The 57671-nt window shown below is 41.2% G+C and carries 51 protein-coding genes and 1 pseudogene (1 of these 52 running past the window's edge); 5 read left to right on the forward strand and 47 right to left on the reverse strand.

What is annotated here, in order from left to right; translation table 11 throughout:
• Positions 1–71: 71 nt before the first annotated feature.
• Together IE222_RS06405 and galU are read right to left on the reverse strand one after the other, a co-directional pair.
• Positions 72–989: a DMT family transporter gene (locus IE222_RS06405; RefSeq protein WP_191270906.1), complete on the reverse strand. Its 918-nt coding sequence runs from the start codon at positions 987–989 to the stop codon at positions 72–74.
• 170 nt (positions 990–1159) lie between these two features.
• The gene (gene galU, locus IE222_RS06410) at positions 1160–2038 is read right to left on the reverse strand and encodes a UTP--glucose-1-phosphate uridylyltransferase GalU (protein WP_191270908.1); all 879 of its coding nucleotides are present in this window, start codon (positions 2036–2038) and stop codon (positions 1160–1162) included.
• 233 nt (positions 2039–2271) lie between these two features.
• Between galU and IE222_RS06415 the strand changes: the two genes are divergently transcribed.
• Positions 2272–2658 (forward strand): hypothetical protein, encoded by a 387-nt coding sequence (locus IE222_RS06415; protein ID WP_191270910.1) that lies wholly within the window; start codon positions 2272–2274, stop codon positions 2656–2658.
• A gap of 47 nt (positions 2659–2705) precedes the next feature.
• On the opposite strand, the gene IE222_RS06420 is transcribed toward IE222_RS06415, so the two are convergent.
• Entirely contained in the window at positions 2706–3215 is a 510-nt protein-coding gene (locus IE222_RS06420; RefSeq protein WP_191270911.1) for a hypothetical protein, read from the reverse strand.
• A 198-nt stretch (positions 3216–3413) separates the two neighbouring features.
• Here IE222_RS06420 and IE222_RS06425 point away from each other — a divergent pair, with 198 nt between their 5' ends.
• A complete protein-coding gene (locus IE222_RS06425; protein WP_191270913.1) occupies positions 3414–3605 on the forward strand; it encodes a hypothetical protein in 192 nt (63 codons plus the stop codon).
• Between the two features lie 7 nt (positions 3606–3612).
• Positions 3613–3852: a hypothetical protein gene (locus IE222_RS06430; RefSeq protein ID WP_191270915.1), complete on the forward strand. Its 240-nt coding sequence runs from the start codon at positions 3613–3615 to the stop codon at positions 3850–3852.
• A 167-nt stretch (positions 3853–4019) separates the two neighbouring features.
• Here the strand turns inward: IE222_RS06430 and IE222_RS06435 are convergent, their stop codons facing one another.
• Both IE222_RS06435 and IE222_RS06440 read right to left on the reverse strand, forming a co-directional pair.
• Positions 4020–4268: a hypothetical protein gene (locus tag IE222_RS06435; protein WP_191270916.1), complete on the reverse strand. Its 249-nt coding sequence runs from the start codon at positions 4266–4268 to the stop codon at positions 4020–4022.
• An 85-nt stretch (positions 4269–4353) separates the two neighbouring features.
• Positions 4354–4998, reverse strand: a complete 645-nt coding sequence (locus IE222_RS06440) for a copper homeostasis protein CutC (protein WP_191270918.1) — start codon at positions 4996–4998, stop codon at positions 4354–4356.
• Positions 4999–5126: 128 nt separating this feature from the next.
• On the opposite strand from IE222_RS06440, the gene IE222_RS06445 reads away from it, so the two are divergent.
• The gene (locus IE222_RS06445; protein WP_191270920.1) at positions 5127–6041 is read left to right on the forward strand and encodes a DMT family transporter; all 915 of its coding nucleotides are present in this window, start codon (positions 5127–5129) and stop codon (positions 6039–6041) included.
• A 23-nt stretch (positions 6042–6064) separates the two neighbouring features.
• Here IE222_RS06445 and IE222_RS06450 read toward each other — a convergent pair whose 3' ends face one another.
• The 19 genes from IE222_RS06450 to IE222_RS06545 all read right to left on the reverse strand — a co-directional run bounded on the left by IE222_RS06450 (position 6065) and on the right by IE222_RS06545 (position 24962).
• Entirely contained in the window at positions 6065–6214 is a 150-nt protein-coding gene (locus IE222_RS06450; RefSeq protein WP_191270922.1) for a hypothetical protein, read from the reverse strand.
• A gap of 124 nt (positions 6215–6338) precedes the next feature.
• A complete protein-coding gene (locus tag IE222_RS06455; protein WP_191270924.1) occupies positions 6339–7067 on the reverse strand; it encodes a polysaccharide deacetylase family protein in 729 nt (242 codons plus the stop codon).
• A 213-nt stretch (positions 7068–7280) separates the two neighbouring features.
• Entirely contained in the window at positions 7281–8282 is a 1002-nt protein-coding gene (locus IE222_RS06465) for a MupG family TIM beta-alpha barrel fold protein (protein WP_191270927.1), read from the reverse strand.
• Positions 8279–9640, reverse strand: coding sequence for a PTS transporter subunit EIIC (locus IE222_RS06470; protein ID WP_191270929.1), 1362 nt, complete (start codon positions 9638–9640; stop codon positions 8279–8281). Before IE222_RS06470 ends, IE222_RS06465 begins: the two co-directional genes overlap by 4 nt.
• 73 nt (positions 9641–9713) lie before the next feature.
• A complete protein-coding gene (locus IE222_RS06475) occupies positions 9714–10568 on the reverse strand; it encodes a MurR/RpiR family transcriptional regulator (RefSeq protein WP_191270930.1) in 855 nt (284 codons plus the stop codon).
• Between the two features lie 39 nt (positions 10569–10607).
• The gene (gene murQ, locus IE222_RS06480) at positions 10608–11516 is read right to left on the reverse strand and encodes an N-acetylmuramic acid 6-phosphate etherase (protein ID WP_191270932.1); all 909 of its coding nucleotides are present in this window, start codon (positions 11514–11516) and stop codon (positions 10608–10610) included.
• Between the two features lie 631 nt (positions 11517–12147).
• Positions 12148–12318 (reverse strand): hypothetical protein, encoded by a 171-nt coding sequence (locus tag IE222_RS06485; protein WP_223282598.1) that lies wholly within the window; start codon positions 12316–12318, stop codon positions 12148–12150.
• Between the two features lie 246 nt (positions 12319–12564).
• On the reverse strand, positions 12565–13356 hold the full coding sequence (locus IE222_RS06490) for a MurR/RpiR family transcriptional regulator (RefSeq protein WP_191270936.1): 792 nt from the start codon (positions 13354–13356) through the stop codon (positions 12565–12567).
• Between the two features lie 40 nt (positions 13357–13396).
• Positions 13397–14077, reverse strand: coding sequence for an N-acetylmannosamine-6-phosphate 2-epimerase (locus IE222_RS06495; protein ID WP_191271255.1), 681 nt, complete (start codon positions 14075–14077; stop codon positions 13397–13399).
• Between the two features lies 1 nt (position 14078).
• Entirely contained in the window at positions 14079–15614 is a 1536-nt protein-coding gene (ptsG, locus tag IE222_RS06500) for a glucose-specific PTS transporter subunit IIBC (RefSeq protein WP_191270938.1), read from the reverse strand.
• Positions 15615–16022: 408 nt separating this feature from the next.
• A complete protein-coding gene (locus IE222_RS06505; RefSeq protein ID WP_191270940.1) occupies positions 16023–16877 on the reverse strand; it encodes a MurR/RpiR family transcriptional regulator in 855 nt (284 codons plus the stop codon).
• A 21-nt stretch (positions 16878–16898) separates the two neighbouring features.
• Positions 16899–17777 carry an ROK family protein gene (locus IE222_RS06510; protein ID WP_191270942.1) on the reverse strand — a complete coding sequence of 293 codons (879 nt, stop codon included), beginning with the start codon at positions 17775–17777 and terminating at the stop codon, positions 16899–16901.
• Between the two features lie 73 nt (positions 17778–17850).
• The gene (locus tag IE222_RS06515) at positions 17851–18528 is read right to left on the reverse strand and encodes an N-acetylmannosamine-6-phosphate 2-epimerase (protein ID WP_191270943.1); all 678 of its coding nucleotides are present in this window, start codon (positions 18526–18528) and stop codon (positions 17851–17853) included.
• Between the two features lie 28 nt (positions 18529–18556).
• Positions 18557–19399, reverse strand: a complete 843-nt coding sequence (locus tag IE222_RS06520; protein WP_191270945.1) for a carbohydrate ABC transporter permease — start codon at positions 19397–19399, stop codon at positions 18557–18559.
• A gap of 12 nt (positions 19400–19411) precedes the next feature.
• A complete protein-coding gene (locus tag IE222_RS06525) occupies positions 19412–20287 on the reverse strand; it encodes a carbohydrate ABC transporter permease (protein ID WP_223282599.1) in 876 nt (291 codons plus the stop codon).
• A gap of 73 nt (positions 20288–20360) precedes the next feature.
• Positions 20361–21743, reverse strand: a complete 1383-nt coding sequence (locus IE222_RS06530) for an ABC transporter substrate-binding protein (protein ID WP_191270951.1) — start codon at positions 21741–21743, stop codon at positions 20361–20363.
• A gap of 46 nt (positions 21744–21789) precedes the next feature.
• Entirely contained in the window at positions 21790–22701 is a 912-nt protein-coding gene (locus IE222_RS06535) for a dihydrodipicolinate synthase family protein (RefSeq protein WP_191270953.1), read from the reverse strand.
• Between the two features lie 128 nt (positions 22702–22829).
• Positions 22830–24506: an FAD-binding protein gene (locus IE222_RS06540; RefSeq protein ID WP_370465015.1), complete on the reverse strand. Its 1677-nt coding sequence runs from the start codon at positions 24504–24506 to the stop codon at positions 22830–22832.
• Between the two features lie 3 nt (positions 24507–24509).
• Positions 24510–24962: a NanQ anomerase/TabA/YiaL family protein gene (locus IE222_RS06545; protein ID WP_191270957.1), complete on the reverse strand. Its 453-nt coding sequence runs from the start codon at positions 24960–24962 to the stop codon at positions 24510–24512.
• Between the two features lie 629 nt (positions 24963–25591).
• Here IE222_RS06545 and IE222_RS06550 point away from each other — a divergent pair.
• Positions 25592–29131, forward strand: coding sequence for a bifunctional 2',3'-cyclic-nucleotide 2'-phosphodiesterase/3'-nucleotidase (locus IE222_RS06550; protein WP_191270958.1), 3540 nt, complete (start codon positions 25592–25594; stop codon positions 29129–29131).
• A 62-nt stretch (positions 29132–29193) separates the two neighbouring features.
• Here the strand turns inward: IE222_RS06550 and iolD are convergent, their stop codons facing one another.
• The 23 genes and pseudogenes from iolD to IE222_RS06665 form a co-directional block, all read right to left on the reverse strand.
• A complete protein-coding gene (gene iolD / locus IE222_RS06555; RefSeq protein ID WP_191270960.1) occupies positions 29194–31128 on the reverse strand; it encodes a 3D-(3,5/4)-trihydroxycyclohexane-1,2-dione acylhydrolase (decyclizing) in 1935 nt (644 codons plus the stop codon).
• Between the two features lie 83 nt (positions 31129–31211).
• Complete coding sequence (locus tag IE222_RS06560; RefSeq protein WP_191270962.1) at positions 31212–32696, reverse strand: CoA-acylating methylmalonate-semialdehyde dehydrogenase; 1485 nt, start codon at positions 32694–32696, stop codon at positions 31212–31214.
• Positions 32697–32699: 3 nt separating this feature from the next.
• A complete protein-coding gene (iolC, locus tag IE222_RS06565; protein ID WP_223282612.1) occupies positions 32700–33677 on the reverse strand; it encodes a 5-dehydro-2-deoxygluconokinase in 978 nt (325 codons plus the stop codon).
• 63 nt (positions 33678–33740) lie between these two features.
• A complete protein-coding gene (gene iolB / locus IE222_RS06570; RefSeq protein WP_191270965.1) occupies positions 33741–34544 on the reverse strand; it encodes a 5-deoxy-glucuronate isomerase in 804 nt (267 codons plus the stop codon).
• Positions 34545–34596: 52 nt separating this feature from the next.
• A complete protein-coding gene (locus IE222_RS06575; protein WP_191270967.1) occupies positions 34597–35361 on the reverse strand; it encodes a sugar phosphate isomerase/epimerase family protein in 765 nt (254 codons plus the stop codon).
• Between the two features lie 30 nt (positions 35362–35391).
• The gene (locus IE222_RS06580; RefSeq protein WP_191270969.1) at positions 35392–36366 is read right to left on the reverse strand and encodes an aldo/keto reductase; all 975 of its coding nucleotides are present in this window, start codon (positions 36364–36366) and stop codon (positions 35392–35394) included.
• 36 nt (positions 36367–36402) lie between these two features.
• On the reverse strand, positions 36403–37188 hold the full coding sequence (locus IE222_RS06585; protein ID WP_191270971.1) for an endonuclease/exonuclease/phosphatase family protein: 786 nt from the start codon (positions 37186–37188) through the stop codon (positions 36403–36405).
• 24 nt (positions 37189–37212) lie between these two features.
• Positions 37213–40353: an alpha-mannosidase gene (locus IE222_RS06590; protein WP_191270973.1), complete on the reverse strand. Its 3141-nt coding sequence runs from the start codon at positions 40351–40353 to the stop codon at positions 37213–37215.
• Between the two features lie 36 nt (positions 40354–40389).
• A complete protein-coding gene (locus IE222_RS06595; protein ID WP_191270975.1) occupies positions 40390–41304 on the reverse strand; it encodes a metallophosphoesterase family protein in 915 nt (304 codons plus the stop codon).
• 15 nt (positions 41305–41319) lie between these two features.
• Complete coding sequence (locus tag IE222_RS06600) at positions 41320–42177, reverse strand: carbohydrate ABC transporter permease (protein ID WP_370465017.1); 858 nt, start codon at positions 42175–42177, stop codon at positions 41320–41322.
• 117 nt (positions 42178–42294) lie between these two features.
• The gene (locus IE222_RS06605) at positions 42295–43992 is read right to left on the reverse strand and encodes an extracellular solute-binding protein (RefSeq protein WP_191270984.1); all 1698 of its coding nucleotides are present in this window, start codon (positions 43990–43992) and stop codon (positions 42295–42297) included.
• Between the two features lie 25 nt (positions 43993–44017).
• Positions 44018–45010, reverse strand: coding sequence for an ABC transporter permease (locus IE222_RS06610; RefSeq protein ID WP_370465016.1), 993 nt, complete (start codon positions 45008–45010; stop codon positions 44018–44020).
• Between the two features lie 17 nt (positions 45011–45027).
• A complete protein-coding gene (locus IE222_RS06615) occupies positions 45028–46506 on the reverse strand; it encodes a CehA/McbA family metallohydrolase (protein WP_191270986.1) in 1479 nt (492 codons plus the stop codon).
• 80 nt (positions 46507–46586) lie between these two features.
• Positions 46587–47555, reverse strand: a complete 969-nt coding sequence (locus tag IE222_RS06620) for an ROK family protein (protein WP_191270987.1) — start codon at positions 47553–47555, stop codon at positions 46587–46589.
• 321 nt (positions 47556–47876) lie between these two features.
• Positions 47877–48995: an ROK family transcriptional regulator gene (locus IE222_RS06625; RefSeq protein ID WP_191270989.1), complete on the reverse strand. Its 1119-nt coding sequence runs from the start codon at positions 48993–48995 to the stop codon at positions 47877–47879.
• Positions 48996–49134: 139 nt separating this feature from the next.
• On the reverse strand, positions 49135–49650 hold the full coding sequence (locus tag IE222_RS06630; RefSeq protein WP_191270991.1) for an MgtC/SapB family protein: 516 nt from the start codon (positions 49648–49650) through the stop codon (positions 49135–49137).
• Positions 49651–49709: 59 nt separating this feature from the next.
• Positions 49710–50732 carry a histidinol phosphate phosphatase domain-containing protein gene (locus tag IE222_RS06635; RefSeq protein WP_191270993.1) on the reverse strand — a complete coding sequence of 341 codons (1023 nt, stop codon included), beginning with the start codon at positions 50730–50732 and terminating at the stop codon, positions 49710–49712.
• Complete coding sequence (locus tag IE222_RS06640; protein ID WP_191270995.1) at positions 50722–51525, reverse strand: DeoR/GlpR family DNA-binding transcription regulator; 804 nt, start codon at positions 51523–51525, stop codon at positions 50722–50724. The genes IE222_RS06635 and IE222_RS06640 overlap by 11 nt, the downstream gene beginning before the upstream one ends.
• Positions 51526–51845: 320 nt before the next feature.
• Positions 51846–53321 (reverse strand): arylsulfatase, encoded by a 1476-nt coding sequence (locus tag IE222_RS06645; RefSeq protein WP_223282601.1) that lies wholly within the window; start codon positions 53319–53321, stop codon positions 51846–51848.
• Between the two features lie 73 nt (positions 53322–53394).
• Positions 53395–54276, reverse strand: a complete 882-nt coding sequence (locus IE222_RS06650; RefSeq protein ID WP_191270999.1) for a sugar phosphate isomerase/epimerase family protein — start codon at positions 54274–54276, stop codon at positions 53395–53397.
• 122 nt (positions 54277–54398) lie between these two features.
• Entirely contained in the window at positions 54399–55427 is a 1029-nt protein-coding gene (locus tag IE222_RS06655) for a family 20 glycosylhydrolase (RefSeq protein WP_191271000.1), read from the reverse strand.
• A gap of 15 nt (positions 55428–55442) precedes the next feature.
• Positions 55443–56753: a glycoside hydrolase family 125 protein gene (locus IE222_RS06660; protein WP_191271002.1), complete on the reverse strand. Its 1311-nt coding sequence runs from the start codon at positions 56751–56753 to the stop codon at positions 55443–55445.
• Positions 56750–57671 (reverse strand): annotated as a pseudogene (locus tag IE222_RS06665) (alpha-mannosidase); it runs 1786 nt beyond the window's last position. The gene IE222_RS06660 and the pseudogene IE222_RS06665 overlap by 4 nt, the downstream one beginning before the upstream one ends.

The raw sequence follows: 57671 nt of genomic DNA on the forward strand, positions 1-57671 counted from the left end.
AATTATTTTCACAGAAAAAAGGCCACTCCCTCCATCAAAGAAGGAAATGACCTTTTAAAACAGCACTGTAACTAGGACGCAGCTTTGATCGTATGCTCTTTTTTTACTAGAGAATGCTGCTTGGACCCAAGCAAATTAACAACGACAACACCACTAATGGCTACAACACCACCGATAATAGAAATGAAGCCAGGCAGTTCATGCAGCCAGATCCATGCAATTAAAATCGAAAATACCGGTTCGATATACAAGAGACTTGTAACAGAGCTGGCTTTTCCCGCGCCTGTTGCCAATGCCCATGTGACATAGCCAATCGCTGTTGGAAAAATAGCAATATAAATCACCGAAAAATTAGCTTCCATTGTCGCATGTTGAATATCAGAAATAATTCCCGGGAAGAAAATTACAAACGGCAATGTTCCAGCCCAGGTAAAATAGGCATTTAATTCCATTGATGTATATCTGCTTAAAAGCGGTTTTTGGAAAGCAAATAACATCGATGTTGCAAACGCAGCTATGAGTAATAGAAACACACCTTTCATATTTTGAATGGATGCTTCTGATGTTCCTAATGTAATAATGGCAATCCCGCTAAAACCTAACGCTAATCCAACCCAGCCGAACAATCCCAAGCGTTCCTTTAAAATGAACACGGCGATAAGGGCAGAGAAAATCGGCGTTGAAGCCACAATCATGGCTGCCGTACCAGCGGATACCGTTTGTTGTCCGAACGTAACACAAATATGATAAATACTTATTCCCACCCAGCCAAGAGCAGCGATTTTCAGAATGTCTTGTTTTCGAGGAAGTCGGAATTTAACTCCCGGCCACAAGGCATAAATCGCAAAAAGAGCGGATGCAATTAGATAACGAATGAGTACTAAGTGACCCGGAGAATAGCCTCCGTGTAATCCAGCTTGAATTGCCGGAAAAGACGACCCCCAAATCATGACCGTGATGAATGCCAAGATAAACGCTTTGGTGTTCAATTTTTATCACCTCTAACAAATTACACAACTCTACAAGAGTATCATGGCCGGAAAATAGTTTCAATAACTTGTTTTAGAAATTACATTTTCCCTTCTTGTACACATATAAGCACAAAAAAATCCTCAGCTGGTAGTTACCCAGAAGAGGATGTTTATGGTACCTGACACCATTATTGCTCGGAGGCACTGACAATTTCTTTTAAATATTCCATTACTTCTTTGCGTAATTCATCATTTTGGAGTGCGAAGTCAATGGTTGTTTTAACGAAGCCGATTTTTTCACCGACGTCAAAGCGCTTGCCTTCAAAGTCGTATGCAAAGACGCGTTGAATTTGGTTGAGTGCTTGAATGGCATCTGTCAGCTGGATTTCTCCGCCGGCACCTGTTTGCTGCTTATCAAGGAACATAAAAATCTCAGGTGTAAGGATATAGCGGCCCATGATCGCCAAATCAGACGGGGCAGTTCCCTGTGCTGGTTTTTCGACTAAATTGTTCACCTGGTATCTGCGGTCATTTTGCTGGGCAGGGTCAACAATTCCGTAACGATGTGTTTCTTGCATCGGCACCTTTTGAACCCCAATCACCGATGAATGCGTTTCTTCATATATATTGATTAGCTGTTTTAAGCACGGGGTTTCACTCTGGACAATATCATCGCCTAGTAATACCGCAAACGGCTCGTCCCCAATGAAATTGCGGGCACACCAAACTGCGTGGCCAAGTCCCTTAGGTTCTTTTTGCCGGATATAATGGATATCCGCAAGGTTAGTCGAATAACGAACCTTATCTAATAAATCCGTTTTCCCCTTTTCTAGCAAGTTTTGTTCAAGTTCTGGGGCAAAGTCGAAATGATCCTCAATCGCACGCTTGCCTTTACCGGTTACAATAATAATATCCTCAATTCCAGAAGCAATAGCTTCCTCTACGATATATTGAATCGTTGGCTTATCGACAATAGGCAGCATTTCCTTAGGCATCGCCTTTGTGGCCGGAAGAAATCTTGTCCCTAATCCGGCTGCCGGGATAATCGCTTTTCTAACTTTTTTCATTCAAGTCACCTTACCTTGTTTTCAATAATTATCGCAAATAGGAGATTCCTATCTCAAGTTCCCACTTTATTTTATCATTTTTTCCAAATAAAGCCGACTAATCTTTTAAATATTTCTAGGCTCTTGAACAACTTTTCCCCTTCCGAATAAGAAAGGACACTAATTCATATAGTTATGAATATAGCGGCCTGCCAAATTTACAGTACATGTTGCATGAAAGGAGGGAGTTTATCTTGAAATTTTTTTCTTTTAAAAAGAAAAAGCCAGAAAAGGCGGATAATATAAACTCCCTTTTGCTTACAAAATTAGACCGGTTAATTGAGCTGTTGGAAAAGCAGCAAAAGGATACTGATGGAAAAAATATTCATCTTGAACACGTCCAAATTGACCACCTCGAAAACATCGTCTTTCGCTTGGACAATATCGAAATTGACCAATTGAGCGGGAAGCTATTGATTGGAACAAATATTAGCGCCTCCGAGGAGTTTGCCGAGTCCCTAATTCAAAAGGGTGATAAGGAGAGCTTGAAAAAAGAAGCAATGTCTGAAGAACCGTCCGATGAATCATCTACGGAACCAAAGATAACCAAAACCTCAAAAGGGTATCGGTATCGCAATTAAGCTTTCCAATCAGTTTCTTAAGGTTTATAAAGCTAATAGACCTTAGTTCACTCTGCCTTTTTTACATTTGCAATTTTAATATCTCGATCATCTATAATAGCATCCAGCACATCCTGGTCATTATTTACATTGTAATTACCTAAGGAAATATTTCCGTTTCCATAGATACTTCCCTGGGGTTCATTAATCTTTTCATTGGCATCCATTCCCGTAACATGTCCTTCCCCAATTGATACTAGAGAATTTTGCTGCATCGTATTGACATTGACGCTCTCAAACGTGAGATTTGCTGTTTTTTCCTCCACTTGGTTTTCAAACGACATATGAATATCCCGGTCATCAATCGGAGTGTCAATAAGATCAGGATCATTTAATATCAGGACGTTTTCATAGAGCAGGTTTGACTTTCCGCTGATTCCTCCAATTACATTATTCGCTTTGCCATGGGCGCTCCAGCCAACTGCACTATTTCTCTCCCCAATAAAAATACCTGCTTGCCGGTCCATGGATTGGACATGGATATTCCCTGTAAATTTAAATTCAAACGAATGGGACATTGATCATTACACCACGCTGTGATTTAGTCTTTTATGCAGATTATGTTTTGGGCGGCGTTATTGTGTTAAATACCTATAGAAGATAAAGACGGGGTTTTGTGTCATTCGCCTAGTTTTTGAATAGGATGCTTTAAAAAGAGAAATCACTAGTTTCACAAAATTGGGTACAGATTTAATGATCAAGGGAGATTGATTTGAATGAAGCTTTCGCTCGGAGATATCACCGTTTCAAGTATTGGTAAGTCCTCTGGCATTTTTTTCGGTAAAAAAAATACACTGAAACAATTTGAAAACGAGTCCTTTATTAATGAGATAATCGGCTCGGTGGCAGGCACCGAGAATACGGTAAAACACGGGATTATGATAAAAAATAAGATGAAGAAAGGATGAATCCATCGTGGCCACCCCCATTCTTTCCCCTACTTTTCATATTGGCACCATCAAAATAGGCACCATTGAAAGTGCCTCCTGCTTTAGTATCGGTAATAATTTCATTGAGGATTTTAAAAGCAGTAAAAAGACCAACCAAGGATTGGGTAACATCCACGGCAGCCATAACGATTTTTCCAGCATGAGCGCAGGATTAACAAATTATGAAGATGAGAAAAAGAATGAGTCTGAGAAGCCGCCGGAATAATGAACCCTTTATGGTTGGGGTTTATTTTTTTTTGAATATGCCTGCTGTTTGAATTTTCTAACAAGTTTCTTGAAATCATTAATAGAAATGTTTAATTCTCCAAATATAGATTAAAATCTCTAATAAAAGAAAAAACCATCCTTAAGTAAGGTATGGTAGTTTCTCCTCTATACATTTGCACCAAAGTTCGGTTTGATATCTTGATCAAAGATTACCCCATCAATGCCATCTAAGCTATCTATATTATTACCTATATTGGCAGAAACGATATTAAACAAACCAAATGTACCCCCAAACGCCAAATTGTATTTCCGGTTGGCGTCCATCCCGGTAAGAATCGACTCTCCCACAGTGATTGCCGAGTTTTGCTGCGGTGTATTGACATTCAGTACTCCTAAATTGATTACCGAAGGCACAATGATTCCTCCTCTGCTCTCCCTCTCTGTACATCATTTTATGTTGAACATTTTTTTCGGTGAAACATCACATGCAGGTTCTAAATCAAATGCCTAATTCGCCAACTATCTTTGTCCCGTGGGCTTCAGTTACATTTAACTCACTGGCAATAGCCTTTACATTTTGATCGGTAATTCCGCCTCCAGGAAGAATGATAAGTTTCCCTGTAGCAAAATTAACTAATTCCTTTAACCGCGGCAGGTTGTTTCCAATATTAGTACCAGCCGGCCCGCCATGTGTCAGGATTCGCTGAACACCGTGATTCGCGAGCCATGTAATCGCATCAAACTGTAATTCAGGTTTGATTTCGTCAAACGCCATATGAAAGGTGACGTCGAGCCCTTTGGAAGCTTGCAGCAGTGTGAGCATTGTCTCCTCATCAATCCAGCCGCGTTCATTTAAGGCGCCGAATACCACTCCGTCTGTGCCCAACTGCTTTAGATGTACAATATCCTCCTTCATCATTTCAATTTCTGTTTGATTATAAATAAAATTTCCTCCTCGTGGTCTAACAATGGCCATCACCTTAATATTATTTTTGTGACAGTATTCAATCGTTTTAACGGCAACACCGTGACTGACTGTCGTGCCGCCCACAGCTAAGTTATCACATAACTCCACACGGGAGGCCCCGCGTTCGATTGCTTCTGGAATAATCGTAAAATTTTCTACACATACTTCTTTTATCATGAATAATTCTTCCTTTCGAATATAGATTTGCAAGTTTTCGCTATGACTCTTCCAAAAATAAGAGTCTAACTTCAACTATAAAATTATGGTATATTATCTTAGAATAATCGTTTTGAAAGGAACTTACTATGACACAGGAAAAAACAAGATCCATAGGCCTGCCGCTTATTATTTCAATTATAGCCATTTCATTTTCATCCATCTTTGTGAAATGGTCTGACGCACCAGCATCCATTATGGCGATGTATCGGATGGTATTTGCTAGTTTATTATTAACCCCAATGGTGTGGATTCACCGGCAGGAGCTGCGGAAAATAAATAAAAAAACAGCACTCTTTTTATTTTTCTCCGGCGTGTTTTTAGCACTTCACTTTGTTCTGTGGTTTGGCTCTTTAAAATTCACAACGGTAGCAAGCTCGACGATTATCTTAGCCCTTCAGCCAATTATATCGCTAATCGGCGGATTTTTCCTTTTTAAAGAACGAACCACCAGTTCAGCACTAATGACTATGGGCATCGCCATAATCGGGGCGATGATGATTGGCTGGGGTGACTTCGGTTTAAGTCAGGAAGCAATGTTTGGAGACCTTCTTTCCTTCTTCAGTGTAATCGCCGTGGTTGGTTACCTTTTAATTGGGCAGACCATTGTAAAACAATTATCGCACTGGATTTACAGCTTTTGCGTGTTTTCCTTTGCTTCTATCGTTCTCATTATTTTTAACTTTGCCACAAATGTGACGTTTACTGGTTATCCGGCAAAGGACTGGGGCATTTTCGTGCTGCTCGCTATCGTGCCAACCGTCAGCCATGTAATTAATAATTGGCTCATGAACTATGTAAACGCGACAACTATCTCCATGAGCATTTTAGGAGAACCTGTTGGATCGACCATTCTAGCTTACTTTATTTTAGGCGAACGGCTCACAACCTGGCAAATGGCTGGAGGCGTGATCGTTCTAATCGGTGTATTTCTATTTTTAACACAGAAACAAAAGAAACCGGCGGTGCACGAACCATATCCGATTGAAAAAGCAGCCCCGTAGACTTTAATGGTCTATGGGGATTTTTAATGGGCGGTTGCGGGAGCGGGACGGATTCCGCGGGATTTGAATAGAATTTCGCCGATTTTCCAATTTATTTCGCCGATTTCGAACGGAATTTCGCGGACTTTCCGATTTATTTCGCCAATTCCAAACTGAATTTCGCCGATGTCCATTTATTTCGCCGACTTCTCTGTTTATTTTGCGGAATTCTTAGTTTATTTCGCGGACTTCTTAGTTTATTTCGCGGACTATCCCTAGAATTTCGCGGAAATCTAAAATTATTTCGCGAAACAAAGCTCACTCTACGATTTTTGCAAACTCCTCCAATGTCGTCGAATATTTTACATAAATCCGCGGCAGATAATAGAGTTCGTCTTTGATTCCTTTTTCAGAAAACAGCTCTGGTGTCGTAGTAATGCCGAATTTGTAATATTTCTTCGTTTCCTCCACAACCTTTTTATTAAAATTTCCAAATGGATAGCTAAGGGCCATCACTGGTTTGCCGGAAATCTGTTCAATTTTTGCTTTAGAATCCTTTAGTTCGTGTACGAAGTCGGTTATTTTCGTCAAATCCGGATGTGTTGCAGTATGTGATTGGATGGAAAAATAACCTGATTCCGCGAGTCGTTTTAAATCTGCTGCGGTTAATCGATTGGAGCGGCCGATAAAGTCCGATATGACAAAAAGCGTGCCTGTTGGTTTAAATTGCGGAGTGCTCAATTTTTGAAAAATTTCAAAGACATTTAGGTTATTTTTATAGCCATCATCAAAGGTTAAAAAAATGGGCTTGTTCACTTTTTTACTATCTTCCCATCGTTCAAACGTTAATAATGTAAAGCCTTGATCTCGTAAATACGTCATTTGTTTTTCAAAGTTTTCTGGGGTGACATACAGTTCCTTTGAAGCGCCAGTACCTTTGTATTCATCGATTGAATGATACACCAAAATCGGTATTTTCTGGTGCGCGGAGGCCGGTGACGGGTAGAGCAAATAAAGAAGGCAAAACAATAGTAAGTACTTTTTCATTGGAATCCTCACTTTAAAACTTTTCTCTTTATTATTCCGCCATGTTTTGTAATAATTCCGCGGGTTTTCAAATTTATTCCGCCGATTCCCCTGGTAATTCCGCAGACTTTTTCATTTATTCTGCGGAATTCAGCAATAATTCCGCTCAAGCCCCCGGTGCCTAACCCAATTATATAAAAAAGACTCCTTCGCCATCGAAAGAGTCTCTTAACATCAAATAAACTTAATTTTTTGTCCGGGTTGAATCATTGATAGCAGTGGCAGGTCCTCTGCCACTACCCGCCCAATCACATTCACCCGTTCGTCTGCTGGTAAATCAGTAAAGGTAATCTGTACTTCACCGCGGTAGCGTCCGTAGCGGTCGTTATCCATGGTGACAGACCCTTTGACCCGCGGAATCGTATTTTCCGCTGGAACCTCCTCATTGCTGCGGGTGTCCATCAACCGAAGAACATCGCGGGCGAAATCAGGTCGAAGGCGGAATTCCCCTTTCAACTCACCGTCAATACGAAGAGGAACCACCTGATCCCGGTCGTAATCAATTAACCGTTCAAGCAGATTTTCGCTTACCTCTGGGTCGCCAACATACACATCCGTTACACCCAATCCATATAACTCAAGCGCTGCAGTGAACGGATCCACACCACGATGATTTTCCAACGTTGGCAGTCCTTCAAACAGCGGGCCGCGCTTCTCACCGTCACCAACAATATAGGCGCATACCGGAATACCAAACCGTTTGAATAAGCTATTCTGCGCTACAAAAAAACCTTCATCTAACCCGGTCTCCCGGCGCGGGTAAAAATTATGCCAGGCAATCAGCTGATCTGGCTTAAGCCCGCCGTCTAGAAGCCGCAAAACATCGTCTTCAAACAAGATGCTGGCATTTAAGGCGAGTTTAAACTCTTGCGCCAGACCCAAAATCAGATCATGATCGAAAAAGTCATCGAGCCGCAAGCCTATCACGCCCAACGATTTCAAGGAATATAAGCTCTCAACCCCTAAATGTGCAGGCGTCCGCAGCGAAACATCTGCAAACACTTCAATGCCCGAAGCCTTCGCCGTCTCCAGCAGTTTTTCCGCCCGAGCGGCCAAATTACCGGATTCTTCCGGGATGTGAAGCGAGGTAAACGCCCGCTTCACACCATGCCGGCCGGCAAGAGCAATTCTCTCTTCCGCCAAAGGGTCATTCAAATAAAAGGAAATGCCGATCAATCAAATTCACCAGCCATCTCGTCTTTAAAGCCAAACAGGTACGTAAACACAAAGCCTGCTGCATACGCGATTAACAGTCCGGCGAGATATAATAGAACCTGGCCTGTGACAATAATAAAGGCAAGCGGCAGGCCGGAAACACCTATGGCAACTGTTGCAATATTAAACGCGGCCTGGAACGCACCTCCGACACCTGCTCCAAGGCATGCTGTTAAGAATGGACGGCCAAGTGGCAGAGTTACCCCGAAGATGAGCGGCTCGCCAATTCCTAACATACCAGATGGGAGCGCACCGCCAATCGCATTTTTCAGACGTTTTTTCTTGGTTTTAAAATAAATCGCAAATGCGGCTCCAACCTGACCTGCACCACCCATGGCCAGGATTGGCAGAAGCGGGTCATTGCCGATAGAGTTGATTAACTCTAAGTGAATTGGTGTTAACCCTTGGTGCAAGCCAGTGACAACAAGCGGCAGGAAGGTTGCACCGAGAACAAAACCTGCTACAACTCCGCCCATATCAAGTACGGCAGTTAATCCTTTTGTAATCCCATCTGAAATAAAACCACCAAGCGGCATAAAGACAAGATAAGTTACAATACCGGTAATCAATAAAGCAACCGTTGGGGTAATAATAATATCAAGTGCTTGCGGAACATAGCGTCGTACTCTTTTTTCAACCAAAGCGATAAAAATAGCTGCAAACATGACGCCAATTAAGCCACCACGTCCAGGCAGCAATTCCATGCCAAACAATTTAATACCCGCTGCAGCAGGATTAATGATCAAAATACCAGCCAGCGCGCCGAGTGCAGGTGAGCCGCCAAATTCCTTCGCTGCATTAATACCTACTAAAATACCAAGATAACCAAATAGTCCGCCGCCGATTACTGTGAGGATCATTGCAACTTGCGAATCCGCTGCCAGCCAGCCGGCTTGAATAATGGCCTTTGAAATACCAGTAATTAAACCAGATGCCACTAGTGCCGGGATAAGCGGAATGAAAATACTTGAGATTTTCCGTAAAAACAGCTTGAATGGCGTAGCATTCTTTTTGTTAATTTCAGCCTTGTTTGCCGCTGCCTTTTCATTTAAATCAATCCCGCCCGATGCATCTATTAATTTACCAAACTCTTCGGTCACGCGGTTCACTTTTCCAGGACCGATAATAATTTGTAGTGTTTCTTCCTCTACCAAGCCAAGGACCCCGTCAATTTTCTTTAGTGCCGCCTTGTCAACCAGTGACTCATCGTTTGGCGTGACCCGAAGTCTTGTCATACAATGTGTATAATTGGCAATATTTTTAGCGCCGCCCAATTGCTCAAGGATCTTTTCCGCTAAAACTTTGTTCTCTCCAGCCATTGTTTTCCCCTCTTCTCTGTTGTTTTTTGAAAAAGAACACTTAAAAGGCTTTCGCACCACCTCCTAAAAGCGTCTATTTTCCTTGCTTTAAAAACCGGATGGCCTCTCTAGTTTTATCAATATACTCGACGGTTTGCTCATATTCCGCTGTAGCCATTGATAAAAATAAAATATCTATCATATACAGCTGGGCAAGCCGGGATGAGGTTGCTGCACTTCGAAACGGCGCCTCGCCGGAACCCGCGGTAAACAGCTTGATATCCGCAAGTGACGAAACTGATGACTGACCATATTTCGTTAAACTGATCGTTTTAACACCCTGCTCCTTCGCCAGTGCCATCACTTTAACGACCTCCGACGTCTCCCCGGAGTGGGAAATTCCAAATACTACATCATCTTTTCCGGCATTCGCAATTAATGTCGCAACCAGATGGGCATCCGAGAAAGCGGTTGCACCTTTATGAATCCTTAGCAGCTTTTGCTGCGCATCCAGCGCGATAATATTAGAAGCCCCAATTCCAAAAAAGTGAACATTCTTCGCCCGCAGCAAAGTTTGAACAGCCCGCTCGAGTTCCTCATAATTAATAATTTCCTCAGAATCGCGCAAGCTTTGAATACTATTGCTAGTTGTTTTTTGAACGATAGAGTAAAACGATTCTTCCTGCTCGATATCACGGTAGCCCTGCTCAACCGGTTTGACCAAATCGCTTGCAACTCTCACCTTTAAATCCTGAAACCCATTTAAACCAAGCGATTTGCACAGCCTGATTACGGCTGCCCCGCTTGTATTCGCTTGGATACCAATTTCATTAACAGTACTATTTAGCACTGATTGAGGGGTTTCGAGGATATATTCAGCTATTTTTCGCTCGGAAGTTGGAAGCTGCTCGAGCATATTTTGAATCATTTTTAGACCGCCTGCTGCCATTCACAACATCTCCTTTAGTTTCCAATAAGAATCTTTTCCTTATTTTTCAACATCCTCAATTGCTGTTCTTACATAACCATTGGCATCAGCCAATAACTTTTCGGCCTCTTCTTTAGTTTTACCTGTCTTAATCATAACAATCGCTGTTTTTGCTTGAAGGCCGGACGTTTCAAGCGCCTCTAGGGCTGTTTCATAGGAAACACCGGTGATTTTTTGAATAATGCCGATTGCCCGTTCCTTTAATTTTTCATTGCTGACATGAACATCGACCATTAGATTTTCATAGGCTTTTCCAAGTAAAATCATTGACGAGGTAGAAATCATATTCAGCACCATTTTATGGGCTGTACCCGCCTTTAGCCTGGTGGAACCGGTTAGCACCTCAGGTCCGACAATTACTTCAATACTTTGATCCGCCTCTTTACTGATAGCGGCATCTTTGTTGCATGACAATGCGACCGTTTTTGCCCCGATGCTGCGGGCGTATTTTAACGCCCCGATGACATAGGGTGTCCGGCCGCTCGCGGCAATACCGATGACCGTATCATCATTTGTCAGCCCGATTTGTTTTAAATCCTCTACTCCAAGCTCCGGACTGTCCTCTGCACCTTCAACCGCTTTCAAAAATGCCCCTGCTCCGCCGGCAATCAGTCCTTGCACCATTTCCGTACCGGTACTGAAGGTTGGCGGACATTCGACAGCATCGAGCACGCCTAATCTTCCGCTTGTGCCAGCCCCCATATAAATCAGCCGGCCGCCTCTTTGAAATGATTCAAAAACAAATTTGACTGCTGCCTCTATTTCCGGCAGGACCTCCTTTACAGCCAGCGCCACCTTTTGGTCTTCTTCGTTCATAATTCTTAATATCTCTGTCGGCCCTGCTGTATCAATCTTCATCGACTGTTCGTTTCGTGATTCAGTCGTTAATAGTTCGAGATGTTCTTTCATTTAACGGTATCCTCCTGTTAGTTTTTCCGAGATGTAAACGTTTCCCTGTGTCTTTATTATATTATTTATGAAATTTAATTTCAATATTTTTATTAAAATTATGAAATATTATTTTAAAATATTATGAGAGAAGATGCTGGTGAATTGCCCTTACCATTCCTGCTTCATATTAAATGGCCTTAATCGTTTCAGATTCGATTTAGTTTTCATCGGTAAATAATGTACCATCGAGATCGACAGCCAACAGTTGATACTTCCCTCGTCCTCTCTCCTTTGTTTTTCCATTTTTAAACCGATTATATTTTTTCTAAAGTGAAATATCAAAGAGAGTATTCCCTATTTAACGATTCGTTCCGCTATAATAACCTCATACGATTGGTGTCAGGCACCAAAGGAGGTGCTTAAACATGCTGTTGCATGAGCTTACGGAGAAGATTGTTAGGGAAGTTCGGATAATGATTGATGAAGAAATTATTTTAGGAAAAGACCCGACACGATCCTTGCTGGGACTGGCAATAATCACGCCATCCGTAAACCACCTCAACCGCACGCTAAAATGTCCCATAGAGCCTTTCTATGGGACATTTTAGCTGTTCAACAATTAAATTTGTCTTTTAGAAAACCACAATATTTACCAACCAAACCCATGATGATGGTGCCACGGATGGTGGTATCCGTACCCACCGTAGAATGGAAAGTGGTGATGATGGAAACCGCCGTATCCAAAAGGACCATATCCACCAAAACCGCCATAGCCAAAGCCCATCATCGGATAACCGAAACCGCTGTAAAATGGAGGCATACCGACACCTGCTTTCATTTATTTTTCTATACATCACAGACTATGTCAGTGACCTAATAAATGAGCATTTCTAATCATAAAATGGGCAGGAGCCTTCCTCAAAATGAAAGTCCGTGTATTATTTAAATTATTCCGCTGAATTCTAGCCGAGTTCCTCGCATTTATTTAATAATTCTGTCGTACCCACAAAGAAGTGGTGTCAGCCACTATGTGAAAAATTCACATGGTGCCTGACACCACTGACAATTACCGTTCCTTGATCGCTTCAATAGTTTTAAGGTACATTTTTTCTCGGTTTTCATCTGCTAGGAAGTAAAGACTGATTCGGTCGATTAGATATAGGGTACTCATGTCAAGTCCTGTTAACAGGAAATTGCTGCGCAGCGGATGGACGGTCCATAAAACGGCATCAGCGAGTTCGGTTAAAGGGGTTTCACCAAAAGCAGTAAAGGCAATTAGTTTCGCTCCTTGTGCTTTTCCCTTCCTTGCTGATTGCAGTAAGTCCTTCGTTTGACCGGAACGTGAAAAGGCTACGATTAGATCGCCTTCCCCCAGCAGGGTGCTTCGAATAATCATTAAATGTGGATCTGTAACAGCCTCGGAAACAAGCCCCATCCGGCTTAACCGATAATTTAATTCCTGGGCAGCTAATCCTGAGCTTCCCAACCCATAGATAAAAATTCTTTTGGCCTGTGTTAAATGAGTAATCACTATTTCAAACGGCTTTGGGTCTGTCAGCGATTGTACATCTGCCAGCATTTCTCGATAAGAAGCAACCAGCTTTTGCTCAATGCCATCGCCTTCCTTTACTTCAGAGCCGCCGGCAAGCTTCACCTTCATTTCTACAAAGTTCTGGCAGGATACCTTTTTAGCAAAACGGGTGATGGTACTGACCGACACTCCAGTTGCCTCTGCCAGCTCCTGAATATGACTGCGTGAGGTCTCTTCCGGATTGGACAAAATATAATCAGCGATGTTTTTCTCTTTATCGGATAATGAAGAATATATACTTTGTATCTCATTTAACACAGAAGCCATGAACATTCATCCTTTTTTATGAAACTTACGCCGCTTCCTTTTATCTAGGTAGCTGTTCCGCGAACCGTGCCGTGATTTGCTGGGGTCTCGTTATCGCACCGCCGACTACTACGGAAGAAACACCTAGTTCAAATGCCCTTTTGAGCATTTCCGGAGTCATGATATTCCCTTCTGCAATAACAGGAATGGACACCTGTTCCACGACACTTTTTAAAAAAGCAAAATCATCATCATATAATTTATGACCATCTGTTTCCTTTGTATAGCCATAAAGCGTAGTACCAACGCAATCGAAGCCAATTTTTTCAGCCTGAATAGCTTCTTCCAATGTAGAAATATCAGCCATCAGCTGAACGTTCGGATTTTTACTGCGGGTATAAGAAACTAACTCATCAATTGTTACCCCGCCAGGCCTTTTTCTCATTGTAGCATCCAGCGCAATCATTTCACAGCCGCTTTCTAAAAGCTCATCGATTTCTTGTTTTGTTGCTGTAATGAATACTTCACTGTCATCATAATCTCGCTTCACAATACCGATTACCGGAAGTGATACTTCTTTTTTAATGGCGATGATATCTTCTTTAGAATTAGCCCGAATTCCGGAGGCGCCGCCCTCTTTTGCAGCAAGCGCCATTTTTCCCATAATAAACGAGCTGTGCAGCGGTTCGTGGTCCAGCGCCTGGCACGAAACCACAAGTCCGCCATTAATTGTTTCTAACATCTTATTCACCAACCAATTCTTCTACTTCGTTTTTAATAATGGTAACTTCCGGTCCGTAAATAACTTGAACCCCATTTCCCTTTTTCACGATGCCCCTTGCCCCAGTCTGTTTCAAAACGTCATCGTTTACTTGGTCGACATCATTTACCGTTACACGTAAGCGGGTTGCACAGCAGTCAACATTCTGCAGATTGTCTTTACCGCCAAGACCTTCAACAATAGCTTGAGCACGTTCTGTTTTATTCGTCACATTGACAACAGTTTCACCGGCTTCTTCACGGCCTGGTGTTTTGAAATTGAACTTTTTAATCAAGAACTTAAATGAGAAATAGTAAACGAAGAACCATGGAATACCAATGATTGGAACCATAATCCAGTTTGTTTTTGCATTACCCTGTAAAATACCGAAGAGAATGAAATCAATAAATCCGCCTGAGAACGTTTGACCAATGGTAATTTGGAAAATATGAGCAAGCATGAACGCCAGACCATCCAAGAATGCATGCAGGACATATAACGCTGGCGCTATAAACAAGAATGAAAATTCAATTGGTTCGGTAATCCCTGTTAAGAAAGAAGTAAGCGCTGCTGATGCAAGCAAGCCGGCAACCTTCTTCTTGTTTTCTGGTTTTGCTGTATGGTACATCGCTAAGCAGGCACCGACTAAGCCGAACATCATTGTAATAAAACGACCAGACATAAACCGGGCTGTACCAATATAGAATTTATGTGTATCTGGGTCTGCAAGCTGTGCGAAGAAAATCCGCTGTGTCCCTTCGACAAGCTTTCCATCGATCGTAAGGGCACCGCCAAGGCTGGTTGTCCAGAATGGCATATAGAAAATGTGGTGCAAACCGAATGGTCCAAGCATCCTTAATACAAAGCCGTAAATAAATGTTCCAATATAGCCTGTTGCTTCTACAAGACCGCCCATTTGAAAAATTCCTTTTTGAATAAACGGCCAAACAAAGAATACAATTACCCCTAGAAAAATTGCCGCGAATGAAGCGATAATCGGTACAAATCGTGATCCGCTGAAAAATCCTAAAAACTGTGGCAGCTGCTTTTTGTTATAGCGATTGTGCAGCCAGCTTGTCATGATCCCGACAACTACACCGCCAAAAACGCCCGTTTCAAGTGTGTGAATACCTAATGTTAATCCTTGACCAGCAGCTGCTGGGTTTTCAGTGTTCATGGTCCCAGTAATCGTTAGTAATGCTGAAATCGTAGAGTTCATTACCAGGAATGCTAAGACACCGGCAAGCCCTGCTGTACCTTTGTCAGATTTCGCCAGTCCTACTGAAATACCAACCGCGAATAATAATGCAAGGTTAGCAAATACCACAGATCCGGCACTTGACATAATGGTGAAAATATTTTGAAGCCAAGAAATATCTAAAAATGGATAGGCTTTTACTGTGTTGGGGTTAGACAAAGCACCCCCGATACCGAGTAGTAGACCGGCAGCTGGAAGAACTGCGATCGGTAACATGAACGATTTACCAAACTGTTGCGCTTTCTCGAAGAAACTACTCATCAAACTTACCTCCTGTTTGAAAATTATTTTCATGAGTTAGTATAAAAGAAACCGGTTGTAAAATCAAGAAAGGGTTTGCTCTCTTTTGGCCTTAATTGGGATGTAAATATTGGTAAGGTAAAAAAGTGTCAGACACCATTTCTATGGTTAAAAAAAGAGTAACCATATTTTTATGATTACTCCAAAATTGGATTTTATTTATCTATTTTTTCTGGTGTCAGATACAAGCGCTCCTTTTCTATAAGATTTTTACCTATAATATACCAGCTGTCTTATTTTTTCTAATAACAATAATATTCTTCGCAAGGTTTGTATCAAAACGACAACTTTATCAAACTCTTCTAAAAAAGTATCTTCTGCACGCAAAACTAGTACAAAAAAAAAGGCACCATGAAAGGCACCATAATATTATAGCATTTTTTCAATGACCGCTTTGGCGGTGTATTCCTTGTTTAGAACTGATTCTTTGTATGTTCGTTTAAAGTATTCGGCATATAGCAGATCAAGCAGGTATAGTTGTGCTATTTTTGCCGAGAGGCTGCCGCCTTGCAGTGGCCCTTCGTTTGCACCGCAAAGCAGTGTGATATCGGAGTAATTGGTTAAAGGCGATTTAGCAAATCGTGTAATCGAAATAATCTTTACTCCTCTTTCATTTAGAATCTTTGCGACTTCAATCGTGTCTTTTGTGGAACCTGAATAAGATATAAGTACAGCAACATCTTTCTCGGTCATTAAGGCAGCTGACATGATCTGAAGGTGTGAATCTATCGCACATTCAGATTTATTGGTAATCCTCATAAACTTATTTTTACCTTCCATGGCTGTCATCAAGGATGCACCAACACCAAAAAAGTGAATTCGCTCTGCCTTTATCATACTGTCAATTGCTTTCGAAATATCCTGTTCATTAATAAGATTCAGTGTTTCTGTAAGCGCGCTGACTGTATTCGCAAGAATTTTCGCAGACAACTCGCCAATCGAATCCTGCATCGTAATCTCTCCAGAAAGCTGAGGCGTTTCTTCTTCTTTAGAGATACTATGTGCAAGTGCAATCTTAAATTCCTGATACCCCTTTAAATCCATTGTTTTACAAAATCGAAATACACTAGATTCCCCTATATGACAAGCATCAGCCAAGTCTGTGATCGACATGTAAATCACGTCCTGCATATTTTCGAGGATATAGTCAGCTACTTTTTTTTCTGTATTCGTAAATGCATTGTACCGTGAACGAATAAGCGAAAAAATATCTACTTTTGCCATGAAGCACCCCTCCTACTCCCATTATCTCAAATGCAGAGATACTGCACCAAGAACTCCTGCTTTATTCCCCAGTGAAGCTTTTATTATGTTTACGTCGGAAAAGCTTTCCATAATAAGTTCCTGTACTTTGACAGAAACCATTTCTACAAGCATTTTTTGCTCCATAACCCCACCTCCAACAATAATAGCAGGAGGATTAAAGATATGTATTAAGGAAGTCACGCCCAATGCCACTTCAAATACCCAATCTTCCAGAACTTTTTTCATCCGTGCATCCCCATGATGGATTTTATCAAAAATAACTTTCCCATTCACACATTCTAGATCAATGTCCTTGGCTTTTCTAACCAAGGCGGTTGTCGAAGCATATGTTTCATAACATCCTCTGCCGCCGCAGTTACAAGCGTTTCCTAGCGGATGGGTAATGATATGTCCAAATTCTGCAGCAATTCCATTATATCCCTTGTAGATTTTTGAATCTAGTATAATTGCACCGCCTATGCCTGTACCGTACGTAAGACAGAGAAAATCCTTAAAATCTCTCCCAGCACCGAAATACGCTTCCCCTAAAGCGGCTGCATTCACATCATTTTCCACTTTTACAGGAACCTTAAATTTATCCTCCAAAATATCCTTTAACCGTGTTCCTGAATAATCCGGAATATTCTCATTTGCGTAAATGATATAGCCTTCTTCACTATTTACCTGCCCTGCAGTACTAATCCCGATCGCGTCATAACCATCAAACTCAGATAGGATTTGAATGAGCTTTTCAACTACATACGGGCCGCCTTTTTTGCTTTCCGTATCATATTCTTTAAAAATCTCGAGATTTCCTTTTTCATCGGAGATACCTAACTTAATAGATGTTCCCCCAATATCAGCTGCTAACACTTTCACATGAATCACCCTTTACAATTATATCCACAGACAGATAAATCCCACGAGAACTCTCGAGGGATTTATCTGTGATTTAGCGGATCGCTTCAATAAATTTTTTTGTAATTTCCATTGGTCTCGTAATCGCACTTCCAACCACCGCTGAATGAATGCCTTTATCAAATGCAGCCTTAAGCTGTTCAGGTGACCAAATACCACCCTCAGCAATAATTGGAACAGAAATATCCTTTACCAATCGTTCCATCATGTCAAGATCCGGCAAATGCTTCCCTTTTGTATAGTCGGTGTATCCACTTAAGGTTGTACCGATACAATCGAATCCTAATTGATGAGCTTGAATTCCTTCTTCATAGGTGGAACAATCTGCCATAAAGAGCTGATTCGGATACTTTTCCCTAATAATCGGAAAAACTTCACTAATGGTCTTGCCATCTGGTCGAATTCTGCTCGTCCCATCAATGGCAATGATATCGACTCCTTCTTGACAAAGAAGGTCAATTTCTTCGAGGGTTGGCGTAATGAAGACATCACAGCCTTCATAATCACGTTTGATAATACCAATAATCGGCAAATCAACGGTTTTCTTAATTTCCTTAATATCCTCCACGCTATTCGCACGAATTCCACTCGCACCGCCGAGCATAGCTGCATACGCCATTCTTCCCATAATATATGAGCTATGCAGTGGCTCCTCTGGAAGTGCTTGACAAGATACTACCAGATTTCCTTTAATTTTATCAAATACATTCATCTAAGATACATCTCCAAACTGATGTTTATTATCCCTTTTCAGCACCAATGGACAGACCTTTTGTAAAATACTTCTGGAAAAAGATAAAAATTAACAGCATTGGAACAGCAGCAACCGTTGCTCCAGCCATCTTATAAGCAAAGTTTGGATTTAAATCCTGCATTAATGAAGCAATCCCTACCATTAATGTTTTAGTGTTTTCTTCTTGGCCGACAACCAGCTGCCAGAGATAGTCATTCCAAACTTGAACAAAGTTCAGAATAAATAAGGCACCAATTCCCGGTTTGACAATCGGCAGAATTATTTTATAGAAGGTATAAAACTCACCAGCTCCATCAATTCTAGCCGCTTCTCTTAATGAATCAGGTATGGTATCAAAGAATCCTTTTAACAGGAACACACCAAAAGCGGTAGCGACGTTTGGCCAAATCATACCATTAAGGGTGTTTACCATACCTAGATTTTGAATAATCCTAAATAAAGGAACAATCATAACTTCTTTTGGAACCATCAGACTAGAGATAAAAATGATATAGATAACATTTTTACCTTTAAACTTCAGTTTAGAAAAAGCATAAGCTGCCAGCGAGCTGACGATAATTACGGCGATGGTTGTTACGAGAGATACATAAATACTATTAAATGTCCATCTTAAAGCCGGCTGATTTTGGAATACATCTACATAGTTACTAAAGGTAAGGGTTTTCGGAAACCAATCTGGCGGCATTTTTAATACATCAGAGCTATTTTTTAATGAACTGGTAAAAAGCCAATAAAGAGGGAACAGATTTAAGATCGCAAAGAAAATGATGATCACATTTGCTATTACGTCCACCGGTTCTCTTTTTTTCTTATTTTGATTATTAAGCATTCTCTTTCACCTCTAATTCTTCTTAAACATTGACCTTAACTGTGGGAAAGATAAAACTAATGTTATCAGGAACATAATGACACCAACAGCAGAAGCAACACCAAGCTGATTATACTTAAAGGCATTATTATATAAGAAATACATTAGAGTGGTGGAGGCGTTGTTTGGTCCACCGCCTGTTAACAACTGAATAACGACGAATATTTTTAGTACGGCAATAATATTCATAATGATGATATAAACTGTTGTAGGCTTTACCATTGGAATTAAGATTTTGAAGATGATTGTTAATTTGTTTGCACCATCAACCTCAGCTGCTTCAAATAAATCCTTTGGAACACCAATCATAGAAGCAATATATAGAATGATCGCCTGTCCGACGTTTGTTGCAAATGTAATAAAGATAATAACAGGTAAAACCGTTTTTGGATTCCCTAAAAAATTAACAGATGATAATTCCATTTGTTTTGCAACATATGGAATGAGTCCATTTGCAGGATTTAGCAAAAAGCTCCATACCATACTCATAACAACCATCGAAACCATAACAGGAATATAATAGCTTCCTCTAATAAACGAAACATATTTTGCATTTTTATCAAAAACAGCTGCGGAGACAAAAAGTGCAAAAATAACCGTTAAAGCTACAATGAAAACAACGAATAAGACTGTGTTAAGCGTAGATTTGATAAATACGGGGTCTTGAAATAATTGTTGATAGTTTTCAAAGCCAACAAAAACTTGATTGGTATAATTAATTCTATATAAGCTTAACCTTATCCCCTCAATAATGGGATAAACAAGAAATATGAGAAACAGCAGCAACTGAGGGGCTATAAATAAATATCCCGTCAAATTCTCTTTTAAAACATGCCTATTCATTTTCATAGGAGTCATTACCTCTCTAAAACTTAAGCCCCGAATTTGGGGCTCAAGTTCTTAATATTTTCACAGAAGGTTACTATTCCTTAATTACCGAATTCGCTCTTGCATCTTGAATGACTTTATTACCCTTCTCTTGGTAGTCTTTAACTGCATCAGCAGCTGATTTCTGACCAGTATATAGAGCTTGTAATTCCGGATATAGTACTTGTCTTAACTGGCTATAACCTGGAACTCCACCAGTAAAGTTAAACATATACTTCGCATTTTTATCATAAGCAGCAAATAATGGATTTGTAGACTCAAACTCTTTTACGACAGAAGTTCTAACCGGAATACCATTTTTTGAAGCCTTTACAAGCTCAGGATCCGTTGAGAAGAATTTGACAAAATCCTTACTTACCTTGATTCTAGTTTCATCTTTTGTATTAAATATAGCTGCACCAGATACATACGTAAATGTTAATGGGTCGCCGCTTTCAGACGGAATGTTAGCAAGTCTGATATCAAACTTTGGCGCTTTGCCTGCCTCCATATCAGCCTTCGCATTGTTAAATAGTACTGAGTTTGTAAAGCTGATTGCGACCTTTTGGTTTTGGAACATAGATAATACATCGTTTGAAGATACCGACTCTGCACCTGGGTTTGTTAAACCAGCTTTATAAGTTTTCTTTAACCATTCTGCAGCCTTCACACCATTTGCATCATTAAGAACGATATTACCTTTTTCATCGAAAAACTTATTGCCAAACATTCTTAAATAAGCTAGGTTCCAAGTATCCCCTTGATTGTTTAGAGCAAATATGCCCATTGGATACGCATCCTTTGGTAATTTTTTCTTAAGCGTATTCAAAATGGTTTCATATTCATCCAATGTCCAAGTTTTGATGTCATTCTCTCCGCCAATATACTTATCAAGACCTGCTGCTTTAAACATATCGGCATTGTAGGCTAATGTTCCCGGCATATGAGAGAATGGATAGAAGTAAACATCCTTGCCAAAGGTAACGGTATCCCAGTAGTTTTGGGCAATGTCTTCCTTCGCTTTATCATCGACAATATCATTTAACGGTACTAACGCACCGCGGTGTGCATAATCACCCATCGCAAATGTATTTTCAAAGAAAATATCCGGCGGAGTGCCGCCATTTAGCTTAACGTTTAAAAGCTCATCCCTTTGCTCACTCGCAACTACTTCGACCTTCACTTTCACATCATAATCTTTATACTGTTTCGAAAATTTATCTGCTGCATATTTGAAAAAGCTGTCATAGTCGGCTCCCTTTTCTGTAGGGTCCATGACACCCTTCCACTGCGGTGTTAACATTAAAGATAATTCCACTTTTTGTTTGCCATCTTTCCCTTTTTCCGGTGTGCCTGTATCTTTATTCGCACAGCCTGCTAAAGCTGACAGGGCTAGGACACTGGATAAGGCTGTCGCTAGAAATCGTTTTTTCAACATTCTTTTGTCCTCCTTTATATCGGTATCGGTATATTAATTATTTTTATTACTTCACATATTTCTGGATGGCGTTATCGATCATCTGTTTAATGTCTTTAACCTTTTCCAGATCCTCACCAGTAACTGGTTCAAGCGGACCTCTTACACTTCCGATGTTGATGCCATTTAATTTTAAAACCTCTTTGATAACCGAGTACATAGAACCATTAAGCGAACATAAAGCAATAATGATATCGTTTATATCTCGTTGAATCTTACCAGCTTGTTCAAAATTTCCTGACTTCACAAACTCTTCCGCTTTTAAAAATAACTCCGGCATGGCGCCGTAAGTACCGCCGATCCCGCTATCTGCACCGATTAATCGGCCGGAAATATACTGTTCATCCGGGCCGTTAAAAACGATAAAGTTATCGCCGCCCTCTGCTTTAAAACGTTCTATATCCAATACAGGCATAGAGGAGTTTTTCACACCGATTACCTTTTTATTTTCCTTTAACTTTCTAAAAAGGTTGATTGAAAGGCTATATCCTGTTGTTTGCGGGATATTGTAAATAATAAACGGCAATTCTGTTGCATCCATAATTTCCGTCCAATAGTTGAAGATAGCGCTTTCCGGAAGTCGAAAGTAGATTGGCGGAATCGCTGATAACGCATCATACCCAAGCTCTTCAGCGTATTTTGCTAAAATAACACTCTCTCGGGTTGAAGGTGCACCTACATGGGCAATTAATGTTATTTTCCCTCTTAAAGTTTCTGCAACATATTTCAACGTTGCTTTTCTCTCTTCAAGGTTGTGGTAAATACATTCTCCTGAACTTCCACTTACGTAAAGTCCGTTAATACCTTTTTCATACAGATAATGACAAAGCTCAATTGTACGACTTTCTGAAATTTCACCTGCTTCATCATAACAAGCATAAAATGCAGGAAAAACTCCTTTAAATTTTTCTACGGTCATGTTTGTCCCCACCTGAAAATAATTTTTATGTTACCGTTTACAAAAAAAATATAACACATTCAAATTTCTTTGTAAATTATTTTCTCCATATTTTTAATTATGAAAAAAATTTCCACTAATTTAAAGTATTATTGAAATGCTAGCTGGAAATTATCATCCTTTAAAGAAACAAACAATCTCTTGTTATAGTCCTCATTCTCCGTCGGAAAGTCTTCACGGTAATGCGCACCTCTGCTTTCCTTTCTTTCCAGCATTGCTTGTAAAAGAATCGAAGACAGAATGATAAAATTCCTCGCTTTAAAGGCGCTTTTTTGTTCACTTCCATTATTTACAAAACTCCACATATCATACTTTGACTTTAATTCTTCAATTTTTCCCATTGCAGCTTGAAGGTTTTTTTCATCTCGAATAACATTCCCGTAAAACCACATAATTTCTTGAATCGCTTCAATTACTTCATTCGGGGTCAAGGAATGCTCCGCTTTTGCCGAAGCTTTCTGTATGACTTGATGTAACTGGCTGATTTCATCTTCCACATTGATATCAATAAAATTATGGCTGTTCACATACTCTAGACAGCTTTGCGCTGCTCTTTTTCCAAACACCATGCATGATCCGGTTGAATTTCCGCCAAGCCGATTAGCTCCTTCTATTCCGCCCGCCAGTTCACCGATTGCGTAAAGCCCCTGAACAGCCGTTCTTCCATAGCTGTCAATCTTTACACCGCCGTTAGAGGCATGGCCAAACGGAGCAATTTTAATGCGGTCTGTAACGAGATTTATGCCTCTTTCCTTAAGCCAATCCAAATAAATTGTATAGAAATCGCCTTCATTTTCATAAATGGATGGGTCATAGATCAGTTCAAATCCGGCTTCACTTTTTGTTCGAATAATTTCCTTCATCATGGCGATATCAAAATATTTGGATGGTAAAGAATTTGTAAACGGCCCATGGGTACTTCTGATTTTCAAGCACTCCTTTTTAGAAAGCCCTTCTGGAAGAACGCCATCTAAAATGCTGTTTCCCTCTTCATCGACAAAATCTTGGCAATAATTCAGCGTATGCTCACCCCATAGGGTTTTATATTTGGGAGTGGTAATTCCGGGAATAAACTGAATGAACTCCATATTTACAAGGCTTGCCCCTGCTTCGAGTGCAAGAATATGTCCCGATCCATCCACATCATGGGGATTTAGATTATGCTTATAGATATTCCCAAAACCGCCTGTCGCTAGTACCACTGCTTTGCTTTTTATCATAAAAAGATCATTATTTTTATCTAACAGAAACGCACCGGCCACCTTTTCATCCTTCTTGATTAACGAAATGACAGCTGATCTTTCCCACAAGGATAGATTAGGATATTCCACCAGAATGTCTCGAACGTTTTCGCGGATCTTGTTCCAATCTCGCAGCATGTAAATAGTTCTGGCGTGATTTGCAAAGCATGCCTTACGGTCCTCCGAAAGCTTATACGGATTTATCCCTATTTCTTCATACTCTTCAACCCGATCACGAATCTCCTCTATATAGATCTTTGCCATTTCTCGGTCATGCATATGATGACTGACATCCTCTATATCTTGTAGGAATACTTCCTTATCCGCATCATCCTTTGTGATTTGCGTACCAAGCGATGCCTTGAGCGGAAAAAAGCTGGATCCGGAACATAGCTGGGTTTTTGTCGACATGATGACCGTTTTTCCTGCCTTGGCAAGCTCAATACCAGACTTCAAACCAGCGAGTCCGCTGCCTACTACCAATACATCAGTCGAAATAACTTCTTTTATCTGCAATGGTTCCACATCCTATAACTTAACTTTAAAGACTGCTTTTCTGACCTTTTCCGGGCCATTTACCATAATTCCGGTCTTGTGAACATCTTGTGGATAATAGATGGCAAAATCACCTTTTTCCAATTTGTTCATTGATTGTAGCGGGCCATCCATTAGATAATAATCATCGTCTTCATGGTAAGCCTCTTTCATGCTCATTCTGTCAAACAGCTCATAACCGATAAATTCTTGACCTTCCAAAATAAGATGGATATCAACATATTTCTTATGTGATTCCCAAATACGCTCCTCTTCAGATTTGGTTTCATATTCAAATAAATTAAAGAAAAGCTCTTTTCCATCCAGTTCATAGGTGCCTGGCTCTAGTGTTTCAAAATCTGTTTGCTGGATATACGCAAAAACCTGATCAAATTTCTTATTCATCCCTCTGTAAAAATCAAAATGACTAAAATGATCGACAATCATACTTGAGGACTCCTTTATGGTCTAATTTTTGTTTAATGTATGCATTTTCAAAAAAATTATAGTATATTAAAAATTAACCGTAAATAATTTTCTTCATTTTTTAAAATATAGAAAAAAATTACCTTTAAAAGTACTGCTACTACGTTCAATTTCTTTTAGTCAACACCACTGTTCATATCACTGCCTGGGTTACTAAAATTTCATTTATAACTAGGGTAAAATGATTCATATATCTTCTCCAAAGCATTTTTTTCTTAAATAATAAGAAAAACGTCCGATCTTTTTCCACAAATATCCTAAAATATCCATTAATTTTCATATTTGTGCATTAACGCGGTACTAAAAGATATCGGTATTATTACCTAAGACTTCCTTCACTTACAGAAAAGTGGGATTTTTTTTATGATGTGGAAGTAAGACCTTAAAAAGGAAGAATTTTATTAAAAAATAGTAGAATACCACTAAAAAACGAAAGATATTTACTTAATAAAGAACGAATTAGTATTCGAAGCCATACTTTGACACGTCGTTCTCTACTAAGTGTATTATTGCCTAGTTCTTTTATGGGGGATTCCGCTTTTTTTCATGCAGTAAAAAAATACTATTTTTACCAGGATGGTGAATCGGTTTTGAAAAAGCAACAAACCCGTAGTTCAAAGAAACTATTATCAGCATCGTTAGCCGTACTTTTACTAGCTTCTCCCGGCTTTTTAGCGCAATCTGCCAGTGCAGCCAAAAAAGCGCCGCCGCAAAAGGGCGCTCCAACATCTCTTGTAGAATTACGCTTAATGGAAACAACGGACATGCATACGAATCTATTAAACTATGACTACTACAAAAATGCTGAATATTTAAAAGTCGGTATGGCCAGCACCGCTGCACTTATCAACGCGGCTCGTAAAGAAGCTGACAACAGTCTATTAGTCGATAACGGCGACCTGATCCAGGGAACGCCGCTTGGAACGTATGTTGCAAAAATTGACCCGCTGAAGGACGGAGAGGTTCACCCTGTTTTCAAAGCAATGAATCAAATGGGCTATGATATGGCGACATTAGGAAATCACGAGTTTAATTATGGGCTCGATTTTCTCGAGGAAGCCTATGATGATGCCAATTTCCCATTTGTCAATGCAAACGTCTATATTGATGACCATGACAATAATCCTGATAATGACCAAAATAGATTTACCCCATACAGAATCATCAACAAAAAGGTCGTTGATGAACAAGGGAAAAATCACGTTATTAAAGTCGGCTTTATTGGCTTCGTACCTCCGCAAATCAACGAGTGGGACAAGGCCAATTTAGACGGAAAGGTCATCACCAAGCATATTGTTGAAACTGCTAAAAAGTTCATCCCCAAAATGCGTGAAGAAGGAGCGGATATCATCATAGCGATGACACACTCCGGCTTCAGCGGCAATAAAGACAACACGGAAGATGTTATTTACAGCTTAAGTGAGGTACAAGGAATTGATGCCATTACCTTCTCGCATACCCATAAATTATTCCCGGCAGCAACGGACGCTGCACTTGATGGGCTGTTCAAAGGTCAAGACGATAAGCCTCTTCCTGGGGTTGATAATCAAAGAGGAACCATTAACGGGATTCCAGCCGTACAAGCAGGCTATGGCGGCGGTTCCCTGGGAATCATCGACCTAGACCTTGTAAAAATTAAAGGCAAATGGTCTGTTGCCGATTCACAATCATCTACACGCGAAATTTATGCACCAACGCAGGTAAAGCCTGTTCAATCTATTGTGGATGCTGTGAAAGCAGACCATGAAGCAACCGTAAAATACGTAAACACGCCAATTGGTAAAACAACCGATGACATTTACAGCTATTTTGCGCTTGTACAGGATGACCCTTCGATTCAAGTCGTCACAAATGCACAAAAATGGTATGTAGAAAAATATATCGCTCAAAGCAAGCCAGAATACAAAGACCTGCCAATACTTTCTGTCGGTGCACCGTTTAAGGCTGGACGTAACGGTGTCGCTGAATATACGGAAATCGAAAAAGGCGACTTAACTATCCGCAGTGCAGGCGACTTATATTTATATGACAATACCTTGAAGGCTGTCAAAGTTAAAGGTTCAGTGGTTAAAGAATGGATTGAAATGTCTGCCGGCAAGTTTAATACCATTGACCCTAATAAAACGGAGGAACAGCCGTTATTGAATCCGGGATTCCCTGTTTATAACTTTGACGTGATTGATGGGGTGCAATATCAAATTGATGTTACTGCTCCAGCGAAATATGATAAAGACGGGAAACTTGTTAATCCAAATTCAAGTCGTGTCGTGAGCCTAACCTATAACGGTAAGCCGGTCGACCCTAATCAGGACTTTATCGTTGTGACAAATAACTATCGCGCTGGCGGCGGCGGAAACTTCCCTGGTGTAAAGGGCAGTGAACTTGTTGTCGACTCGGCAGATGAAAACCGGCAAATTTTAATGGATTATATTTCTGAGGTTAAGGAAATCACACCTACAGCTGATCAAAACTGGTCGATTGCTCCGATCGTCGGCGATGTTAATGTAACCTTTACAACTTCACCTGTGGCAGAAAAATACCTTAAAGAAGGCAGCAATATTTCCTATACTGGAAAAACGGACAGCGCTGGTTTTGGAATTTTCAAATTAGACCTTAGCACTGACCCAGTGAAGGTTCAGCTTCTTGGCTTAAATGACTTGCATGGCCAGCTTGATACCGATACAGCAGTAGCTGGCAAGCCTGCTGGAAGCATGGAATATACTGCTGCGGCTGTAAAACAGCGCAAAGCCACAAATGAAAATACACTGCTGGTACACGCAGGTGATATGATTGGCGGAAGCCCGCTCATTTCCGCCCTTTTTCAAGATGAGCCGACTGTAGAAGTGATGGAAGCAATGGGATTTGATGTAGGTACACTTGGAAACCATGAATTCGACGAAGGCATCGCGGAACTGCACCGGATGATTGACGGCGGTGAACATCCAGACAGAAAAGGCACAAAAGGTTACGACGGGATGAACTTCCCAATTGTCGCGGCAAATGCTTATGACAAATCTACAGGTGAATTAATCACTAAGCCTTATGTGATAAAAGAAGTCGGGGGTGTTAAAATCGGTTTTATCGGTGTTATCACACAGGAAACACCTGAAATGATTGTGACCAAAGGGAATGAAAACCTTCAGATTACCGATGAAGCGACAGCCATTAACAAATATACTAATGTGCTAAAGGAGCAAGGTGTTAAAGCGATTGTTGTGTTAGCACATAATCCTGCAGCCCAAACTGGCTATACGGATAAATTTGATGCATCAAGGATTGCGGAAAATATTGATGATGAAGTCGATGTCATTTTTGCGGGCCATAACCATGTTTATAACAATAGAATGGTAGATAACAAGTTAATCGTCCAAGCTTATTCCTACGGGTCGGCCTTTTCAGATGTGGATCTTGAGCTAAATCCTGTAACAGGTGACGTTTTGAAAAAACAAGCAGAAATCGTCACAGTTTTTCAATCCGACTACATTCCGGATGCGGCTGTTTCAGCAATTATGAAAAAATATGAAGACTTGGTAGCACCGATGAAGGCAGAGGTTGTGGGGAATAATTTAACAGCTCTTGAAAAAGGGTATCCTTCAACTGCCAGTGAGTTTGGTGACAACGGTCTAGGAAATTTAATTGCTGATGGGATGAAAGCGGCGATGAATTCTGATTTTGCGTTAATGAACGGCGGCGGAGTACGCTCACCGCTTGACGCAGGTGAAGTCACTTTTGGTGATTTGTTTGCTATCCAGCCATTTGGAAACGTGTTAAATAAAGTGAATCTTAGCGGTGCGGATTTACGAGAAGTATTAAACAATCAAATTACCGAGCGCGGTCTCGACTTCCATATTGCCGGTTTCAAGTACACCTATACGTATGACCCTGTTGCGAAAACCGGGAAAGTGGTCGACATTTACCTACCAGATGGCAGCAAAATTGATTCAGCCAAGGAATATTCTGTTGTCGTCAACAACTACATGTACGGCAATGCTAAATACGGCATCGGTGCACTTTCAGAGGGATTAGAAATTGGACCAGAGGACCTCGAGGCAACAGTTGAATTTGTTAAAACACTACCGCGACCATTTGAATACAAAGCAGAAGGCCGAATTTTGAAAGTAACGCCTTAATTAGTGTCATGCTCTAATTAATAAGACCTGCCATACTTGGCAGGTCTTTTATGTTACTATAATCAGTATTGCCGTGCTGTTTTTAAGATACTTTGGTTATTTCGATAGGCCTCTTGAATTTCCGAATTTTTTGAGACCTCTGCATTTCCGACATTCCACCAGGCTTCATAGCCATTTGTCATCGTTTTTGGCAGGACCTTAATATCAATTAACGTTGAGACAGTTTGCTTTTTAGCATCCTCAATCGCCGTTCTCAAATCATCAAGCGTATAAACAGTATACGTCTTTGCTCCATACGCAGCCGCACATTGGGCAAAATCAATTTTTAGCAATGGACCGCTAAGCTTTCCGGTTTGTGGATCCCGCTTGCGAAACTCTGTGGCAAGACTGCCCATGCCATTTGACATTTGCAGATTGTTGATACAACCAAAACCAGCATTGTCAAAAAGCAATACATTGATCTTTTTCCCCTCTTGGATACTGGTAACGAGCTCGGAATGGAGCATTAAAAAACTGCCGTCCCCAACCATTGAGTAAACTTCTTTTTCTGGTTCAGCAATTTTCACCCCTAAAGCACCGGAAATTTCATATCCCATACAGGAATATCCATACTCCATGTTATAGGTGTTAACACTTTTTGAAATCCACATTCTTTGCAAGTCTCCCGGAAGACTTCCAGCAGCCCCAATAATAATCGCATCCTCATCAATCAGCCTATTGATTTCACCCAATACCTCGGTCTGTGTTAAAGTGCAGCCAATCGTTTCAGCATATTCAGGCAGTGTTTCATCAAGATGGCCTGCAATCTCTGGCTTAAAATGTTCTTTAGTATAGCGAATTTGGCATAGACGATTAAGCTCTTTTTCCCACGCTTTCTTAGCATCCTTAATTTCCAAACTGTAGCTGGATCGATAATCAGCTTCCTGTAATGCCGCTTGTAAGTCGAGCAGGGTCTTCTTTGCATCGGCTACTATTTTTACAGCATTAAGCTTTCCAGCATGAAACTCTGAAACATTTATGGTTAGGAATTCAACAGCCTCATTTTGAAAAAGCTGTTTCGAACCTGTGGTAAAATCAGTAAATCTTGTCCCGATACCGATAATTAAATCGGCTTCCTTCGCCACTGTATTTGCCGCTAAATTACCTGTCACGCCAATGCCCCCAAGGTTCAGCGGATGTCCGCTCACAATCGCACTTTTCCCTGCCTGTGTTTCAGCAAAAGGAATAGAAAACGTTTCAGCGAATTGCTTTAGTGCCTCTGCTGCTTCCGAATAACGGACACCGCCGCCGCAAATAATCAGCGGTTTTTTCTTCCTAGCGATTAATTGGAAAGCATCACTGAGTTCCTCATTTGTTGGTACTCTCCGCTCCAACCGGTGTATACGTTTTTTAAAGAATGACGTTGGAAAGTCAAACGCTTCCCCTTGAACATCCTGCGGCAAGGCAATTGTTACTGCACCGGTGTCAGCTGGGTTTGTTAATACCCTCATCGCATTTAGCAGTGCCGACATCAGCTGTTCCGGGCGATTAACTCGGTCCCAATATTTACTGACCGGACGAAATGCATCGTTGGTGGTGATGGAAGCATCATGAACTTGTTCAATTTGCTGCAAGACCGGGTCAGGCTGTCTTGAGGCAAATGTGTCGCCTGGCAGCAATAAAACGGGAAGATTATTTGCCGTTGCCGTTGCTGCAGCGGTAATCATATTAGCCGCACCGGGTCCAACAGAGGACGTACAGGCAAAAATCTGCCTGCGCAGTTTTTGCTTAGCGAACGCTGCAGCCGCATGAACCATTCCTTGTTCATTTCGTCCTTGGTAAATTTCCAGCTCACCGGGATTCTCCTCAAGCGCCTGCCCAAGCCCTAACACATTGCCATGTCCAAAAATTGAGAAAACCCCACGGACAACCCTATCTTCGTGTCCATCTATTTCAATATATTGTTGATTAAGAAACTTAACCAGCGCCTGCGCAGTCGTCAAACGTACTGTATCCATAAAACCACTGCCTTTCTATTAATATTCCTTATAAAAATACCGGACAGAACGATAGCGTTTTTCTGTCCGGCCGTGTTCCCTTTTTATGTCCAGCGGGTGGTAATCATTTTCTTTCTGGTATAAAACTCAACCCCATCTGAACCATTGGCATGTAAATCTCCGTAGAAGGAATCTTTATACCCGGAAAACGGGAAGAATGCCATTGGCGCTGGTACTCCGATATTAACCCCCAGCATGCCGGCATCAATCTTTTCACGAAATTGGCGAACATTCCCGCCATCTTTTGTAAAGATGCAGGCACCGTTAGCAAAGCGTGATTGGTTCGTCCACTCAATTGCTTCATCAAGTGTGCCGACGCGAACAACAGAAAGAACTGGGGCAAAAATTTCATCCTGCCAAATTTTCATATCTCGGGTGACATGATCAAAAATAGTCGGTCCGACAAAATAGCCGTCAGCCTTGGCATGCTCGTCCTTTCTCCCATCACGGAGTAATTTTGCACCTTCATTTACTCCGCTTTCGATATACGATAATGTCCGCTCTTTATGTCCTTCACGAATCACGGGACCTAAGAATACACTTTCTTCTAAACCGTTGCCAATTTCTAAATCATCAGCCGCTTTAACAAGTTTTTCAATAAGCTCATCGGCAATACCCTCTTGGGCCACCACAACAGAGCAGGCCATACAGCGCTCACCAGCAGAACCAAAAGCAGCTGCAATAATTTGATTCGCGGCAACATCCAGGTCAGCATCATTCAACACAATCGTGTGATTCTTAGCCCCTGCAAGTGCCTGAACACGTTTTAAGTTGGCAGAAGCTGTTTTAAACACATATTCTGCAACAGGCTGTGAGCCAACAAAGGAAATCGCTTTAACGTCTTTATGTTCAAGCAGGCCGTTAACCACATCATGGGCACCGTGAACAATATTTAATACACCCTTTGGCAGTCCTGCTTCCTCAAGAAGTTCCGCAAGCCGGCAGGCAAGGAGCGGCGTCCGTTCAGAAGGCTTTAACACAAAGGTGTTGCCACAGGCAATCGCAAGCGGAAACATCCAGCATGGAACCATCATCGGAAAATTAAACGGTGTAATTCCGCCTACAACCCCAATTGGATAACGATACATCCCCGATTCCAAATCGGAAGCAATGTCAGGAAGCTGCTTTCCCATCATAAGCGTCGGTGCTCCAGCAGCGAATTCAACACATTCGATGCCCCGCTGCACTTCACCGTAAGCCTCTTTGAAATTCTTTCCGTTTTCAATGGTAATTAATTTGGCTAATTCATCCCAATGGTCTACCAGTAGCTGCTGATATTTAAATAGAACACGCGCCCGTTTTGGTACAGGCGTTTCCTTCCATGTCTGAAAGGCTTCACTCGCTGCTTGTACAGCTAAATTAACTTCTGCTTTTGTCGAAATAGGTACTTGGGCAATTACCTCACCCGTTGCGGGATTATATACTGGTTCTGTTTTTCCTGCGGACGATTCGTGCCACTCACCTGCAATATAGTTCTTTACTACTTTCGTCACTTGCTTTCCCTCCCTTTCCTGCTTTTCAAATGACATTTTTCAAGGAGAAATTTGCTCTTCTTTCCGGCTGCCTGCAATAAACTCTACAATTTCTTCTACGGTTGGCATGGCATCAGAACAGCTATGTTTGGAGATGACAATTGATGCCGAAGCACTGCCAAACTCCATGGCCCGAACAATTGACCATCCCTGCATTAAACCGTAAATAAAAGCTGAAGCATAAGAGTCGCCAGCACCAAATGTTTTTAACACCTTTGTTTTAAAAATACTGCCCTTAAATACTTGACCTGTTTTCGTATAGGCAAACGAACCATTCGAACCATGTTTAATGACAACAATCTTAGCATTACAGCCAAACCACTTATTGGCCGTAACTTCATCATTTGACCCAGGGTTGCCGGTAAATTGCTCCATCATATCAAACTCTTCACGCGTTCCAATAATGACATCACATTTTTCGGCTGCCAAGCTGTAATAAATAGCAGGATCTGTAGTATATGCCCAGCTGTAAGGCCGGTAGTCCAAATCGAAGAACACCACCGTACTATGCTTTCTAGCATACTCTAAAGCTAGAAAAACAGCTTCCCTTGATGGGCTGGCAGACAGCGCCGTTCCTGATATTAACAGGGCTTTTGACTGTTTAATATATTCCTCTGACACATCACCAGGTGCTAATTTCAAATCCGCCACATTGTCTCGGTACATTAAAATACTGCATTCCTCCGGGCTCTTGATTTCAGTGAATGCAAGACCGGTTACGGCGCCCGTCCGGTCGACGGATATATTCGTTGTATCAATTTGATGATCTGTTAAATATTGCGTAATAAAACGTCCCATTTGATCATTAGAAACTTTACCGATAAAACCACTTTTTACCCCTAACCGTGCTGCACCGATTGCAATGTTTGCCGGGGAGCCGCCCACATATTTGGTAAATGTTCTTGTTTCCTCCATTGGACGATTAATCTCATTTGCATTTAAATCAATGCATAATCGGCCAATTGCGATAAAATCCATCTTTCGGTCAGCGGGAAATTGAATATGATTCACCTTACAAACCTCCTTCACCATGCACTTCAGTTAAGCATTAAATAACCACTCATGGTCCGGGTCATTTTGGAATTTCCAGGTTCGAATCGGACCTGCCATCACATTTAAATAATAGGACTCATAACCCGGAGGGGCTGAGACAGGATGGTAACCCTCCGGAACAAGGACAACCTCTCCGTCTTTTACAATTAATGCCTCATCCAGCGAACGCCTGTCATTATAAACTCGCTGCATGATAAATCCTTTTGTAGGATTAATTTTATGATAATAGGTTTCTTCTAAATAGGATTCCTTTGGCAAATTGTCCTGATCATGTTTATGAGGCGGATAGCTCGACCAATTCCCTGCAGGTGTAAACACCTCGACAACCAATAAGCTTTGAGCAGGTTCCAGCTCGGGCAGGATATTATGTACTGTCCGGGACATATGTCCGCTGCCGCGCTGCTCACAGCCAATTTCTTCAGGCTTGATTAATCTTGCTTCAAAATCACTATTTCCGGGAGCTAAACAAACTGCCAATTCTACATCTGTACAGGCCTGGACTTGATAGGAATCATTGCATGGAACATAAACCGAGAAAGGGGGGGTTTTTTCAAAGACGTTCATTCTTTTCCCAATTTGTTCGAATGTCTGCTGATTCGTTTTCACATTGGCGAGCCCGCTTAGTAAGACAAGGCAGGCTTCTTGATGATTCGTCTCCCTTGTTAACACTTCCCCTTTCCTCAATTGATAGACCTCAAATCCAACGTATTTCCAGCCCGCGGTTTCGGGACTTACTGATAATAAATTTCCTTGTTCATCTCTATTTTTTGGACTAACAATAAGTTTTGACATGTTCTCCCTGCCTCTCTAACTACTAGAAAGCTGCCTTCAAAAAGCTAAACGCTTAAAGGCCTAGCTTTTTCGCCATCTTTTCTAGATTCCTAAGGCTTGTTTCTAAACTATCAAAGGGGCTTCCAGGACAATAATCTTGTTCGACGCAATAATACTCGACACCGTTTGCTTCACCCCATTGAAGAATCGGTTCGAAGTTGATGCTGCCTGTGCCGACCTCTGCAAAATATTGTCTATCATCATTGGTCATATCTTTAAAATGTAAAATAGGCATGCGATGCGGATATTTTTTAATATATTCAAGCGGGTCTTCTCCGCCTTTTTTAACCCAATACGTATCAATCTCCGGAATGATAAATTGGTTGCCTTCTGGCTTTAATAAATAGGTAAGGGCATATTCTCCGGCAATTTCCGTCTTGAATTCGAAGTCATGGTTGTGATAGCCAACCCGATAGCCTAATGGCGATACTTTTCTGGCGACTTCAAGCAGTTCACGCTTTGCCCGTTTGTACCCTTCAATATTTTGATAGTCTTCCTCCAGGTAGTGGCAAAAGAAATCGGTAGTTCCAAAAAGGTCAGCTTCTCTTAAAACTGATTTCAGTTCATTGTTCATCCGGTCAAGGCTGATATGCATGCCGGCTGCCTTTAAACCCGTTTCTTTCAATACAGCCGCAATTTCCTCTGCCTTGTAGCCAAATAGACCGTCAATTTGAACAGCTTCCCAGCCCATTTCTTTTAATTTTCTTAAAACACCTGGAAAGTCCTGCTGAAGTTCATTGCGCAATGTATAAAGCTGTGCCGCAAATTTATGCTTCATCTCGCTCATCATCCCTTTTTTGATTTAAGATTAAGATTGTAATAGAACCGGTTTTGCAGCTGATTTTAGATCAAGCCAATTCACTAAATCCTGGTCAAGCGCTAATCCTGCCCCCTCATAAGAGGATAACAGCTCGGCTACTTTTTCAGGCCCGATGATTGCTGCCGTTGGAAAGGATTGATTCAATACATAGGCAAGTGCAATTTGAATCGGTGTCACACCAAGCTTTCCGGCAAGCTGCTTAGCCCGGTCGAATCGTTCCCAGTTTTCCGTAGAATAATAGACTTCCACCATTTCTTCATTTTCGCGATTTTCAGGAGTAAAGTACCCCGAGAAAAACCCGCCCGCTTGTGAGGACCATGATAATAACGGCAATTTATGTTCCTCATGATATTGCACCATCGCCTCATCAGCCGAAACGCAGCCCGGCCAGCGCGGTTTATTGCATTTCGCTAGACTCAGGTTGGGGCTATTAAAGGTAAATGGCACCAGATTATGCTCCTTAGCGTAATCATTTGCCGCTTTTAAACGCTTTGTTGTCCAATTCGAAGTACCGATTGCTTTAATACGTCCCGCTTGTATATGCTCGTTCAAAATCTCCACGATTGGTCCAACTTCAACATCCTCGTCATCACGATGAAGGGCATATAAATCAATATACGATGTTTGTAACCGTTCCAGGCTTTCCATCAAATCCTTGGTAATTGACTTAGGGTTCACACGTTTACCGGGTTCACCATCATCGTTATGAGCCCCTTTTGTTAAAATGGTAATTTTCTCACGGTTTTGCCTTTTCGCCATCCACTGTCCAATGATTTCTTCGCCTTTAATATATTGATGGGCAGTATCTATCGTGTTTCCGCCGATTTCGATAAAAGTGTCCAACAATGCCGTGACGGCAGCCGGGTCGAATCGAAATAAATCGCCCGATCCTAAGATAAGCTGTGATACTTTTATTGGAACTTGCTGGTTATTTACGATTCCATTAACTGATAAATATTTCATTCTTTTTCCCTCCTTCAATCTCGCTGTATAATGCATTTACATTTGCAATTCGACTACGATTGGAAAATGGTCACTCGGAAATTTCCCTTCTTGGCAGTCCCCAACAATTTTCGATGTTCCAACCCCTGTACTGCCTCGGACTAGAATCCAATCAATCCGGTCTTTCCCGCCGGAAGGATCGCTAAAATCGTTGAAAGTACCCAATTTTTCGTTAATGCGCTCCTCTGCCATAAACCATGTATCGGAAAACGGACCTTCTTCTACGATGACTTTGTATGATTCAGAATGGTTGCTTTCATTGAAATCTCCCGTTAACACAATCGGAATCGTCGTGTCTAGTTCAAGAGCCTTTTGGACAATTAATTTTGCCCCTTCTACTCTGGCTAATAAGGAGTAATTATCTAAATGCGTGTTGAAATGATAGAATGATTGATTTGTTTTTTTATCAAGAAAGCGGACCCAGGTAACCATTCTTGGACATATATTTCCCCATGTGCGCGAACCAATCTCAGAAGGTGTATCAGAAAGCCAAAAATGGTTGTATGCCAATACCTCCAAGCGATCCTTTTTATAAAAAATTGCCATATATTCACCTTGGCTCCCGCCTTCTCTTCCCAAGCCAATCCAGCCATAATCCGGCAGCATCGCTGCTAGCTCATTCAGCTGCCGAAAAAGGCCCTCCTGCGTCCCAATTAGATCCGGTGACTCATTTGTGATGACTTCTGTCATGAGATTCTTCCGTGCACCCCATGAATTTGGGGGAGTATCGTCTGCATATTTTAAATTGTATGTCATCACACGAAGTGTTCTAGACTCAGGCATAACCATACTCCTTTTTATATAAAATTACTTTTGGCTAATATCTACAAGAAACGTCCTGATTTCATATGGCTGAATATCAAATGAAATACGATCCTGCCTAACGCTTGTGCCCATTGGGCGTTCCATTAAATCACATTCCTGCCAAGCGTGGATGACTAAATCGCTTTGAACCTCAACTTTGCCGCGGCTTCCGGTATATTCATGAACACGCAAAAGAATTTGCTCACTATCCTCAGCTTTTTTAATGGCATCAATCATCACATGATCAACGGAAAGACGGAACAGTGAAAAGGCTGATGTAACAGCGGCCCCCTTCGAAACGGTAAGCGGCTGATTAACATCCCATGCTTCTTGGACCGTTTTTCCGTCTACCCAATCACCTTGATGCGGCAGAAGTGAATACGTAAACGAATGAAAGCCTTGATCCTGTAAGTAATCAGGGTCTGTCGCTGATCTTAATAATGTTAAACGTATAACATTGTCTTTAATGTCATGACCATATTTACAGTCATTTAAGATGCTGACCCCAAAGCCACGCTCTGATAAATCTGCCCATTGATGTCCGACCGTCTCAAAGCGAGCCATATCCCAGCTTGTGTTCCAATGAGTAGGCCTCTTGATATTGCCAAACTGAATATCATAGGTGGCTTCCGTGGCACGAACGTCTACAGGAAATGCTGCCTTTAACAGTTGATTTTGCTCATGCCAATCAATAGTCGTCACAAAATCAATCCGTGGACTTTTCGCAAATAAGACCATTTTCTGAGTGATTGTTGAATCCAGATAAAACCATTTAAATTCAATCACCAGACGAAGCGCATTCACGGAGATGACGTTTACCGATTGTAATTCCTTAATTTCCTGCATTTTTTCCTGGTAATAAATATCGATATCCCATGCATCAAAGTGCATTGGTTTATCTTCAAACACTTGAAGCACATTTCCTTTAGTCCCATTAGCCAATACTTCCCGGTTCGCACCGCGGTCAAAGATGCTTGTTAGCTGCCCTGATTCATCCCAGCTGATTTCATAATTTGGTGTGACAACCCCGGAATCCAGCACTTCAAATGGAACGGATGCAGCTTCAGAAGAAAATTCAGCTGGTTCGAAACAAATCGTATCGATCCCAGTTGATGGCACCGCATTTACATGCACAAGCCAATTTTCCCCTTCACGGCAGGCTTCCAGTGTTTTACCGCCCGCATCCTTCCATTCCCCATACTCCATGCCGGCTTCAGCAGCAATCGAGACCAAACCTGATTTTTCCCATGAAGAAGAATTCATCACAGTAAACGTATATTCTTTGTCTGATACAAGTGCATATAAAGATCTCGCTGCTAATTCATTTGCAATCTTTTCCGCCTCTTGATATTCCAGCGTGCTGTCCTCGTAAACTTCCCTAATTGAAGTTCCCGGAATAATATCATGGAATTGATTCCGAAGAATAATCTTCCAGCCTTCATTGATCGCTGATTGCGGATATTGTGTTAAAGATGAAGCAAATAGGCCTTCCAAAATGGATAACCATTCCACCTCTCGATACAGCAATTCCAGCTTCCGGTTCATTTTTTTGTTATAGGCTTGGCTTGTATAGGTTCCCCGATGGTACTCGAAATAAAGCTCGCCATCCCATGTATGGACATATTGATCGGTTTGTTCCACCGTCTCTTGCAGTCTCTTAAAATAGTCATCCGCTCTGCCCGTCCTCACCCGCGGCAGACCGGGCATATCATCAAGTCTGCGGCGCATCTCGAGCATCTCACGATTAACTCCGCCGCCGCCATCCCCATAGCCATAAGAAAGCAGCAATTCCTTATTAATCTGCTTATCTCGATACTCGGTCCAGCTGCCTAAAACCGTTTCAGGCAAAATCTGACCATTATAAGTATAAATGTGCTTCCAATCGTCATCGGTATCTGTTGTTGTAATGAAATGCGTTAAGATTTCAGTACCGTCAATCCCTCTCCACTTGAAGGTATCATGCGGCATGCGGTTGTATTGGTTCCAGCTGATTTTTGTTGTCATAAAGGTATCAATACCTGACTTTTTCAAAATCTGCGGCATCGCCCAACTATAGCCAAACACATCCGGAAGCCATAAATACCGGCACTCCGCACCAAATTCTTCACGGAAAAAGCGGGTTCCCATTAAAAACTGACGTACCAGCGATTCTCCGGAAGGAATATTACAATCTGCCTCCAGCCACATACCGCCGCCTGCTTCCCAACGGCCTTCGCTTACGCGGGTACGAATTTGCTCATACAGTTCAGGGAAATCTGATTTTATGTAGTCATACAATTGCGGCTGCGTCTGTAAAAAGACATAATCCGGATATCTTTCCATTAATCGCAAAACGGTTGAAAAGGAACGTGTCGCCTTTTCTCTTGTATGCTTTAACCGCCACAGCCAGGCCACATCAATATGGGTATGACCAATGGCCGTAACCGTCACCGGATGATGCGATTTCATTTCTTGTAATTCTTTTTCTAACAACTCCTGTGCTCTCGCTGCTGATTGATAAAAGCCTTCTGAGCCCGGTTTAGACCAATCCAGCAGCAAAAAGGATCTGTCAAGTGCTGCTAATAAAGCTTGGCGTTCAGGAGCTTGATCATTTAAAACATGGACAGCCTTGAGCATCGCTGCTGAAGTGTAATAAAGATCATCAACTTTCTCATCCAGCCACGCGATTTCAGCCCGTTTGATTTTATGCTCCTGCGGCGCCGGAACCCCGCCACCTTCAAGACCTGACCATAAGCGCAATGTAAGTTCAACTTTTGAACCAATCAAGGAGTCAGGCAAGAAGGATTCTTGATGATTTGAGTCAACTCCTTGATATGGTGCACCATTTATATATAAAAGGGATTCAAAACCAGAATTGTTTCCATCACCTGTTTTGCCAAAGTCAAAAATACCAACTACTGTACGTCCTGCCCAATCGCCAGGAATTTGAATGTTTGTTTGCAGCCATGCATATAGGTCGCGCCCTGTCCAATGGTCCCCCAATCGGATTTTCGACCACTCCTTATTTGCAGGCGGACTTGGAACAACCACACCCTCTGATTGATCCAATTGATAGTTGAACTCCGGAATCGAGATACAATCACGGTATCGGTATTTTTCTAATTCCTTAATGCGGCTTTCAAGCTTTTTCTCTGTCCAAAACACCAATATTCCGCTCCTTCCAAAAACTTATTTAAATTACTAACCTTGAATCTTCTCTTTCTCCTGAACTAGCACCGTTCCATCTGCAAGCCGCAGATAAGACTCGAAATCCTGCTTGCCTTCCTCCAGTTTAATAATGCGGGCACCGCGCGGAAACTTCTCATCACCATAGCCGTTATAGCCAGTAGCACGGCCATAGCACAGCTGAATCCCATACAGATCTCCGCAGAAATCGTTTAAATGATCATGCCCTACAAACGTTCCCTTAACATTGCCCATTTCTACCATTGCTGAGAAAAGCCCGGAATTTACAAGAGGACTGCAAATTTCCCCTTCAAACATGGAGCCGACATAATTTCCTGATTGCCATACCTCTTTATACTCTGGAAGCGGGATATGGAAAAACAAAAGTTCCGCAGGCTCTCCACTTTGTTTCAATGCGCTTGACTGTTTCACATACCAATCTATCTGATCTCTTTTAATAAAATCATAGCCGCCCACTGCTTTGTTTTCGTTATCCATCCCTGAATCTAGAAAATAAAGCGCCCATACCAGTTTAGAACCTGATGAATCCAAAACTCGCACGACATAATTGCCTACACCGCTGACATCCCCTGATTCAGTTAGGCATAAAGGATATTCCTGCATCACACTAAGCAGTTCTTCTTTTGTTACATCCCCTTCTGAATCATGGTTTCCCAAAACAGCTGCCCATGGAACGTCCATTTTTGCGACAGGTTCGAGCGCTCCCCTTAAAGCTGCTTTCGGATCAGCACTCGCCGGACTATAAATAAGATCCCCTGTAAACACAACTAAATCGGGCTTCTCTTCTTGTAAAATGGTCTCCATTAATCGATTGGTTTCTAAATCTTTATCATCGCCATTTTCCCAATGAAGATCAGTAAACTGTACGATTTTAAACGTTCCATCCTGCTTAAATGTTAATTGATTCATCTTATATCCCCCATCCTACTCTTTCACTGAGCCAATATTGACGCCTTTTGTAAAGTGCTTTTGAATAAATGGATAAATAATGATAATTGGAGCCACTACAATAATAATGGTAGCCATTTTCAAGGAATCACCCGTTACCGTTATTTTTTCTAACATTTCATAACTACCGGAGTTTCTTAACAAGGCATCCGCCAACGCTTGCTGTCTTGTTAGCATCTCCTGGAGGAGTGTGGCAAGCGGTTTTAAATTAGGGTCACGAACATAGAAGGCACCCGAAAACCAATCATTCCAGTGCCCAACAGCATTAAACAATCCAATCGTAGCAATAACCGGTTTACTCATTGGCAGGACAATTCTAAAAAAGATTTGAAATTCGCTGCAGCCATCAATTCGGGCCGCTTCAAAGACACTGTCTGGGAGCTGGCTGAAGAACGTTCGCATAATCAAAATGTTCCACACGCTATAAAGACCTGGAATAATATACACCCAAATACTATTGGTTAAATTAAGCTCTGTTAATACTAAATAATAAGGAATAATACCGCCGCTAAATAACATCGTGAAAAAGATGAAAAAGGTAATAAACTTTCTTCCTGGCAATGTCCTTGTATTTAGCGCATAGGCTGCCATTGCCGTTAATAACACGCTAATAGCAGTTCCCACAACCGTTCTGAATACACTGATTCCTAAGGCATTTAAAACACTAGACTGCTTAAAGACTTCTAAATAGTTGTCAACACTAAATTCTCTAGGAAAAAAATAAATACCGCCTCGCTGGGCATCTGTTCCTTCATTAAATGAGAGTGCCAAAATATTTAAGAACGGAAGAATAATAGATAAGCAAAGTAATGCCACAATGAAAATATTAAGAATCTGGGAAAAACTCCATGATTTCTGGCGCACGTCTATCCCTCCAACTTAGAAAAATATGCTTCCTCTCTTTCTAAAAAGAAAGGAAGCATTTTGTTACTTGTCTGGCAGCTTTTCTACTTAATATCTGATTGTTGTACCTTCTTTTTCTTTTTCCTCAACCAGTTTGATATAATCGTTTAATCCGGATTTTTCTAGAAGCTTTTTCGAATCCTTTAATATTTTCTTAGCTTCTGCTTCAGATTTTGCATAGTAAGCACGTAATAGATTTTCATTATAGGTATCTAGCGCAATATTTAAGTTATCGCCATTTTCAAATTCGAAAATGAACGATTTTGGACTCGATCCGTCCACTATTTTGGCGTTCTTTAGCTTCTCATCATAATTCCACATCTTGATGATCTTATCTGCGGCCGCGGTATCTTCGCCAGCAACGTTTGCACCGTATTCAAATTCGCCGAAGTCTTCCATATTGTCAATATCTGTATAGCCAAGGTGCTCTGCCCAGAAAGAACGAACCCCTCTAAACCCTAGTTTGGCAGCCTTCTCCGGGTCTTTTTCTTTTAATTCAAGCACTTCTTTTTTCACAAGAGGATTTCCTTTTTCATCAAGTGTATAGTCTCTTCCTTCAAGTCCATATTGTGCCAGTAACTTACCATCACGGCTTGCTAAATAATCGGCCAGTTTTACAATATCTTCAGGATGTTCAGTTGTTTTTGGAATCGACCAGCCGGCATATCCAGATTTATAAGGTAATACCATTTGATAATCACCTTGAACAGTATCGATTGGTCCAAGTGGGATGTATTTCATATCCGTATTTTCTACTACGTAGTTATGCATATCCGCAACAATCCCAAATGACTTGTTGACAACGCCTTCCTTCGCTTTATTTTCTGGCATTGTAAAGAATTCAGGATGCAGCAGACCATCTTTTAATAATCCACGAACAAAATTAACGCGCTCTAGACCGTAATCTGTTTGTGACTCATGCTTGATTTTTCCATCTTTGTCTTTTAAGAACTTCTCGCCTTTTGAACCTGTCCATACAAGGTCATTAAAAATCCAGTCACGATCGGCTCCGCCCCATACTGTTGGACCAATTGGAGTGATCGGCTTTCCATTTACATCCTTAAGGTTCGCCGCCTTAATCTTTTCTGCTAAATCACGTAATTCCTCATGCGTGTCGATTTCCGCAGGATTAATCCCTAATTTGTCCACGATGTCCTTTAAGATATATGGACCGCCGACATATTTCCTTGATACTGTTCCAGGTTTGCGAGGGATGGCCATATGAACGAAGTACGTCGCCCCTTTAAATTCTGGTCTGAACATAACATTGTTTTTCGTGTCAGCCGGTAAGTAACCATCTTCGAAATACTTGCTATAAATCTTCGAATTCTTCAGCTCTGGTGTTAGATCATGGAACATCCCTTCACGGGCAGCCTTTAATAAAATCTGCATTTCAGGGCGTCCGCTATGATCCAAGTAATATGCAATAAAATCAGGCAGGTCCCCAGATGCCAAACCAGCAGTTAAGGCTTCAGTTGAGTCTTCTACAGCAATCCCCTGCAATTCCAAGGTAATTCCCGTTCTTTTCTTTAACTCAGCTGCAATTTCTGGATTCATTTCTGCTGAAACGTCACCATCACTCATAAAGACCAATCCTTTGATTGTTCGGTCAGCGATCCATGTGTCCGGTGCATCTTTAGGCTTTTCACGGCTTTCGCTGGAGCTTTTCTTATCATTCGTACAAGCAGTAAGCATTAAAATTCCGATTAATAGCATCGTCAAAAATTTAAATGAAACTCTCTTCATATAAATTTCTCCCCCTAAAATTGGTTTACCATAATGATGTATTAAATTTCTTGCTTGCAAAACGGTTCACGATTAGAACAACAATTAACCCTACAACCCCTTGCATCATTCCAACTGCCGTCGCATATCCAAATTGGCCGCTTTGCAGACCGGTTCGAATGACATAAGTATCAATAATTTCTGCAACCTCGGCATTTCCTGGTGTTTTTAATAAATAAATTTGATCAAATCCTGCGGATAGAATATTTCCTAACGATAGGATAAATAAAATGAGAATCGTTGGCCTTATTCCTGTCAGGGTGATATGCCAGATTTGTCTTAACCTGCTTGCGCCATCTATTGCCGCTGCTTCATAAAGAGCTGGGTCAATTCCGGCAATGGCCGCAAAATAGATAATCGAACTCCAGCCAATATCCTTCCACACATAACTCCAGAACATAATCGAGTGAAAGTACTTTTCCTCCATTAAATAGAATGTGCTTCCATCACCTCCCATAAAGGAAATTAATTCGTTTAAAAGCCCTGTATTTGGGGCTAAAATACTTTGAATGATTCCCACTACAACAACCCATGATAAGAAATGCGGCAAATAGGAAACACTCTGAAAGAAACTTCGAAGCTTATTACTTTTTATTTCATTAAAAATAAGTGCGAGTATGATTGGAAAGGGCATCGCCAAAATCAATTTCATCCCGCTGATAATGAGCGTATTTTTCACAAATGTCCAGCTTTGCGGATCCTGGAAGAAGCGCTCAAAATATTTAAGCCCCACCCAAGGACCGCCAAACATTCCCGTATCAAACCGAAACTCCTTAAATGCCAGAACCATACCGGCCATAGGCAGATAAGAAAAAACGATGAAAAATACAATACACGGCAGCAGCATAATATACATAGCCCTGTGCTTCCATATGTTTTTGATAGTGAACTTCATTGGTTTAACCCTGTTCTTCTTTTTCTTACTGTTCTTACCTAGATTTGCTTCCGGTCCAATATTTTTTCCAGTCGTGACCTCCATTGAACAATTCCTCCTTTCTACTGTTCAAAATAAACAGGATTGGTTAATAAAATTCGGTTTTCATCATGATCAAAAGCAGATACTCTTAGCCACATCAAATCTTTTATTCTAGCTTTCTCAAACCGGCAATCAAAATCAGCTTGATCACTGACATATAAATCTCCTAAATTAGATTCAATTTTGATAATTTCTATTTGCTCTGCATTTGTCAGGTGTATCAAAACACCTAATTCATGGAAGTCATTTACATGAATTCTGTCGCCGATCGTCCATTGCTCATTAATGGTCACATCAATTTGCGGAGATAGCGTAATGTAACTCCTGCCTAGTTTAACCGCGTCCAAAATATCCTTTTCTTCTGCATTTTCCTTAACAGAAACATATAAAAACGCAGGTCTCTTAGTTGTGTTTGAATGATGCCAGTCTCTGCCGCATGTTGCCGGTATTTCAATACCACAATTTAAAAGCTGGGTCCATTTGGCAACTGCATCTGCATTGGATATAGAATAATGTGGATCCTCCGAATTCCATACCTCGATAAAATCGATATATTCAAGAGACTCTAACGCATATTGCCAGCGGCAACCCGTACAGTACGGGCTTCCGACATCGAACGGATGCGCAATTCCAATAACTAATCCTTGCTCTTTCATTTCCTTTAATTTTTCATTAATGTTCACTCGATCAATTAAAGTCCAATCAATCGGCTGTTGATCTTTATAGCCTAATGTTAAAAAATGTCCATGGAGTGTCGTCATTTCCAATCCCTTGATAAAGCGTATAGCATGCTCTGCCTGTTTAACTTCATCAAATGCACTTATGCTGTTATGATCCGTGATTGCCAGCCAATCGAGTTTTAGTTTGATGGCTTCCTTTATTAATTCTTCAGTCGTATGCCTTGCATCGCTATGCTGTGTGTGGGTATGAAGCTCTACTTTTTGAAATTGTGTTGGAACATACAATTCGCGTTCCCTCTTTAATCGCTCTTTTTTTGTTGTTGCTATTTCTATTGGCTGTTGGGCGTTTACAGCTTCCTTATGTACAGCCTGGATGGTACAGTTAATCAATGTTTTTTCCGTAACTAAGGCATGAAAATTGAAGGATATATCCCAGAAACCAGGTTGAATTTCTTTCGTCTGTATTCCTGGCGTCGATTGACGATCATTAATAAAAACGGTTCCCGTTGACTCAAACCGGTGACAGCTTCCTTCATATCCTTGGCTTGAGCGGGCTGAGATTGTAATAAGATTTCTTACCGCTTGAATATGCAGCCGATCAGTAGAGGGCATGTTATTATCCTTTTGATAACGTAAAAACAGCTGGTCTAACTTTTCTTCTGCTGCTTCTTCGGTTGGTGAATAAGAGTAATGGATGACAAGTTCTTCAGTTGACTTAGGTACTTCTACTCTCAAAATAATGTGCGATTGATGGGATTCTGGTGTAACAGCAATCTCATAATTTCCTAAGGTTGTTTGGATCAGTGAGGTTTTCTCCACAATAACCACCCTTTTTAAATGACTTCAAATCCATTATTACGTTGTAACCGCTTACTCTTTTGAAATAAACACTTATACAATTAGCGAGATTCTAGCTTGTTTTCGTAAAGTTCCGGTATGGCAGCAGCTTCTAATAAACCGGTTTGTTCGAATGCAAAGGCTAGAGCACCTATTGCACCTGATTCCTCGTCCAATGTGGATAGCTCGATGGAAACAGGAATTGGGGTGAATTGTGAGACTTTTAAACGGAGTACTTCAAGGATAACGGACATGGAAGCAGCAACCCCCCCACCGATAATCACCTTTCTAGGATTAAGCAAACTCACGATATTCGATATGGCGATTGCAAGGTCCGTCACAAATTGATTGACAATCCTCACTGCGTCAGGTTCATCCATTTTATAGCTTTGGAACAAAACTTTTGGGTCATATCCATGTCGTGATAAGGCCGTTCCTGAGGTCTTTTGTTCAAAGATTCCGAATTCACCGAACAGATTTGTGTGAGCTTGTGGCAGATCTCCATCCCCCAATAAATACCCGATTTCTCCCGCCATAAATTGATCGCCTTGAACCATGGCTCCATTTGAAAATATGGCACTTCCTACACCAGTTCCAATCGCTATAAAAACAAAATCCTCAATTTTTTTTGCACTGCCTATCCATCGTTCCCCTTGAGCAGCGCAATTTACATCATTATTGACAGAAATGGAACAATCAAAATACTGCTGCATCTTTTTCTTAAACGGCACATTCTTCCACTTGAATGCTGGGGCGTCAATAATCATTCCACTCAAACTATTCGTGATACCGGGTACTCCGAACCCTATCGAAGCTACCTGATCTAACGTTAGGCCAGCAGCCTTTACAGATTCATATATGTACCTGTAAATTTGATCATAATCGCTAGTCGTCTTTACTTTTTGTTTAAAAACCACATTTCCCCGCATGTCTGCTATGCAAATGAATATTTTGGTCCCGCCAATATCAACTCCGACACCATACTTCTGATCGTAATTCTGACGAAACTTTTTATTGGTCATTGGTAACATAAGCTTCTCTCCATTATTTGCGATATTGTAAAAGTTAAGATTTGATTAACTCCTTTTCCCCCTTTTAAGTTAGTTTGTTCTGACACGAAACTAACCATAAAATTAGTATATATGGGGCTTTTTTCCTCGTCAATAAAATTTACAAAATGTTCATAAAATTCACACTACTTTTACAGTAATTAGCTTTATATCAATCTATATTTTTTTGAACAACCCATCTTTTACATTTATATTGTTCACACATTTTTGATTACTATTACGTTTGTTTGTTTTCAATTAAAACAAACCATTACGTAATGAATCCTTCATTCGGCTCCGAAATTAAAGCCAATCCCTTACCTGCCCAAATGAATATAGGATAATGCCTAATACACCAATATCCTCATTTTCTGAAGATAACTCGATGGTACATCTTAAGGGCGTTATGTTTTTTACCTCGCCTGTAATTGCGGGTAAAATGCGGCCAAGTTCTGTCCCCATCTTGCCGCCAATGATCACCTTCTCTGGATTCAACAGACTAATCATATTTGCGATTCCTAGAGAAAGCGTTTGTATAAAATTATCTACTAATTCCCGCTCATTTGCTTCTGCATCTTCACGCTTTTTTATAATTTCATAGAAGTTAACAGCATGACGGTCAAACGCCAATAGTGATGCGGACTTATCAAACGAACCAAAATCGCCTAACTGAGTAATTTCTTGACGCTTGATATCTGAATGAAAGGCGAAATACCCGATTTCTCCAGCCATAAAATCCTTTCCTTGAATTAATTCCCCGTTGGCCATAATGGCGCTGCCAATCCCCTTTTCTATGAAAATATAAATAAAGTCATCCATATTTCTTGCTTTACCAAGCCATTTCTCACCAAGCGCCATGCAATTTACATTATTATTGATAAACATCGGCATGGAGAAATGTTGTTTCATATAAGGGATGAATTCGATATTCTCCCATTGTAATTCCGGTGAATGGACAATCCCCCGCTCACTATCTGCGGTTCCAGGTATACAGAATCCAATTGCGATTATTTGTTGAATAGAAACCGGCGATAAATCGATGCATTTATGAATGGCCTCGCGAATCACATGAAGCTGATTGGTCGGGGAAAAAGTGGTTTTATAAATCACGTTCCCGTCCAAGTCTGCTAAACAAATATAAAGTCTAGAGCTGGATATTTCGATACCAATTCCAAAACCGGAGCTTGGATTAAAACCAAGCTGTATGGCGCGCCTGCCGCCTTCCTTGGTAGATTCGGCATACCCTAATTCAATCACAAATTTTTTCTCGATTAATTCGTCAACGATAGAAGAAACGGTTGAACGGCTGATTCCTAGTTTACGTGAGACTTTAGCCCGGCTGATGGGCTGCTCATTTCTGATGGTTTCTAATACAAGATCCCTATTCATCTTCTTGATTAATTCGATATGCCCCTTTTTCATCTATAACCCCTCTTACTTTTCCAAAAATATGATTAAATAGGATGAACTAACATGAATGTATCAAAACTTTCAGAAAGTTGGAAGCATATTTTTCCGTAATATACAAAAAGAGGGAAGGATATCTTTCAAGCTGTAACCTCTATGTTCCTATATTTCGATAAGCTTTGTGTTTGTTTACGTCTTCGTGTTCATTATGCCGATCCTCAATCAATTGGCTTACTTTAGCTAAAATAAAAGTAATGAGTACAGATGCTAGAACGATACCGTAGAAACCGGCACCAATTCCAATTCCCACACCGCCGGCAAAAAACACCATCGCCGCGGATGTGAGGCCTTTCACGCGTAAACCGTCTTTTAAAATCAGACCCGCCCCTAAAAACCCTAAGCCGGAAACTATTTGAGCGGTAAGGCGCATCGGATCCATCCGGTTATTGATATTTGAATTACCGAAAATTTCGGCACTATAAATGGATATAATGGTAATTAACGTACAGGAAACAGAAACATAGGTAAAAGTCTTTAAGCCCGCCGGTTTATTTTTAGCACTGCGATCCCAGCCAATAAACATTCCGAGAAGGGCACTTATCACAAGCCGAAGATAAATTTCGATATTTTTTAATAAATGTTCTTCATAAAAAATGCCTAAATGATCCATTTCCATACCCCCATTCAAGACAGTCCGTTTGTCTATTTATTGGAGAGCCCGCTAAACAATCATCCCTTTAATTCTAAAACATCTAAATAGAGCGGCTTCATGATTCTCTTTCTATTTTCAAAGGTTGCTATTTCAGTTACTCCCTTTTTTATAAGTGTTTCAGTGTTTAAATCGATAAACGCTCCGATGTCATCAGGGAAATGGGAATCTGATGAGGTTGTAAAGCAAACCCCATGGTTGACTAATATATTTAAAAACTTTGGACTTGGACACATTTCTTTAACAGGATAACGATAATATAAGCCCGCATTTATTTCGGTGGCCGTACCCGTTTCTACTAACGCTTTTGCAATTCTTTCATAATACGGAAGTAAAATTTGTTCATCCGGACGGTAATTAAACACCTTTAAATTATCTAAATGGGCTACGAAGTTAAACAATTGACTACGAATTGCCTTTTCAACAACATTGAAAAAATCCGCATACAATGAATCTAATTGATAGTTCTGAAATAGATGTTGTGTCTCCGGATTATCGAATCCCCAGCCGTTGTAAAAGTGTACCGAACCGATTACATAATCCCATTCATAAGAACCGAGAAGTTCTTTTAATTCTTCCTCCCCGCCAGGAAAATAGTCTGCTTCAATTCCAAGCCTAAGAATGATTCCCTCCGCTTTCCAACGTTTTTTCGCATCTGTAATGGCACGGACAAAATCCTCCATCGATTCTGTCATTACTTGAGATAACCAAGTTCTTTGAAGATTTCCGAGTTCGGTATCACTTATATCTACAAATCTTTCAAAATAGGCCTTCGTTTCTTTAAAGCGATATAAATGGTCGACAATCCCTACCTCACGCAGACCCTTACGTTTCGCTTCTTTTAAATATAAGTCAATCCATGATGAATCATAGGATCTCTTTTGCATACGTTCAGATAGGCGATCCATACTTTTTTGCAGCCAGTCTATCGAATGCCGTTGTTCCTTTAGCGGCTGGAAATAATCTAACGCTTGGTTTGTTCGATCAAGCCAGCGCAAAGAATAAGGACCTTCCTCAAGGTGTAAATGATAATCAACCTTCATTATCTTTTCCCTCCAATACTGTGATCCACTGTAGCATAGTGTCTAGCTCCGTTTGTTTCCAAGACAATGGCATGTCTTGATTACAAATAATATAATCAACCTTTGCTAAAGGACAAATTTGATAAAAGGACTCCTGTTGGATTTTCGAAGAATCGGCCAATAGAAAAACCTGATTAGCTCTTTCTACCATTACCGTCGATACCATACATTCTTCAAAATTATAATCGCTGACATGACTGGTTGTGATGCCGCCGCAAGAGAGAAATAATTTATCAAACCGAAATGACTCCATCATTTTGCAAGTCAGTGCCCCGATGATTGATTTTTGGGCAGGATTTGTGACTCCCCCGAGGACAATGATTTTCCCATCAAACTGTTGGGCTTCTACCAGCTTATTTAATTCATCGGCTGCCGCTAGCGAATTGGTCACAATGGTGACATCTTTCACCCCTGAAATCGCCCTTGCCAGGTAAATGTTTGTTGTCCCGACATCAATCATGATGGTGTCGCCATCCTGTATAAAAGCGGCGGCTTTCCTTCCTATCGCCGCTTTTGCTTCACTTCTTACATTCATTTTGCTTTCGAAATGCGGCTCATTATTGGTCTGAAGAAAATTGACGGCCCCGCCGTGAACCCTTTTCACCATCTTATTCTTTTCCAATGCATCCAAGTCGCGGCGAATGGTTTCAGGCGCCACTCCCAATTCTTGAGCAAGCGCAGCAACAAATACCTTCTTGTCTTTTTCTAATTGTGCCACAATATGCTGCTGACGTTCGTTTAAAAATACATCCATTATATTAGCTCCCCTTACATCCTAAAAAAGATTATTTGGGTATGTTTGTTTTGTTGTTACCGTTAATTAATTCAAACATAATACAACATAAATCAAATCTTAAATTTATGTTATTATAAATAAACTCATTTGTAAATTAAAACTTTCAAATAATTTAAATAATTTTTCGAGGGAAATCCACAGAGAAGGTTTACACAACCTAAAAAAAAAGACGCAGTGAAATCTCACTGGTCTTTTAGGTTGAATTTATCTTTTTAAGTTTCTGTCCTGTTAAAAGTCGTAGTTGATTGTATAGAGTGGAATTCTCTTAAAATTTCAATTTATTTTTTTCCAACCGATTCTAGTAAATGATCTAGGCAAGCTTTCGTTATTCGCCCTTCGATGAGGCGCTCCCCATCCGTATATCCTTCTTCACGCCCATCCAGCTCACCCACCAGCCGCTGTCGCCAAAACTCCAAGCGGTGACGATATTCCTCTTTATTACTAAGATTGGTCACTTCCTGAGGATCTTCCACGAGATTGAACAACTGCTCTTCCCCGGTCCGAGAATACCAGATATATTTTTCTTTTCCATCAGTTAGGTAATGATGAGAAAGCTGACCATGTGCATGTTCCCCGTGAATGTACTCGCGCCACTCTTCAGACTGCTCAGCTAATAAGTTTAATACGCTCTTCCCTTCTACGGTTTCAGGAATCTCTACATTTGCAGCATCCAGCAAGGTCGGCATAATATCACGAAGCTCAACCACTTCTTCAACTACCTGATTTTTCTTTATTCCTAGTAGGTTTCCAGGATCGGAAAGGATAAATGGAACCTTGGCGCTTCCTTCATATGCTAAGGACTTGCGGAAAAGGTGATGATCTCCCAGCAATTCACCATGGTCAGAAACGAACAAAACAACCGTATTGTGTAACACACCGTGTTCTTCCATTGCGATCATGAAGCGGCCGATTTGATAATCGATATGGGTAATCAGTGCATAGTAGGCCGCCCGTGCGCGCTGCAGACGATTCTTTGGCACCTTTCCTCTATCGGTAATAGGATTGTATCCGAATCTTTGTAGATCTTCTTGTTCAGCCCAATCACCCACAGGCGGATCTGGCAGCTCTAAATCTTTATACATATCGAAAAATACCTGCGGCGGATCAAACGGCGGATGCGGCCTGACAAAGGACATTTTTAAGAAAAATGGCTTTGTTGGATCACGCCTTCTCAAGAAATCGATCGACTGCGTTACCACCCAATTGGTTGGATGTAAAGATTCTGGTAAATGCCATGGTCTTGCCACTGTAGAAGCATTGCAATCCAGTCCTAAATCAATTAAATCTACCTGGGAACCTGCCTGTTCTTTTAACCACGGTAAATAATCATCACCACTGTAATTATAGGAGTCTGCCTCAAGGTTCTGTTGCTTAAAGCGGTTATAATGCAGATAGCCATCATGCAGCACTACATTGTGAAAACCAACTAGGTTTCTTGCAGGATAAACATGCATCTTTCCAACTGCCTGGGTATGATATCCTGCCTTTGCCAATTCACCTGGCAAAGTATGTTCATAGTTCCAAGGAATTCTATCTTGATAGCCTACCCGGCCGGTAGATGTTTGTGACATTCCTGTTAATACAGACGCCCTTGCTGGTACACAGGTTGGTGTTGCTGCGTATGTATTTTTAAAAAGAACGCCATTGCGGGCAAGCTGATCGAGATTGGGTGTATCGACTACGGGATGATCCAGCAAGCTTAAACAATCTCCACGCATTTGATCAACCATGATTAATAATATATTGGGCTTCAAGGTGCAATCACAACCTTTCATTTAGTCAAAATATAACGCCCTAATTCTGAACAAGGCATGTAAGCATTGTCTCTTATTTAAAAGTCCGAATAAATTTAATTGCCTCGCCAATATCTTGAACAGGACTCGTGCCGACTTCACGTTCAATTGTTAAGTACCCCGTGTAGCCAATTGATTGGAGAGCGGCAAAATACTGGTTAAAATCCACCTTCCCTTGACCTAATGGAAGCTCTCTGAAAAACTCTCCCTCGGTCACCATTTTTGCAATTTGTTCATGGTCCACTCCGTTGCCGAAGTCCAGCGAACCATAGACAGCACGAGGATCAACCTGCTTCAGCCTGATGCCATCTTTTACATGGGTATGAACAATATATTCCTTTAGCAGTTTAACTCCTTCTACCGGATCATCTCCGGTAACCATCACCATATTGGCCGGGTCAAAGTTTACGGAAACACCGTTAGTGCTTAGCGAATCCAAGAAGTTTTTTAACGTTAACGAAGTTTCTGGACCCGTTTCTATCGCAAAATAAGCGTTTAAGCTTTTAGCATAAACCCCCAATTCCTCACAGGCTTTTTGCATTGATGCATACACTTCAGATGATGGATCTTCTGGAACTATTCCAATGTGAGTCGTAACGATATTGGTTCCAAGCTCAACCGCTAAATCAAGAATTCTTTTGGACTTCTCAACCTTTTCTGGATTCGCATCCTTATCTTGAAATCCATGTCCGCCTAAATCACCGCAAAGTGCTGAGATTTCCAACCCTAATGACGCGATATAATCCTTTAATTCCTTTCTTGCAGCAGAAGTCAAATTTTCTGGGCTCATTTCTCCATCAACCGCATAAATTTGGACACCATCTGCACCAAGCTCTTTCGCCACCTTCAACCCTTCACGGATAGGCAGGCGCAAACTATCGACAATAATTCCAATCTTATTTTCTAATTTTATCATTTTACATTCTCCCTTTCTCACAATCTTTCGATAAATCCTGACCCAATTTTCCCACCGGCAGGAACCTCTTCCAGTGCTCCAACTACTATCGCTATTGACTTAGATTTACTTTCTAGTCTACGTTATGAGAGCTCTTTCGTAATCACATCAAGAGTACGATAAAGCTCATCCAGTTCCCCTAACTCTTCCTCTCTTGTAAAGGAGGACGAAGTTAAATGAATAAATTTTTCAAAGGCTTCTTGATTCCAGCCATTCCACGAGGTGACTGCCATTCCAAGCAAGCGATCCGGCTCCGATGTTTCAACTGCCTGGCGCTTGCTCTCCTTAAGAAAATCTACTGCTGCTTCTGTTTTATACCAGCAGGAAGGAATTACCGAGAATCCCTTTTCTAAAAAGATACCAATCGAAGGATACGAATCCAAAGGATCATAATGCCAATCCATCAAGACAATATCTGTCGGTATCGCCGAAATAGCCTTGTGGGTACCAAAGGTATCGCCTTCCCATCGGTTATAACCAGTTGCCTCACTGTCATTTAACCGGTCCGCCCACATATACATCTGGACACCACGCTCTTTCACTAAATATCCATGCAAATCATTTATTGCTTTAGCGAAAAGCTCTCCCCGCTCTTTCCCCTTGCATCGCGGGCACTGGTCATCAGCAAGCGCGTAAACTTCATCCATGCCTACATGCATCGCATCTGCATCAAAGGCATCAATGATTTCACCAAGCAGATCAAAGGCAAGCGCGTTGATTTCTGGATGCAGCGGACACCAGCTGCGGCAGAAAAAGTCAGGCCATTTTGCATCTAATGGGATATGTGGTGTTTCATCAAATTCAGGATAGGCTTTTAACAGTGAGTTAGGCGCTCCGCCCCAGCCCTGATGACCAAGACATTGAAACAGTGGAATGACACGTATACCATGCCGCTTACAAACATCGGCAATTTCCCTAGCATCCTGTTTTGTTAAAGTTCCTTCAGTGATTTCCGGATGTTTTTCAAAAACAAACGATGTATTGCATTCAATGATTAGCTGATTAATACCTTTTGGTGCCAGTACTTTTTCGATAAACTGCTTGAATGGTTCTACCAGCTGATGTGATCCAAAACGGAGATGAAACGCTTTAACAGAATCGGTCTTTTTCACTTGATAAACATCCTTTCATTGGCCTATTTTTGATAGTGCATTGCCTTTTACATATTTGTTGCACATTGTTAATAGAAATTCACTGAACATTGAATTTGCCCAAGAGAACCATAGCCGCGTAAACTTTTCTGGTGCGTCAACATGAAAGCCTTCGTGCATCAAGTTGGCATTCGCATCCGTGGTTTTAAACAGCTCCAAAATTTCAACCCTTTCCTGATCGGAAACTGCTGTCATCCCCTGTATGGCTAGGGCAATATGCCAAATAAATTGGGGCGGCGTGTGCGGACTGCCGATGCCTTTAGCGGCACTTCCTTCATAAAAATAAGGATTCTCCTCGCTTAAAATAAATTTCCTTGTATTTAAATAAATCGGGTCATCCGGGCTGCAATAGCCGAGGTACGGCATGGATAATAGACTTGGGACATTGGCATCGTCCATTAAGTTATAGTTTCCAAGTCCGTCTGTTTCATAGACATATATCTTCCCGTACTCTGGGTGTTTTACTATACCAAACGTTTGGATTCCGCGATCAATTTCCTCCGCCAGCCTTACAGATTCTTCGAATAATTCATCATCGTTTAAAACTTTCTCAGCAATTTCAGAAAGCTGTTTCAGCACAACAACCGCAAACATATTGGCTGGAATTAAATAGCCATACTGGCAGGCATCATCACTTGGACGGAAGCCTGACCAGGTCATTCCAGTATAGGTCACCAAGCTGCCTTTTCCATCTCGAGTTAATGTATCTGAAGGTGGGCAATTGTCACGTTCAAACCGATAAGGAGATTGCTCCTCATGATTCTGTTCAACCACCCATAGTGCGAGAATTTTTTCTACTGCAGTTTGAAAGCTTTCATTAAAATGGGAGGTTCTACCTGTTGCCTTCCAAAATAAATAAGCAAGCTGGATAGGATAACAAAGAGAATCAATTTCATATTTTCGTTCCCAAATCAACGGCGTCATCTCTGTTGAATCCTCATGGTACCGCTGTCCGTTTGGTTCTTCATTAAAACCGTTGGCATATGGATCATGATTGATATAAGCAAATTGGCTGTTTATAACCCCTTCAATCATGTCTGCGATTTCCGGATCGGTCTCTGCCAGGAGCAGATAAGGGCGGACTTGGGCGGCAGAATCCCGCAGCCACATTGCCGGTATATCCCCTGTGATTACGAAGATAGAACCGTCCTTCCGCTTTTTTAATGTTGTTTCATAGGTATTAGAAAAACAATTCTCAAACAATGCTTGTACCTTTGGATCTTGGTGAAAAATTGTTTTCACTTCTTCAATCAGTGCTTTCATGCTGGCTGGCAATTGGTTTGTCATGAAAAAAAGTTCTCCTTTTTCTTAAGACCTACTGTAACAATCTCATAAGGATTGACGGAAATCGAGTTTTCAAGATTTATGCCTTCTTGCTCTAAGACATTGCTTTTATATTTTTTTGCAGCAGTGAAATGCGGTAGGATTCTTAAATCCTCATGTTCATTAGACAGGTTATACCAACGAATCATAACATCACCTGTTTTCTCTGCTGTCTTCATTGATGAAAAAGCAAGCTTGGAACCCGACCACTCAACACATGTATGCGTTAAAGGAAGTTTCCCATCGTGGAGATTCGTTTGCTTGACACCCCACGGAATCTGGAACTGATATGCCTCAGTGTAGGCATCATCTCCATGAGGAATGATTTTAAAATGCACCGTCTGTTCTCCCAGGCATTGGGCTTCCGGTGTTGGGAAATAGCCCCAGTCTCCTAATTCTCTTACCGCACGAAGGATTGTAATAGCAATCGTATTCTTTCCATCGCGAATAACCTCGTATTCATTCAGCCCTTTATTGGCAATTGTTAGACCAGCTTGTTCATTGTGGACGCTTACAAACGCTTGCTGGTGCTGGCAGTTGCTTGGATTCTTCCATTCCTTTGATGGAAGATTGTCTCGCTTGGCCGCTTCAAAAATGGAATCCGCATAATGGCAGCTGGTTTCTATTTCAGTCGGGAATAACACACGCAAGCGATGGTCGGTAACTTGATTATCAAAAGAGGTTGTCACATCAATACCCTTCCCATGTTTTTCAAGCTTGACAATTGTTTTGATTGTAAAAGGTGTCGTTTCCGCTGCCCGCTGTGATTTTCGGGAGGTAAACCAAACGAGCTGGCTTTGTTCCGTATCCAGTTCATCGCTTGCCCCGGATGGGAGTTCCCATTGATGAACTATTTCAAGCACTGCCTGGAGTGGAGAATCT

Origin of the sequence: Neobacillus kokaensis (assembly GCF_014656545.1) — a bacterium.
Lineage (GTDB): Bacteria > Bacillota > Bacilli > Bacillales > Cytobacillaceae > Neobacillus > Neobacillus kokaensis.

Excerpts from the sequence above, each read along its gene's own strand:
- galU (WP_191270908.1), bottom strand. The coding sequence starts at position 2,038 with ATGAAAAAAGTTAGAAAAGCGATTATCCCGGCAGCCGGATTAGGGACA.
- IE222_RS06420 (WP_191270911.1), bottom strand. The coding sequence starts at position 3,215 with ATGTCCCATTCGTTTGAATTTAAATTTACAGGGAATATCCATGTCCAA.
- IE222_RS06425 (WP_191270913.1), top strand. The coding sequence starts at position 3,414 with ATGAAGCTTTCGCTCGGAGATATCACCGTTTCAAGTATTGGTAAGTCC.
- IE222_RS06440 (WP_191270918.1), bottom strand. The coding sequence starts at position 4,998 with ATGATAAAAGAAGTATGTGTAGAAAATTTTACGATTATTCCAGAAGCA.
- IE222_RS06445 (WP_191270920.1), top strand. The coding sequence starts at position 5,127 with ATGACACAGGAAAAAACAAGATCCATAGGCCTGCCGCTTATTATTTCA.
- IE222_RS06450 (WP_191270922.1), bottom strand. The coding sequence starts at position 6,214 with ATGGACATCGGCGAAATTCAGTTTGGAATTGGCGAAATAAATCGGAAA.
- IE222_RS06455 (WP_191270924.1), bottom strand. The coding sequence starts at position 7,067 with ATGAAAAAGTACTTACTATTGTTTTGCCTTCTTTATTTGCTCTACCCG.
- IE222_RS06470 (WP_191270929.1), bottom strand. The coding sequence starts at position 9,640 with ATGGCTGGAGAGAACAAAGTTTTAGCGGAAAAGATCCTTGAGCAATTG.
- IE222_RS06475 (WP_191270930.1), bottom strand. The coding sequence starts at position 10,568 with ATGGCAGCAGGCGGTCTAAAAATGATTCAAAATATGCTCGAGCAGCTT.
- murQ (WP_191270932.1), bottom strand. The coding sequence starts at position 11,516 with ATGAAAGAACATCTCGAACTATTAACGACTGAATCACGAAACGAACAG.
- IE222_RS06485 (WP_223282598.1), bottom strand. The coding sequence starts at position 12,318 with ATGCCTCCATTTTACAGCGGTTTCGGTTATCCGATGATGGGCTTTGGC.
- IE222_RS06490 (WP_191270936.1), bottom strand. The coding sequence starts at position 13,356 with ATGGCTTCTGTGTTAAATGAGATACAAAGTATATATTCTTCATTATCC.
- IE222_RS06495 (WP_191271255.1), bottom strand. The coding sequence starts at position 14,077 with ATGTTAGAAACAATTAATGGCGGACTTGTGGTTTCGTGCCAGGCGCTG.
- ptsG (WP_191270938.1), bottom strand. The coding sequence starts at position 15,614 with ATGAGTAGTTTCTTCGAGAAAGCGCAACAGTTTGGTAAATCGTTCATG.
- IE222_RS06505 (WP_191270940.1), bottom strand. The coding sequence starts at position 16,877 with ATGGCAAAAGTAGATATTTTTTCGCTTATTCGTTCACGGTACAATGCA.
- IE222_RS06515 (WP_191270943.1), bottom strand. The coding sequence starts at position 18,528 with ATGAATGTATTTGATAAAATTAAAGGAAATCTGGTAGTATCTTGTCAA.
- IE222_RS06520 (WP_191270945.1), bottom strand. The coding sequence starts at position 19,399 with ATGCTTAATAATCAAAATAAGAAAAAAAGAGAACCGGTGGACGTAATA.
- IE222_RS06525 (WP_223282599.1), bottom strand. The coding sequence starts at position 20,287 with ATGAAAATGAATAGGCATGTTTTAAAAGAGAATTTGACGGGATATTTA.
- IE222_RS06530 (WP_191270951.1), bottom strand. The coding sequence starts at position 21,743 with ATGTTGAAAAAACGATTTCTAGCGACAGCCTTATCCAGTGTCCTAGCC.
- IE222_RS06535 (WP_191270953.1), bottom strand. The coding sequence starts at position 22,701 with ATGACCGTAGAAAAATTTAAAGGAGTTTTTCCTGCATTTTATGCTTGT.
- IE222_RS06545 (WP_191270957.1), bottom strand. The coding sequence starts at position 24,962 with ATGATTGTCGATCATTTTAGTCATTTTGATTTTTACAGAGGGATGAAT.
- iolD (WP_191270960.1), bottom strand. The coding sequence starts at position 31,128 with ATGGATACAGTACGTTTGACGACTGCGCAGGCGCTGGTTAAGTTTCTT.
- IE222_RS06560 (WP_191270962.1), bottom strand. The coding sequence starts at position 32,696 with ATGTCATTTGAAAAGCAGGAAAGGGAGGGAAAGCAAGTGACGAAAGTA.
- iolC (WP_223282612.1), bottom strand. The coding sequence starts at position 33,677 with ATGGATTTTATCGCAATTGGCCGATTATGCATTGATTTAAATGCAAAT.
- iolB (WP_191270965.1), bottom strand. The coding sequence starts at position 34,544 with ATGTCAAAACTTATTGTTAGTCCAAAAAATAGAGATGAACAAGGAAAT.
- IE222_RS06575 (WP_191270967.1), bottom strand. The coding sequence starts at position 35,361 with ATGAAGCATAAATTTGCGGCACAGCTTTATACATTGCGCAATGAACTT.
- IE222_RS06580 (WP_191270969.1), bottom strand. The coding sequence starts at position 36,366 with ATGAAATATTTATCAGTTAATGGAATCGTAAATAACCAGCAAGTTCCA.
- IE222_RS06585 (WP_191270971.1), bottom strand. The coding sequence starts at position 37,188 with ATGCCTGAGTCTAGAACACTTCGTGTGATGACATACAATTTAAAATAT.
- IE222_RS06595 (WP_191270975.1), bottom strand. The coding sequence starts at position 41,304 with ATGAATCAATTAACATTTAAGCAGGATGGAACGTTTAAAATCGTACAG.
- IE222_RS06605 (WP_191270984.1), bottom strand. The coding sequence starts at position 43,992 with ATGAAGAGAGTTTCATTTAAATTTTTGACGATGCTATTAATCGGAATT.
- IE222_RS06610 (WP_370465016.1), bottom strand. The coding sequence starts at position 45,010 with ATGGAGGTCACGACTGGAAAAAATATTGGACCGGAAGCAAATCTAGGT.
- IE222_RS06620 (WP_191270987.1), bottom strand. The coding sequence starts at position 47,555 with ATGTTACCAATGACCAATAAAAAGTTTCGTCAGAATTACGATCAGAAG.
- IE222_RS06625 (WP_191270989.1), bottom strand. The coding sequence starts at position 48,995 with ATGAAAAAGGGGCATATCGAATTAATCAAGAAGATGAATAGGGATCTT.
- IE222_RS06630 (WP_191270991.1), bottom strand. The coding sequence starts at position 49,650 with ATGGATCATTTAGGCATTTTTTATGAAGAACATTTATTAAAAAATATC.
- IE222_RS06635 (WP_191270993.1), bottom strand. The coding sequence starts at position 50,732 with ATGAAGGTTGATTATCATTTACACCTTGAGGAAGGTCCTTATTCTTTG.
- IE222_RS06640 (WP_191270995.1), bottom strand. The coding sequence starts at position 51,525 with ATGGATGTATTTTTAAACGAACGTCAGCAGCATATTGTGGCACAATTA.
- IE222_RS06650 (WP_191270999.1), bottom strand. The coding sequence starts at position 54,276 with ATGATAAAATTAGAAAATAAGATTGGAATTATTGTCGATAGTTTGCGC.
- IE222_RS06660 (WP_191271002.1), bottom strand. The coding sequence starts at position 56,753 with ATGACAAACCAATTGCCAGCCAGCATGAAAGCACTGATTGAAGAAGTG.